The sequence below is a fragment of the Empedobacter sp. UBA6305 genome, from assembly GCF_002440405.1.
Taxonomy (GTDB): domain Bacteria; phylum Bacteroidota; class Bacteroidia; order Flavobacteriales; family Weeksellaceae; genus Empedobacter; species Empedobacter falsenii_B.
Genome location: NZ_DJTP01000041.1, coordinates 115343 through 172397, shown reverse-complemented (window position 1 = coordinate 172397; position 57055 = coordinate 115343). Strand labels below are relative to the sequence as shown.

Annotated in this window: 62 protein-coding genes and 1 other RNA gene (2 of these 63 cut by a window edge); 35 read left to right on the top strand and 28 right to left on the bottom strand. The window is 31.5% G+C overall.

From position 1 onward, the window contains the following. The 3 genes from B3M86_RS10460 to lipA all read right to left on the bottom strand — a co-directional run. A protein-coding gene (locus B3M86_RS10460; protein WP_286494717.1) for a GLPGLI family protein crosses the window boundary here: on the bottom strand, positions 1–483 show its 5' portion. The gene continues 276 nt to the left of window position 1, outside the view; only the first 483 of its 759 coding nucleotides appear in the window; its start codon is at positions 481–483; the stop codon falls past the left edge of the window. A 2-nt stretch (positions 484–485) separates the two neighbouring features. Then, on the bottom strand, positions 486–1274 hold the full coding sequence (locus B3M86_RS10455; protein WP_125348637.1) for a GLPGLI family protein: 789 nt from the start codon (positions 1272–1274) through the stop codon (positions 486–488). 81 nt (positions 1275–1355) lie between these two features. Then, positions 1356–2225: a lipoyl synthase gene (gene lipA, locus B3M86_RS10450; RefSeq protein ID WP_280036882.1), complete on the bottom strand. Its 870-nt coding sequence runs from the start codon at positions 2223–2225 to the stop codon at positions 1356–1358. Between the two features lie 135 nt (positions 2226–2360). On the opposite strand from lipA, the gene B3M86_RS10445 reads away from it, so the two are divergent. Next, entirely contained in the window at positions 2361–2852 is a 492-nt protein-coding gene (locus B3M86_RS10445; protein WP_286494718.1) for a copper resistance protein NlpE, read from the top strand. 46 nt (positions 2853–2898) lie between these two features. Here B3M86_RS10445 and B3M86_RS10440 read toward each other — a convergent pair whose 3' ends face one another. Further along, entirely contained in the window at positions 2899–3405 is a 507-nt protein-coding gene (locus B3M86_RS10440; protein WP_291075794.1) for a methylated-DNA--[protein]-cysteine S-methyltransferase, read from the bottom strand. Between the two features lie 85 nt (positions 3406–3490). Between B3M86_RS10440 and B3M86_RS10435 the strand changes: the two genes are divergently transcribed. After that, complete coding sequence (locus tag B3M86_RS10435) at positions 3491–3943, top strand: copper resistance protein NlpE (protein ID WP_115001559.1); 453 nt, start codon at positions 3491–3493, stop codon at positions 3941–3943. A gap of 55 nt (positions 3944–3998) precedes the next feature. Here B3M86_RS10435 and B3M86_RS10430 read toward each other — a convergent pair whose 3' ends face one another. From B3M86_RS10430 to B3M86_RS10420, 3 genes are all read right to left on the bottom strand, one after another. Next, complete coding sequence (locus B3M86_RS10430; RefSeq protein ID WP_038331863.1) at positions 3999–4403, bottom strand: NUDIX hydrolase; 405 nt, start codon at positions 4401–4403, stop codon at positions 3999–4001. Between the two features lie 3 nt (positions 4404–4406). Continuing rightward, on the bottom strand, positions 4407–5420 hold the full coding sequence (galE, locus tag B3M86_RS10425) for a UDP-glucose 4-epimerase GalE (RefSeq protein ID WP_291075798.1): 1014 nt from the start codon (positions 5418–5420) through the stop codon (positions 4407–4409). A gap of 96 nt (positions 5421–5516) precedes the next feature. Then, positions 5517–6632, bottom strand: coding sequence for a DegT/DnrJ/EryC1/StrS family aminotransferase (locus B3M86_RS10420; RefSeq protein ID WP_286494721.1), 1116 nt, complete (start codon positions 6630–6632; stop codon positions 5517–5519). A gap of 100 nt (positions 6633–6732) precedes the next feature. Between B3M86_RS10420 and B3M86_RS10415 the strand changes: the two genes are divergently transcribed. The 8 genes from B3M86_RS10415 (at position 6733) to B3M86_RS10380 (ending at position 17169) form a co-directional block, all read left to right on the top strand. Further along, the gene (locus B3M86_RS10415; RefSeq protein ID WP_291075800.1) at positions 6733–7989 is read left to right on the top strand and encodes a 3-deoxy-D-manno-octulosonic acid transferase; all 1257 of its coding nucleotides are present in this window, start codon (positions 6733–6735) and stop codon (positions 7987–7989) included. Between the two features lie 147 nt (positions 7990–8136). Beyond that, entirely contained in the window at positions 8137–8754 is a 618-nt protein-coding gene (locus tag B3M86_RS10410) for a porin family protein (protein WP_171622884.1), read from the top strand. 132 nt (positions 8755–8886) lie between these two features. Further along, on the top strand, positions 8887–9264 hold the full coding sequence (locus tag B3M86_RS10405) for a BlaI/MecI/CopY family transcriptional regulator (protein ID WP_171622883.1): 378 nt from the start codon (positions 8887–8889) through the stop codon (positions 9262–9264). An 84-nt stretch (positions 9265–9348) separates the two neighbouring features. After that, complete coding sequence (locus B3M86_RS10400; RefSeq protein WP_291075802.1) at positions 9349–11106, top strand: M56 family metallopeptidase; 1758 nt, start codon at positions 9349–9351, stop codon at positions 11104–11106. 137 nt (positions 11107–11243) lie between these two features. After that, complete coding sequence (locus tag B3M86_RS10395; protein ID WP_291075804.1) at positions 11244–14354, top strand: UvrD-helicase domain-containing protein; 3111 nt, start codon at positions 11244–11246, stop codon at positions 14352–14354. Beyond that, positions 14354–16162 carry an excinuclease ABC subunit UvrC gene (uvrC, locus tag B3M86_RS10390; RefSeq protein ID WP_291047110.1) on the top strand — a complete coding sequence of 603 codons (1809 nt, stop codon included), beginning with the start codon at positions 14354–14356 and terminating at the stop codon, positions 16160–16162. The genes B3M86_RS10395 and uvrC overlap by 1 nt, the downstream gene beginning before the upstream one ends. Then, positions 16143–16583, top strand: coding sequence for a hypothetical protein (locus B3M86_RS10385; RefSeq protein WP_257467985.1), 441 nt, complete (start codon positions 16143–16145; stop codon positions 16581–16583). The genes uvrC and B3M86_RS10385 overlap by 20 nt, the downstream gene beginning before the upstream one ends. A gap of 88 nt (positions 16584–16671) precedes the next feature. Next, the gene (locus B3M86_RS10380; RefSeq protein WP_125348619.1) at positions 16672–17169 is read left to right on the top strand and encodes a DinB family protein; all 498 of its coding nucleotides are present in this window, start codon (positions 16672–16674) and stop codon (positions 17167–17169) included. A gap of 287 nt (positions 17170–17456) precedes the next feature. Here B3M86_RS10380 and gcvT read toward each other — a convergent pair whose 3' ends face one another. Then, positions 17457–18533 (bottom strand): glycine cleavage system aminomethyltransferase GcvT, encoded by a 1077-nt coding sequence (gcvT, locus tag B3M86_RS10375; protein WP_291047111.1) that lies wholly within the window; start codon positions 18531–18533, stop codon positions 17457–17459. A 78-nt stretch (positions 18534–18611) separates the two neighbouring features. Continuing rightward, positions 18612–18974, bottom strand: coding sequence for a hypothetical protein (locus B3M86_RS10370; protein WP_219033679.1), 363 nt, complete (start codon positions 18972–18974; stop codon positions 18612–18614). Between the two features lie 43 nt (positions 18975–19017). Here B3M86_RS10370 and B3M86_RS10365 point away from each other — a divergent pair, with 43 nt between their 5' ends. Together B3M86_RS10365 and B3M86_RS10360 are read left to right on the top strand one after the other, a co-directional pair. Further along, positions 19018–19692 (top strand): YiiX/YebB-like N1pC/P60 family cysteine hydrolase, encoded by a 675-nt coding sequence (locus B3M86_RS10365; RefSeq protein ID WP_257467987.1) that lies wholly within the window; start codon positions 19018–19020, stop codon positions 19690–19692. 75 nt (positions 19693–19767) lie between these two features. Further along, complete coding sequence (locus B3M86_RS10360) at positions 19768–19950, top strand: hypothetical protein (protein ID WP_219033680.1); 183 nt, start codon at positions 19768–19770, stop codon at positions 19948–19950. Here B3M86_RS10360 and B3M86_RS10355 read toward each other — a convergent pair. From B3M86_RS10355 to B3M86_RS10340, 4 genes are read right to left on the bottom strand one after another with little or no spacing between them, the layout of a single operon-like run. Then, the gene (locus B3M86_RS10355) at positions 19947–20399 is read right to left on the bottom strand and encodes a peroxiredoxin (RefSeq protein ID WP_219033681.1); all 453 of its coding nucleotides are present in this window, start codon (positions 20397–20399) and stop codon (positions 19947–19949) included. The genes B3M86_RS10360 and B3M86_RS10355 overlap by 4 nt on opposite strands. Beyond that, complete coding sequence (locus B3M86_RS10350) at positions 20396–20806, bottom strand: 6-pyruvoyl trahydropterin synthase family protein (protein WP_125350508.1); 411 nt, start codon at positions 20804–20806, stop codon at positions 20396–20398. Before B3M86_RS10350 ends, B3M86_RS10355 begins: the two co-directional genes overlap by 4 nt. A 12-nt stretch (positions 20807–20818) precedes the next feature. Then, positions 20819–21334: an isopentenyl-diphosphate Delta-isomerase gene (gene idi / locus B3M86_RS10345; protein WP_291066851.1), complete on the bottom strand. Its 516-nt coding sequence runs from the start codon at positions 21332–21334 to the stop codon at positions 20819–20821. A gap of 27 nt (positions 21335–21361) precedes the next feature. Continuing rightward, positions 21362–22075, bottom strand: a complete 714-nt coding sequence (locus B3M86_RS10340) for a biotin--[acetyl-CoA-carboxylase] ligase (protein WP_291075807.1) — start codon at positions 22073–22075, stop codon at positions 21362–21364. Positions 22076–22168: 93 nt separating this feature from the next. On the opposite strand from B3M86_RS10340, the gene rsfS reads away from it, so the two are divergent. The 6 genes from rsfS (at position 22169) to B3M86_RS10310 (ending at position 27153) form a co-directional block, all read left to right on the top strand. Continuing rightward, positions 22169–22537: a ribosome silencing factor gene (gene rsfS / locus B3M86_RS10335; RefSeq protein ID WP_038331822.1), complete on the top strand. Its 369-nt coding sequence runs from the start codon at positions 22169–22171 to the stop codon at positions 22535–22537. A 22-nt stretch (positions 22538–22559) separates the two neighbouring features. Further along, positions 22560–24572 carry an ATP-dependent zinc metalloprotease FtsH gene (ftsH, locus tag B3M86_RS10330; protein WP_286494727.1) on the top strand — a complete coding sequence of 671 codons (2013 nt, stop codon included), beginning with the start codon at positions 22560–22562 and terminating at the stop codon, positions 24570–24572. A gap of 130 nt (positions 24573–24702) precedes the next feature. Next, positions 24703–25308: a hypothetical protein gene (locus B3M86_RS10325; RefSeq protein ID WP_291075809.1), complete on the top strand. Its 606-nt coding sequence runs from the start codon at positions 24703–24705 to the stop codon at positions 25306–25308. Between the two features lie 2 nt (positions 25309–25310). Beyond that, a complete protein-coding gene (locus B3M86_RS10320) occupies positions 25311–26159 on the top strand; it encodes a phosphatidate cytidylyltransferase (protein WP_038331816.1) in 849 nt (282 codons plus the stop codon). Then, complete coding sequence (locus B3M86_RS10315) at positions 26156–26806, top strand: phosphatidylserine decarboxylase family protein (RefSeq protein ID WP_038331813.1); 651 nt, start codon at positions 26156–26158, stop codon at positions 26804–26806. The genes B3M86_RS10320 and B3M86_RS10315 overlap by 4 nt, the downstream gene beginning before the upstream one ends. An 83-nt stretch (positions 26807–26889) precedes the next feature. After that, complete coding sequence (locus B3M86_RS10310; RefSeq protein ID WP_038331810.1) at positions 26890–27153, top strand: hypothetical protein; 264 nt, start codon at positions 26890–26892, stop codon at positions 27151–27153. Between the two features lie 19 nt (positions 27154–27172). On the opposite strand, the gene B3M86_RS10305 is transcribed toward B3M86_RS10310, so the two are convergent. Together B3M86_RS10305 and recR are read right to left on the bottom strand one after the other, a co-directional pair. Beyond that, positions 27173–28243, bottom strand: coding sequence for a glycosyltransferase family 2 protein (locus tag B3M86_RS10305; RefSeq protein ID WP_038331808.1), 1071 nt, complete (start codon positions 28241–28243; stop codon positions 27173–27175). Between the two features lies 1 nt (position 28244). Beyond that, positions 28245–28859, bottom strand: coding sequence for a recombination mediator RecR (gene recR, locus B3M86_RS10300; RefSeq protein WP_291075813.1), 615 nt, complete (start codon positions 28857–28859; stop codon positions 28245–28247). Positions 28860–28966: 107 nt separating this feature from the next. On the opposite strand from recR, the gene B3M86_RS10295 reads away from it, so the two are divergent. The 7 genes from B3M86_RS10295 to B3M86_RS10265 all read left to right on the top strand — a co-directional run bounded on the left by B3M86_RS10295 (position 28967) and on the right by B3M86_RS10265 (position 35994). Next, entirely contained in the window at positions 28967–30496 is a 1530-nt protein-coding gene (locus B3M86_RS10295) for a sodium:solute symporter (protein ID WP_291047114.1), read from the top strand. Positions 30497–30498: 2 nt separating this feature from the next. Continuing rightward, a complete protein-coding gene (locus B3M86_RS10290) occupies positions 30499–30744 on the top strand; it encodes a hypothetical protein (protein WP_125350517.1) in 246 nt (81 codons plus the stop codon). Between the two features lie 286 nt (positions 30745–31030). Continuing rightward, positions 31031–31876 (top strand): transketolase, encoded by an 846-nt coding sequence (locus B3M86_RS10285; RefSeq protein ID WP_125350518.1) that lies wholly within the window; start codon positions 31031–31033, stop codon positions 31874–31876. Positions 31877–31900: 24 nt separating this feature from the next. Continuing rightward, positions 31901–33367: a hypothetical protein gene (locus B3M86_RS10280; protein WP_219033689.1), complete on the top strand. Its 1467-nt coding sequence runs from the start codon at positions 31901–31903 to the stop codon at positions 33365–33367. Positions 33368–33389: 22 nt separating this feature from the next. After that, the gene (locus B3M86_RS10275; protein WP_180905074.1) at positions 33390–34094 is read left to right on the top strand and encodes a hypothetical protein; all 705 of its coding nucleotides are present in this window, start codon (positions 33390–33392) and stop codon (positions 34092–34094) included. Further along, entirely contained in the window at positions 34094–35035 is a 942-nt protein-coding gene (locus tag B3M86_RS10270; protein ID WP_180906861.1) for a transketolase family protein, read from the top strand. Before B3M86_RS10275 ends, B3M86_RS10270 begins: the two co-directional genes overlap by 1 nt. Before the next feature lie 185 nt (positions 35036–35220). Further along, positions 35221–35994: a LuxR C-terminal-related transcriptional regulator gene (locus tag B3M86_RS10265; protein WP_219033690.1), complete on the top strand. Its 774-nt coding sequence runs from the start codon at positions 35221–35223 to the stop codon at positions 35992–35994. Here B3M86_RS10265 and rnpB read toward each other — a convergent pair. The 3 genes from rnpB to B3M86_RS10250 form a co-directional block, all read right to left on the bottom strand. Further along, positions 35994–36303: RNase P RNA component class A (rnpB, locus tag B3M86_RS10260), an RNA gene on the bottom strand. The genes B3M86_RS10265 and rnpB overlap by 1 nt on opposite strands. Before the next feature lie 83 nt (positions 36304–36386). Beyond that, on the bottom strand, positions 36387–38912 hold the full coding sequence (locus B3M86_RS10255; RefSeq protein WP_286494732.1) for an ATP-dependent Clp protease ATP-binding subunit: 2526 nt from the start codon (positions 38910–38912) through the stop codon (positions 36387–36389). A 119-nt stretch (positions 38913–39031) separates the two neighbouring features. Continuing rightward, on the bottom strand, positions 39032–39682 hold the full coding sequence (locus B3M86_RS10250; protein ID WP_115001619.1) for an NRDE family protein: 651 nt from the start codon (positions 39680–39682) through the stop codon (positions 39032–39034). A gap of 50 nt (positions 39683–39732) precedes the next feature. On the opposite strand from B3M86_RS10250, the gene B3M86_RS10245 reads away from it, so the two are divergent. From B3M86_RS10245 to B3M86_RS10235, 3 genes are all read left to right on the top strand, one after another. Beyond that, complete coding sequence (locus B3M86_RS10245) at positions 39733–40230, top strand: hypothetical protein (protein WP_125350525.1); 498 nt, start codon at positions 39733–39735, stop codon at positions 40228–40230. After that, positions 40227–41207 (top strand): hypothetical protein, encoded by a 981-nt coding sequence (locus B3M86_RS10240; RefSeq protein WP_125350526.1) that lies wholly within the window; start codon positions 40227–40229, stop codon positions 41205–41207. Before B3M86_RS10245 ends, B3M86_RS10240 begins: the two co-directional genes overlap by 4 nt. A 130-nt stretch (positions 41208–41337) precedes the next feature. After that, positions 41338–42060 carry a rhomboid family intramembrane serine protease gene (locus B3M86_RS10235; RefSeq protein WP_291079030.1) on the top strand — a complete coding sequence of 241 codons (723 nt, stop codon included), beginning with the start codon at positions 41338–41340 and terminating at the stop codon, positions 42058–42060. A 32-nt stretch (positions 42061–42092) separates the two neighbouring features. Here B3M86_RS10235 and B3M86_RS10230 read toward each other — a convergent pair whose 3' ends face one another. Both B3M86_RS10230 and obgE read right to left on the bottom strand, forming a co-directional pair. After that, complete coding sequence (locus B3M86_RS10230; RefSeq protein ID WP_291060570.1) at positions 42093–42413, bottom strand: YbaB/EbfC family nucleoid-associated protein; 321 nt, start codon at positions 42411–42413, stop codon at positions 42093–42095. A 23-nt stretch (positions 42414–42436) separates the two neighbouring features. Continuing rightward, positions 42437–43423 carry a GTPase ObgE gene (obgE, locus tag B3M86_RS10225; protein WP_115001628.1) on the bottom strand — a complete coding sequence of 329 codons (987 nt, stop codon included), beginning with the start codon at positions 43421–43423 and terminating at the stop codon, positions 42437–42439. Between the two features lie 209 nt (positions 43424–43632). Here obgE and B3M86_RS10220 point away from each other — a divergent pair, with 209 nt between their 5' ends. The 3 genes from B3M86_RS10220 to B3M86_RS10210 all read left to right on the top strand — a co-directional run bounded on the left by B3M86_RS10220 (position 43633) and on the right by B3M86_RS10210 (position 45490). Continuing rightward, complete coding sequence (locus B3M86_RS10220; RefSeq protein WP_181816329.1) at positions 43633–43809, top strand: hypothetical protein; 177 nt, start codon at positions 43633–43635, stop codon at positions 43807–43809. A 10-nt stretch (positions 43810–43819) separates the two neighbouring features. Continuing rightward, positions 43820–44341, top strand: coding sequence for a hypothetical protein (locus tag B3M86_RS10215; protein ID WP_291052573.1), 522 nt, complete (start codon positions 43820–43822; stop codon positions 44339–44341). Positions 44342–44458: 117 nt separating this feature from the next. Continuing rightward, entirely contained in the window at positions 44459–45490 is a 1032-nt protein-coding gene (locus tag B3M86_RS10210; RefSeq protein WP_291052576.1) for a quinone-dependent dihydroorotate dehydrogenase, read from the top strand. A gap of 118 nt (positions 45491–45608) precedes the next feature. Here the strand turns inward: B3M86_RS10210 and B3M86_RS10205 are convergent, their stop codons facing one another. From B3M86_RS10205 to kdsA, 4 genes are all read right to left on the bottom strand, one after another. After that, entirely contained in the window at positions 45609–46187 is a 579-nt protein-coding gene (locus tag B3M86_RS10205) for an adenylate kinase (RefSeq protein ID WP_125350758.1), read from the bottom strand. A 6-nt stretch (positions 46188–46193) separates the two neighbouring features. Continuing rightward, entirely contained in the window at positions 46194–46730 is a 537-nt protein-coding gene (gene hpt, locus B3M86_RS10200) for a hypoxanthine phosphoribosyltransferase (RefSeq protein ID WP_038333090.1), read from the bottom strand. 60 nt (positions 46731–46790) lie between these two features. Then, positions 46791–48152, bottom strand: coding sequence for an oxygen-independent coproporphyrinogen III oxidase (gene hemN / locus B3M86_RS10195; RefSeq protein WP_115001634.1), 1362 nt, complete (start codon positions 48150–48152; stop codon positions 46791–46793). A gap of 73 nt (positions 48153–48225) precedes the next feature. Continuing rightward, positions 48226–49035: a 3-deoxy-8-phosphooctulonate synthase gene (kdsA, locus tag B3M86_RS10190; RefSeq protein ID WP_115001635.1), complete on the bottom strand. Its 810-nt coding sequence runs from the start codon at positions 49033–49035 to the stop codon at positions 48226–48228. Between the two features lie 76 nt (positions 49036–49111). On the opposite strand from kdsA, the gene B3M86_RS10185 reads away from it, so the two are divergent. Both B3M86_RS10185 and B3M86_RS10180 read left to right on the top strand, forming a co-directional pair. Then, positions 49112–49345, top strand: a complete 234-nt coding sequence (locus B3M86_RS10185; RefSeq protein WP_115001637.1) for a uroporphyrinogen decarboxylase — start codon at positions 49112–49114, stop codon at positions 49343–49345. Positions 49346–49363: 18 nt separating this feature from the next. Further along, positions 49364–50482, top strand: a complete 1119-nt coding sequence (locus B3M86_RS10180) for a glycosyltransferase (RefSeq protein WP_115001639.1) — start codon at positions 49364–49366, stop codon at positions 50480–50482. 18 nt (positions 50483–50500) lie between these two features. Here the strand turns inward: B3M86_RS10180 and B3M86_RS10175 are convergent, their stop codons facing one another. The 4 genes from B3M86_RS10175 to rpmH form a co-directional block, all read right to left on the bottom strand. Continuing rightward, on the bottom strand, positions 50501–51313 hold the full coding sequence (locus B3M86_RS10175) for a 2OG-Fe(II) oxygenase (RefSeq protein ID WP_291075815.1): 813 nt from the start codon (positions 51311–51313) through the stop codon (positions 50501–50503). A 10-nt stretch (positions 51314–51323) separates the two neighbouring features. Next, entirely contained in the window at positions 51324–52439 is a 1116-nt protein-coding gene (locus B3M86_RS10170) for a hypothetical protein (RefSeq protein ID WP_291072327.1), read from the bottom strand. Between the two features lie 80 nt (positions 52440–52519). Then, complete coding sequence (locus B3M86_RS10165) at positions 52520–53212, bottom strand: cell division ATP-binding protein FtsE (RefSeq protein WP_038333079.1); 693 nt, start codon at positions 53210–53212, stop codon at positions 52520–52522. Positions 53213–53295: 83 nt separating this feature from the next. Next, positions 53296–53454: a 50S ribosomal protein L34 gene (gene rpmH / locus B3M86_RS10160; protein WP_019974979.1), complete on the bottom strand. Its 159-nt coding sequence runs from the start codon at positions 53452–53454 to the stop codon at positions 53296–53298. Between the two features lie 364 nt (positions 53455–53818). On the opposite strand from rpmH, the gene gyrA reads away from it, so the two are divergent. Both gyrA and B3M86_RS10150 read left to right on the top strand, forming a co-directional pair. Next, positions 53819–56392 carry a DNA gyrase subunit A gene (gyrA, locus tag B3M86_RS10155; RefSeq protein ID WP_219033702.1) on the top strand — a complete coding sequence of 858 codons (2574 nt, stop codon included), beginning with the start codon at positions 53819–53821 and terminating at the stop codon, positions 56390–56392. A 3-nt stretch (positions 56393–56395) separates the two neighbouring features. Beyond that, positions 56396–57055, top strand: the 5' portion of a protein-coding gene (locus B3M86_RS10150; RefSeq protein ID WP_221854161.1) for a tetratricopeptide repeat protein. Its footprint extends 537 nt past the window's final position; the window shows 660 of its 1197 coding nt (coding positions 1–660); it begins with the start codon at positions 56396–56398; the stop codon falls past the right edge of the window.

Sequence of the window (57055 nt, the reverse complement as noted above, 5' to 3'; positions counted from 1 at the left end):
TACAAATATTCTGTCATTAAAATTTGCTGTTGCTTTTTGTACTTTATATCCGAGAATATTTTTTGTTTCATTTGATAATTTCCAATCAAGATTATTTATATTATCGTAAACAATATATTTTTTTCCATAAACATCTTGTTGCATCAACGTTTCTTGTTTTGCATGATTGAAATAAGTTGTTCCAAAATACATATATGGTGCACTTTTCTTGATAAAAACAATCTGTCCTTGCCCATTCTGAACTTTTGGTAATTCAATTACGTTTGCTTCATCTTTATTCAAAATAAATTTAAAATCTAAAGCAGGAGGATTTTCATTCTGATAGATATTTTGTTTTCTTACTTCAGGATCAGAAATCTCTTTATAAAAATCTAAACCTTTTTCATTGTATTTTACTTTAATCTGAGTCTCATATTCTACTTCATAAAACTGAGCTTGCGCAAAACTAGAAATGATGATAATTAGTGTTAATAGCTTTCTCATATTTATTTTTTATCAATTCCTTGAGTGTTATTATACATTTCGTTACGTTTCTTGTTGGCTTCGTCATAAATTTTTGCTATTTCTTGTTGAGATACAATAGGTAATTTTGAAGCTTTATCAGCTTTAAGAGGATTTTTGAATTTATATTTTTTTACATTTGGTTGAATAGCTTCTACACGAATAATATTATCCATTCGTCCAACTTTTTCACTTTCAACAAATAAATTCATCTCTAAAACAAATCCTTCAATTGGTTTTACATTTATCGGCATAAAATCAAAATCAATTTCTTTGGTATACCATGCTTCTACTTTATATTTTTTAAAATCAGAAGTTGCTTTATAAACTTTATAACCCAATATTTCTTTTGTTTCGTTTGAATATTCCCAAACTAACTCTTCTATTGGATTTTTGACAATATATTTTTTACCGTAAACATCTTCTTCTTTATAATTTTCATTCAATCTAAAATCTGAATATGTCACTCCTAAAGGCAGTCCTACAACTGATTTTTTAATTTCTCCCTGATAATTTTGATCGTTATTAATTTTTTCTTGTTCAACAGAATTTTGCTCATTTTTAGAAGAATAAATTAAAAAATCTATTGGTTTTGGATTTTCATTCTGTTCAATATTCCATTTTCTTTGTTCTTCATTTTTAATATCTGAAAAAACTTTTTCAATATATTCTGAAGTATACTTTGTATGATGTTTAAATCTTACTTTCACTTCATAAACTTGCGCTTGCGCAAAACTTGAAAAAATGATAATTAGTGTTAAGAAGTTTTTCATAATTGTAATTTATATTTTAAAAATAAAAAAAAAAAGTTACAAATCATTGCAACTCTTCTAAATATTAAATTTAAATTATTTTTATAAAATATGTTTCTCAGCGTGGTAAGAAGAACGAACCAATGGTCCAGATTCTACATGACGGAATCCTAATCCACGAGCGAAATCTTCGTATTTTTTGAATTGTTCTGGCGTGATAAATTCTTTCAAAGGCAAATGTTTTTTCGTTGGTTGTAAATATTGACCAATTGTAATGACATCTACATTTGCATCAGCAACTTCCTGAATTGTTTCAAAAACTTCGTCTTCAAACTCACCTAAACCAAGCATAATTCCAGTCTTTGTACGATGTTGACCTGCTTCTTTTGCATAACGTAAAACTTCTAACGAACGATCATATTTTGCTTGTATACGAACTTCGCGCGTTAAACGACGAACCGTTTCCATATTATGAGAAAGTACTTCTGGAGCAGCTTCTACAATACGATCGATGTGTTTTTCGATTCCTTGAAAATCTGGAATCAAAGTTTCCATCGTTGTTCCTGGGCTAATTCTACGAACAGCGTGTATTGTTTCTGCCCAAATAATAGAACCCATATCTTTTAAATCATCACGGTCAACAGAAGTTAAAACCGCATGTTTTATTTGCATTAATTTGATAGAACGCGCTACTTTTTCTGGTTCTGCCCAATCAACTTGCTCTGGACGACCAGTTTTTACACCACAAAAACCGCATGAACGCGTACACACATTTCCCAAAATCATAAATGTCGCAGTTCCTTCACCCCAACATTCGCCCATATTAGGACAACTTCCACTTTGGCAAATGGTGTTCAATTTATATTTATCAACTAAACCTCTTAATTCGCGATGTTTTTTTCCCGTAGGCAATTTTACACGCAACCATTCAGGTTTTTTTACTCTTCCATCTGGTAATAGCTCAACACTCATACATTACTTTTCTGATTGGCTAATTTACAAAGTTTTTTCGAAAGCTATTACATCCTAAATAAATGTAATAAAAATATAGTTTTTAACATTTTTTGGAATATTATTTGGATTTTAATCAGTTAAAATCAATAACAAATGAAAAAATCAATTATCCTTACACTTATTTTTAGCTCAGTAATTTATAGTTGCGAAACAAAGACAGATAAAGAACTTATAAAAACTGAAGAAGCAACAACTGATCATAAAGATTCAACTATTCAAAAAGAACCAATAAACTCATCAGATACACATATTATTGATACGCATAATGCGAAAACTTCTATTGATTGGGTAGGAACTTATGATGGAATTTTACCATGTGCTGATTGTGCTGGAATTAAAACAACTGTAACTTTAAATAAAGATGAAACTATAAAAGTAGTTTCTGAATATATGAAAGGGAACCAAAAATTAATAGATGAAGGTCATTTCCAATGGACTGCTGATAATAATGCTTTGTATTTAGATACAAAAGATAAAAATCGACATTTTTATAGAGTAGGTGAAAATAAACTAATTATCCTATCTCAAGAAGGTGAAGATATCAAAGGTCCATTAGCAGATAAATACATTTTATTAAAAAAGTAAGATTATTAAATCAATATGAAAGACAGTAATTAAGCTGTCTTTCATATTAAAATAAGTTTAATTGTTGCGATTCTAATTCTAACAAAAATTTTTTGCGTTTCTTTCCGCCAGCATATCCAGTTAACGTACCATCTGAACCAATTACGCGATGACAAGGCACTACGATTGCAATTTTGTTTTTTGCGTTCGCATTTGCAACTGCTCGTATCGCTAATAAATCTCCAACAGCTATCGATTGTTCTTTGTATGATCTTGTTTCTCCAAATGGAATTTTGATTAATTCGTTCCAAACTTTTTTCTGGAAATCTGTTCCAATCAAATCAAGTGGAATGGTAAATTCTTTTAAATTTCCTTTAAAATAATCGTTCAATTCATTTTCTAAACGATTCAAAATATCATCATCTTTTTCCAAAATTTCACCCAAGTTTTCTATTTCTTTGAGTTGTTTTTCGGTCGATTTTCCATCAAAAAACTCTAACATACAAAGTCCTTTTTCCGACTTTATGGCAAGCATTTCTCCAAGAGGTGTTTGTATTTTTTTTGAGCGAAGCATTTTATAAAATTTTAGTTGAAAGTTAGAAAAATATAGTCGTAATTTGGTATCAAATTTGTTGTTAAAAATATCATAAAATTAATTTATGAAAAAATCTATTTTCGCGAGTATTTTCGCATCTTTCATTATATTCTCTTGCCAATCAAAAGGTGTTCAACAAGAACAAAAAAATACAGATTCTTCTAAAGAAATTACAGAAGCTGTAAAAAAAGAACACAATTCTATGAATTCGTTGGATTGGGCTGGAAAATATGAAGGAACTTTACCTTGCGCCGATTGTGAGGGAATAAAATATATTGTTGAATTGAAAAAAGATGGTAACTTTTTTATTGAACAAGAATATTTAGGAAAAGAAACAGTTTATCAAGACGAAGGATTTTATAAATGGGATGCTTCTGGAAATGTTTTACATTTAAATTCTAATGTAAGTCCGTTAGTGTTGAAAGTTGAAGAAAATAGATTGAAAGTTTTGGATCAACAAGGAAAAGAAATCACAGGAAATTTGAAAGATAAATACATCTTGAAAAAAACTAAATAATAATAAATAAAAGGCAATCTCGATTACGGATTGCCTTCTATTTTTGAAATTATTTTTAGTTCAATAAATGATTTTTTGTCAATTTTTCAAAAACTTTGATCACTCCAATTACTTGAATTTCCTCTTGTAAATATTCTTCAAAAGTAAAATAGTTGTAAGCTTCAATTTCATTTGTTGGTTTTATTTCTTCGTTCAAATCGTACAAAAAACAATCTTGTTCCATCAAAAGATCCTGTTCTCCATATGCTTCAGCTGTAATATGACAATAAAAATTGAGCTCTTCTCTTACCAAATCCAAACTCAATTCTTCTTTTATTTCTCTTACCAAAGCTGTTTCAGAATTTTCACCTTTATCAATTTTTCCACCTGGTAAATACCACGCTTTTTTATTTTTGCTAAATGTCAAAAGCAGTTTATTATTTTTAATAACTAATAAACCCGCTGTTGGTAATTGAATCATCTTTTATTTTTCTAAACTTTTTTGCCATTCCCAGGCAGTACGCATACTTTCTGATAATTTTGTTTCAGGTTTCCAACCCAATTCTTTTTCTGCTAAAGAGTTATTTGCATAAGCTTCGATAATATCACCTGCACGACGCTCTTTGATTTCGTATTTCAATTTCAAATCATTCGCATCTTCAAATGCGTGAACTACTTCTAAAACCGTAGATCCTGTTCCTGTTCCAAGATTAAAGAATTCTAGCTTTGCTTTATTTTTATTTTCGATCAAACGAGTTACTGCTTTTACGTGTGCATCAGCCAAATCATTTACATCGATATAATCACGAATTGCCGTTCCATCACGCGTCGGATAATCATCTCCCCAAACCGATAATGTTTCTCTGATTCCAGCCGCAGTTTGTGTAACATAAGGAATTAGATTATTTGGAATTCCTTTTGGTAATTCTCCAATTTTAGCTGTCGGATGTGCACCAACTGGATTGAAATAACGTAAACAAATCACATTTTTATCAAATGCTGCTGAGAAATCTTCTAAAATTTCTTCTCCCATTTGTTTCGTTTTTCCATAAGGAGATTCAGGTTTTTTCAGTGGAGTTTGCTCATCAATAGGCATTTTATCCGCTTGTCCATAAACTGTACAAGACGAACTGAAAATAATATTATCAGCATCAAAATCTTTCATTGCATCCAAAAGATTAATCAAACCTAGAAGATTATTACGGTAATACATCAACGGTTTTTCAACAGATTCTCCAACTGCTTTATGCGCTGCGAAGTTGATAATTCCATCTATTTTATTTATTTTGAAAAATTCGTTTACTTTTTCTTGATCTTTTAAGTCAATCTCGAAATAAGTTGGTTTTGTTCCAGTAATAGAAGTAATTTTGTCCAACACGCCAATTTCTGTGTTCGACAAGTCGTCTATAATCACAACTTCATAACCTGCATTTTGTAAAGCTACAACTGTGTGCGAACCAATGTAACCCAAACCTCCAGTTACTAATATTTTACTCATTTTTAATATTTAGTTTTTATAGTGAAATCAAATTTAGGAAAATAAAAAAGCTTCTGAAACTAATCAGAAGCTTTTTCGTATTATTTTTAGGATAAATTATTTTCCAAAAAATTCGCGAACAGCAGAAGTGATGTAAGCCAATTGCTCCTCATCTAACTCTGTGTGCATTGGTAAAGACATTACTTCTTCTACCAATTTGTTTGTATTTGGAAAATCTGCATCATTATAATGCCCGTTATCATACGCTTTTTGTTTGCGTAATGGAACAGGATAATAAATCATCGCAGGAATTTCTTTTTCAGTCAAGAAAGCTTGTAATTCATTACGTTTACCATTTGTTACACGTAACGTATATTGATGGAATACGTGAGTTGTGTCTTCTCCTTTTACAGGCGTTAATAATGCATCAATATCTTTAAAAGCATCTGTATAATAAGCCGCAGCTTTGTTACGAGCAGCGTTATAATCATTTAAGAAAGGTAATTTACGACGTAAAACTGCTGCTTGAACAGAATCCAAACGAGAGTTAACACCAACTTCATCGTGGTAGTAACGTTTGTACATTCCGTGATTTACAATTCCACGTAAACGATGTGCAATATCATCATCATTTGTAAAAATTGCTCCACCATCACCATAACAACCTAAGTTTTTTGAAGGAAAGAAAGATGTACAACCAATGTGACCAATTGTTCCAGCTTTTCGACCTTTGTAATCCGCTCCAATAGCTTGTGCAGTATCTTCTACAACATATAAGTTATGTTCTTTTGCAATTGCCATAATCTCGTCCATATTCGCACATTGACCAAATAAATGAACTGGAATAATTGCTTTTGTTTTTGGCGTGATTGCCGCTTTTAATTTTTCTGTATCAATTGTAAAAGTATCATAATCAACGTCAACTAAAATCGAATTTAATTTCAATAAATCAACAACCTCTACTGTTGCAGCAAATGTAAAATCTGCCGTAATTACTTCATCACCTGGCTCTAAACCTAAGGCCATCAAAGCAATTTGCAACGCATCAGTTCCGTTTCCACAAGGAATTACGTGTTTTACATTTAAGTAATTTTGCAATTCAGTTTCGAATTGTTTTACTTCTGGTCCATTAATAAAAGCAGCCGAATCCAAAACATTCAAAATTGCTGCATCAACGTCTCCTTTTATTTTTTGATATTGACTTTGTAAGTCAACCATTTGTATTTTTTTCATAACTTAATGAATCTTTCAAAATCTACAACTTTAAAAAGTCGTTATTATTACAACAAATGTACAAAAAAAGCTCATTCTAAATTTTTAACTTTGCAACATTGTGCAAGGATTTTATAACACATCAATTAAGGCGTACGGAATGGCGCTAAAATTGGCTTCGAATTTTAACGAAAAAGCAAAACTTTGGGTAGATGGAAGAAAAAATTGGGAAGAAAAAATAGCTTCTAAAATTTCAGAAACCGATAAAGTTTTGTGGGTACATTGTTCATCTTTAGGCGAATTTGAACAAGGTAGACCAGTGATCGAAGCATTGAAAGAAAACTATCCAACACATAAAATTGCTGTTTCATTTTTCTCTCCTTCTGGTTATGAAATTAGAAAGAATTATCAAGGCGCAGACGTTATTTTTTATTTGCCTTTGGACACAAAATCAAATGCAGAAAAGTTAATAAAAGTGCTTCATCCAGAAATTTTGATTTTGGTGAAATACGAATATTGGTTTAATTTGATTATCGAATTACATCAGCAAAACATTCCTACAATAGTGGTTTCGTCAATCTTTAGAGAGAGTCAAAATTTTTTCAAAAAAGACGGAAATAATTGGTTTGCGAAAAAATTAAGTTTGATAAATCATTTCTTTGTTCAAAATCAAAAATCAAAAGATTTACTGGATTCAATCAATATCACACAAAATACAATTGCAGGCGATACGCGATTTGATCGTGTCAAACAGATCATTCATCAAGATAATGAATTGGATTTTATGAATGATTTTAAACAAAATTCGAAATTAATTGTTGTTGGAAGTTCTTGGCCAAAAGATGAAGAATTATTTGTGAATTTAATCAACCAAAAATTAAATAATGATTGGAAAATTGTTTTTGCACCACATAATTTGAATAATGCTGAAATCAATTCTTTTCAGAATAAAATCAACCAAAAAGCAGTTAAATTTTCTGATTTAGAAAAAACATCCAATCAAGAGTTAATCGATTCGAAAATATTTATTCTAAATACAATTGGTATTTTATCAAAAGTCTATTCTTATGCAGATATTACCTATATTGGCGGAGGTTTTGGTGCAGGAATTCATAACACGTTAGAAGCTGTAACATTTGGAAATCCTGTCGTTTTTGGTCCTAAATACAAGAAATTTCAGGAAACTGTGGATTTGATAGAAGTTGGCGGAGGATTTTCTATTGCTAATCGACATGAATTTGATACAATTATGAATCGTTTGATGAACGATGAAAATTTCCGAAAAGAAAGTGGAAAAAAAGCTGGAGATTTTGTTCAAAATTCACCAAATGCAACTAAAATTATTTTAGAATATTTAGATGATATTTGTAAATCTTAAAATTTTATCAATTTTTAACAAAAAAGGCACAGAAATTGTGAATCAAAAAAGCATTATTGATTTTTTTAAAGTGTAAATCAATCTTCTGTATGAATAAAACTTTACTTTTGAATTAATTATTATAACTCAGACTTAAGTAATAAAAAAATGAAGAAACTTATTTTAGGAATAGCACTTTTCGGTGGATTAAGTGCAGCAAATGCGCAAATTGATTTAGGAGTAAAAGGAGGTCTTAACTTCCCGACTTTATCTGGTGATTCAAGACAAATATATCAAAATCAAACTAAATTCAGAACTGATTTTTATGTGGGAGGTTATGCCAACTATAAGATAACGGATCAAATTAGTTTTCAACCAGAGTTATTATATTCTAAACAAGGAGCTGGATTGAAAACAAATGATAACTCAAAAGCTAAATTAATTACACATAATATTAATATTCCTTTAATGGGACGTTATGAAATTATGGATGGATTAAATGTTGAATTTGGTCCACAATTAGGTTTCTTAGTTTCTGCTAAAAAGAAAACTGAAGAAGGAAAAATTAATGAAAAAGAAAAATTTGTAGATAATTTCAAAACATTTGATTTCGGATTAAATTTTGGTGCTGCTTATAAAGTAAGTGATGAACTAGAAATTAATGCTCGTTTTACGAAAGGTTTGTCAAACATCAACAATTATTTCCCAGAAGTAATGAACGACAATTACAAAATTACAAACACATACTTTAGTGTTGGTGTAGCATATAAGTTAATGGAAATGTAATTGCTTTAATTAAAAAAATTAGAAGGAGCTTTTTGCTCCTTTTTTTGTGCTTAATCGTTAAACAATTCTAAAACAATTTTGCCTTGTTAAATTAAATTCTATATTTGTAGTAATAAAAATACAGTTGTAGATATGAATGTTAAATTATCAAGAAGAGAAGAGGAAGTAATGGAAGTTATCTGGAGCGGAAAACAAGTTTTTGCGAAAGATATTATCGATTCTTATGACGATCCAAAACCTGCGAATACTACAATTTCTACCTTATTAAAAAGGATGCACGACAAAGGTTATATTGATTACGAGCAAATGGGAAACTCGCGACGATACTATGCTTTGGTGAAAAAAGATGATTATTTTTCGAAAGAAGTAAAAGGAATGATTTCGAACTTCTTTAATAATTCGGCAACACAATTTGCTTCATTTTTTGCAAAATCGAACAATATGTCGGTCGAAGAATTAGAAAAATTACGTGATATAATTGACAACGAAATAGATCGCAAAAAGAAATAACCTATGGTTGCTTTTTTTATAAAATTTATTCTTTGTTCCGGATTTTTATATTCGTTTTATAAACTTTTTTTGGAACGCGAAAGCATGTATAAAATCAATCGTTTTTATCTGTTGTTTTCGTTGATATTTTCGTTAATCGCGCCTTTGTACAAAATTGATTTGCCTATCACAGCGACAGAAACAAATATTTCGCCCGAATTATTGGCTTTTCTAATGCAAAACCCTGAATTGTTGCAACAAGAAAAAGGAATTAATTTTGGTGATATTTTGACTGTTATTTACATTTTGGTTGGCGTAATATTTCTTGTAAGATTTATCTACAATTTGTACGAATTGATGTTCAAAATTAAGACTGAGGAAAAAATCAAAGATCAAGAAATTACATATATTCTTGATTTAGATTCGAATCAGCCGTATAGTTTTTGGAAATATATTTTTATTCCGAAAAAGCAACTAAAAAGTTTACATCAAAATTTAATTGATCACGAAAAAGCGCATTGCATTCAGAAACATAGTTTGGACATTTTGTTAATTGAAATTTTTCAAATTCTTTTTTGGTTCAATCCGTTTATTTATTTCTATAAAAAATCAATCAAACTAAATCACGAGTTTTTGGCAGATGAATATGTATTGAAAAGAAACTCAGATTTAAAAACTTACCAACATCAAATTTTGGATTGTATTGCAACGCAAAATCCATCGATGATGGCAAGTAATTTCAATTTTATTCTAACTAAAAAACGCCTGCTTATGATGACAAAAAATACATCAAAACGAAAAGTGAAAATTCTATCTTTTGCTTCGTTGCCTTTTATATTGAGTGCTTTTGTACTTTTTAGTCAAAAATCGTTTGCGCAAGAAGTTGAGATAAAAGCTCAAAAAGTGGAACAAGCGTTGGAAAAACCTGTTCAATCGCAAGCCGAAATTCTTCTTGGACAAGCAACTACTTTGAGAGATTCGCTTCTCAAAACAGATCAAGCTAAAACAACAACTCCAATAGAAAAAGTGTTTACGAAAGATGAGTTAAAAACGATTTTGAAAAGTAATGCGCAAAACAAAATTATCTTGAATGATGCTGGAGATATTATTCTGAATGATTCTATCAAAATAAAAGATATTGTCTTGAAAAAAGAGTTGGCTCCAACGATTTTATATGGAACGGACGGAAAAATTTTGCAAAAAATTGATCCCAAAGAAATAGAAAAAGTTTTTGTAAAAAGTAATGAAGGTTTGATAGAAATTATCAAAAAAGATTCAAGTATCATCAAAATTTTCAATTCAAAAAAAGACATTCCGAGTATCAATAAAAAAGTAAAAACAGCTAAAATGCCAACAGTACAAAATAATATTACGTTGAAAAATGGTTATTCTATTTATACAGATAAAAATGGTGTTGAGCACAAAATTATTAGTTCTGAAATTGATAGAGTTTATATAGAGAATCAATTAAAATCAAAAGGAATTGATAATAGTTATAGTTTAAGTTTTTCAAAAAATAAAGTAGTTGATAATACAGAAATAGAAAAACAAGTAAAAAATGCGCAAGCAAGAGATTATGATATTGCAGCTGTAAAAACGGATACTAAAAATCCGTGGGCAATTACAGTAGAACCGCATTCTGCAAGAGAAGTAACGAAATTTAAAGTTGATCCCAAAAATCCCGAAATACAAAAATTAGGTACTTTTACTGTAAAAACATTTTATTCTGAAGATCCAAAAGAAATGAGTAAACATCTTGAGGAGAAAAAGAAAGAACTAGAATTACAAGAAAAAAATACTAAACAAATGCTAAAAGAGATTGAAAAAAGGCAAAAAGAATTAAAAAAAGAAATTAAGAAATAATAAAAATTTCATAGTATTTATAACATATTCAAAAAAAAGGGAAACTCGTTCAGGTTTCCTTTTTTAGTACGTCATGTTTTGGCATTCTGATTTTCTATTTTTGAGAAGATTGTTTAACTTTCCTAAAAATTAAGAATTTGTTACAAGTAGGCGATTTCAAAATTTACAATGCTTCCGCTGGAGCAGGTAAAACTTACACATTGGTAAAGGAATTTCTTTCGTTGTTATTGACGAATGAAAGCGATTATCATTTCGAGCATATTTTAGCCATTACATTTACCAATAAAGCGGCCGGCGAAATGAAGGAACGTATCATCGAAACTTTAGAAGAAATTGCCAAAAACCCTAATCCAAAAGAAGATGGCTATATTCTAGAATTAGCTTCAGAACTGAATTTGAAGCCTGAAATCATTAAGACAAAAGCATACAATATTCTGATTGCGATTCTTCATAATTATTCCAAATTTTCGATTTCTACGATTGATAAATTTAATCTTCGATTGATGAAATCTTTTGCACAAGATTTGGGTTTATCAATGAATTTTGATGTCGAAATGAATACGAATGAAATCATTAATGAATCTGTTGATTTGTTGTATTCAAAAATTGGGGAAGACGAAAAACTAACGCAAACAATGATCAAAATTGCGTTGGATAATATGGACGCAAATAAATCGTGGGATATTCGAAAAACGCTTTCTTCAGACACTTCGGACATTTCTAATGATAGACATTTACAAGATTTAGAAAAATTAAAAAACATTTCGTTAGACGAATTTATTCGTTACCGAAAAGTTATTTTTGATGATATAAAAACTTTGAAAGATGGTTTGATTACAATCGGAAATGAGTTTTTCGAATTGCTTGCAAACAATGGAATTTCGGTAAATGAATTACCAGGAAAAAGTCGAGGAATTGCTGCTTTTTTCCAGAAATTAAAAAACTTTGATGGTTTTGGTTTGATTTTACCAACCGATGCGAATACAAAAGATATTTTGGAAGAAGGTTATCTTTCGAAAGTGAAAGATGTAATAGCAGAATCTATTTTTCCTCAAGTGAAAGATTTGTTCGAAAAAGCTGCGAACATCAATGATCACTTACTTTTGTTAACCTCAATTCAAAAAAATATATCCTCAATTTCGTTGATTAATGAAGTTGAAAAATCATTGGATTCGATCAAAAAAGATTCAAATGTTTTATTGATTAACGAATTTAATACCATTATCAGTAAAAATCTGCAACAACAGCCAGCCAATTTTATTTACGAACGAATTGGTTCGCGCTACAATCATTATTTTATTGATGAATTTCAGGATACATCGACGTTACAATGGAATAATCTGAATCCGTTGGTCGAAAATGCGCGTGCGCAATCTGACACGATTATGTTGGTTGGCGATGCAAAACAGTCTATTTATCGTTGGCGAGGTGGAAATCCTGCACAAATGATTGATTTAATCGATCGAAAAGAGGAAGAAAATATTAAAGTTGAAGAATTAGAAAAAAACTGGCGAAGTCACGAAAATATTATTCAATTTAACAATGAATTGTATTCGTTTATCGCGCCACAACTCAATTTGCCGAGTTTTCAATATTTGTACGAGATTGGAAATAAACAATTAACTAATCATCAAAAAGATGGTTTTGTCAAAATAAATTTCATTGAGCAAGAAGGTCGTTCGAAAGATTTATTTAAAGAACAAAATTTAGAATTAGTTCTTAAAACAATTGAAGATTGTCGAGCAAATGGTTTTTCATTAAAAGATATTGCGATTTTGGTTCGTAGTAATGCGCAAGGGATTTTGTTAGCGAAATATTTGACCGAAAATAACTTGGTTGTGATTTCAAATGAAGCTTTATTGTTAAAAAATTCTTTCGAAATTCAATTGATTGAATATTTGTTCAAAATCACATCAAATCCACAAGACGAACAATCAAAAATTCGTTTTTTGATGGTGGCTTATGAATTAGAATTATTCAAAACAGATGATTTAACAATCGCAGTTGAAAAAGCCTTAAAAGGTGATTTGCCAAAGTTTTTAAAATTAACCAAATCACTTGGAATTGATTTAGATTTTATTCAAGATCAAAACCTTTCATTATACGATTTCACCGAAAAAGCGATTCGAACTTTACATTTACAAGAGCGTTCACCAGCTTATATTTTGAGCTTTTTGGATGTTATTTTAGAATATTCATCAAAAAACGAATCTGATCTTAATTCATTTCTTGAGTTTTGGTCAACAATCAAAGATAAAGCGAGTATCAAAACACCAAAAGGTGTCGATGCAATTCAGATTATGACGATCCACAAGTCAAAAGGATTAGAATTTCCAGTTGTAATTTTGCCATTTTTGGATTGGCAAAGTAAGAATTCTAAAATTTGGATTCCATTACAAAAAGATGAGGAAAATCCGTTCGAAACATTTTATGTTGGAATTAATAATGAATTAAAATCAATCAAAAATGAAGCGATAAAATCGAAGATTGACGAAGAAGAGAATTTGGTTCAATTGGATGAAATTAATACACTTTATGTTGCAACAACGCGCGCAAAAGAGCAATTGTATATGATTGCGCTAAAACCAAAAGAATCTTCGAAATCAAAAAATATTGCAAACTACTTGCACGAATTTGTTTTCAGTAAAGGTTTTTCTGAGGATGAAGTTATTTTGAAAGGTTCTCCAGAACGAATTTCAACCCCTAAAATCATAGAAAACTCTTCAGCTGAGTTAAAAATTTATTCTTCGGATTGGAATACGCGTTTAGTGATTAACACCAATTCAGAAAAAGCGCAAGAAAAGTTAAAATTCACCGAATTTGGAAATACAGTTCATAACATTTTATCGCAAATTGTTACACAAAATGATTTACCAAAAATCATCGAAAGTGAAAAACAGCGTGGTACAATTTCAGTCGAAAATGTAGAACATCTGCAAATAACCTTGCAAAATTTATTACAAGATGCTAAATTAGTTCCATATTTTGCTGAAGGTTTAACGGTTTTGAATGAACGCGATTTTATTGATGAAAATGGACAAATTTTCAGAGCAGATCGTGTAGTAATTGATGCAGAAAATAATTGTTCGATTATCGATTATAAAACTGGTCAACCCGATTTAGATCATCATTTTCAAGTGAATAGATATGCCGATTTTTTTAGAAATTTAGGTTATAATATTCAAACCAAAATCTTGATTTATATTGATGATGAGCAGCAAAAAATAAATGTTGTAGAGGTATTTTGATGAATGAAAATGTAAAGTTAAAATTAGCGAGTTTACCCGAAACGCCTGGTGTTTATCAGTATTATAACAAAAGAGGAGATTTGTTATACATTGGTAAAGCGAAAAACTTGAAACGTCGCGTGAATTCGTATTTCAATAAACAACACGATTCGAAACGTTTGCGTGTTTTGGTGAGTAATATTGATAACATCGAAACAATCAACGTAAATTCTGAATATGACGCGTTGTTGTTGGAAAATAATTTGATTAAAGAGCATCAACCACGATATAATATCCTGTTAAGAGATGACAAAACCTATCCTTGGATTTGCATCAAAAATGAACGATTTCCACGAATTTTTTCGACTCGCAATGTAATCAAAGATGGTTCGGAATATTTTGGACCATATTCTAACGGAAAAGCGATGAAAGTTTTGTTAGGTTTGATCAAAGAATTGTATCAACTAAGAACATGTTCGTATGATTTGAGCGAGAAAAATATTGAAAATCACAAATTTAAAGTTTGTTTGGAATATCATATTGGTAATTGTCTTGGACCTTGTGAAGCTTATCAAACCGAAGAAGAATACAACGAGCAAATTTCGGCAATTCGTAATATTATCAAAGGAGAATTTAATGAAGCAAAACAATATTTGGTCAATCAAATGACAAAATATGCATCGGATTTGAAGTTTGAAAAAGCGCAAATGATTAAAGAAAAAATTGAAGCGTTGCAGAATTATCAATCTCGTTCTACAATTGTTTCGCCTACGATTACCAATGTTGATGTTTTTTCGATTACGTCGGACGAAGAATATGCCTATGTCAATTTCATGAAAATTTATCACGGTGCAATTATACAGTCGCATACAGAAGAATGGAAAAAGAAATTGGATGAAACAGACGAAGATTTATTGGAACGTGCAATTATTGATTTTTCAGATCGATTTAATTTAACTTCGAAAGAAATTTATGTCCCGTTCGAATTGAGTTTAGAAATTCCGTTCAGAAAAATTACAGTTCCAAAAATTGGCGATAAAAAACATATTGTCGATTTATCGTTAAAAAACACACGGATTTATCGTTTAGAACAGCTCAAACAAACTAAAATCGTCGATCCTGATCGTCATACAAATCGTATCATGAATCAGATGAAAGTTGATTTGCGTTTGCCTGTAGAACCTCGACATATCGAAGGTTTTGATAACTCTAACATTCAAGGAACGAATCCAGTTTCGGCTTGTGTAGTGTTCAAAAATGGAAAACCAAGTAAGAAAGATTATCGCATTTTCAATGTTAAAACTGTAGAAGGGCCAAATGATTTTGCAACTATGGAAGAAGTGATTGAAAGACGATATTCAAGAGTTTTGGCTGAAGGAGAATCTTTGCCTCAATTAATTTTGATTGATGGTGGAAAAGGACAATTAAGTTCTGCTCTAAAATCGATTGATCGTTTAGGGTTACGTGGAAAAGTTTCCGTGATTGGAATTGCGAAACGTTTGGAAGAAATTTATTATCCAGACGATCCTTATCCGTTATATTTGGACAAAAATTCTGAAACCTTAAAAGTGCTTCAACATGTGCGAGATGAATCGCATCGATTTGGAATTACGCGTCACCGAAATCGTCGAAGTAAAAACGCTTATAATTCGGTTTTGGAAGAAATAGAAGGTGTCGGTCCGCAAACAATTAAAGAATTATTAACAAAATTTAAATCGGTCGAACGAATAAAAAATGCATCTTTGTTAGAATTAACCGATTGTATAGGAAAATCTAAAGCAAAAAAAATAAAAGATTATTTTTCGAATGATGAAAAATCTACTAATTGACAGAGATTTAACGTCTCTTTTGAACAATCCAAAGTTACAAGCTACTTTGGCAATTGTTCCTATCACTTTATTTATACTTGGCTTGTTAAGTTATTTTGGAATTTTTTATTCGATGTTTAGCACGCTCGATGCGCAGCTAGGACATTTAGGAAGTTCTAAATCACTATTGAGTGCCTTATTAGGAAATCTTATCATTTTTATCTTTTTGGTATTGATGAGTTTTTTCACTGGTGTGATTTCTTTTGTTTACTTTATTGTGCATGCTTTAAAGAATCCAAATTTGATAAAAAGTGATGATCGTTTGGTCTGGATTACGATTATTATTTTTGGAAATGGAATAGGAATTTTTGTCTATTGGCTAACTCAAATCAAGCGAAAAAAGCCTCGTCCAATTATTGATTTATACACAGACGATATCTAAAAATATAAACTGTTTTACTAAATTGTAAAGCAGTTTTTTTATGAATTATTTCAAAAATTTGTACCTTTTAACTACAAATCAAAACAACATGAAAATAGTAGAATTATTAGCAAAAGAATTGCAAAACGAGTATCAAATTACCAAAGAATTTATTGCAAGATTTCCTGAGGATAAAACGACATACAAACCTCATGAAAAAAGTATGGATATTACAACTTTAACAAATCATGTGGTTGAAATATTTGCTTGGCCAGCTTTGATCTTAACAACTGATAAATTAGATTTTGCAGCAGGGGATTACAAACCGACAAAATTTACCTCTATTGAAGATTTACAACAAAAATTGGATGATGATTATGAATTAGGAAAAGCGGCGTTAGAGAATGTGAACGAAGATCATTTATCAAAAAGATGGCAAGTTACAGAAGGAGAAACTGTTTTTGCAGATTTTACAAAATATGAAGCAATTCGTCATGCTTTAAATCAAATTACACATCACCGCGCTCAATTGGGAGTTTTTTATCGCTTACTTGGAATAGATTTACCTTCGAGTTATGGACCAAGTGCTGATTCTCAAAAGTTTTAAAAAATAAAAAAGACCTCTAATAGAGGTCTTAAAATCATAATTAGTGTTAATTGTATTACTGATCAGTAATATTATTATCTCAAAAATATAACATATATCATATTTAAGCAAATCTAAGTTATGTTTTTTTTAAGAAATATTAACAATTTTATAATATTCGTAGTTAATAATCTATTTTATTAATTTTATCTAAAAAAGACATCAATAAATGTATCAATTAATATGAATTCATAAAAAAAGCTTTCGAAATCCTCGAAAGCTTTTTTGTATTTTGACTTTATATTGTTTTAAACAAAAGGAGTTTTTACAACTTCTGCTAATACATTTTTATCACGAATTTGAATTCTAATTGTTGTTCCAACTTTAGCAAAATCTGTATGAACATATGCTAAACCAATTCCTTGTTTCAACATTGGAGACTGCGTTCCTGAAGTCACAATACCGATTGTATTCTCGTTGTCATCTACAACTTTATAATCGTGGCGAGGAATTCCTCTTTCGATCATTTTGAAACCAACTAATTTCTTCTCAACTCCAGCTTCTTTTTGAGCTTTCAAAATATCAGAAGAAATAAAGTTTGTATCCAATTTCGTTACCCAAGCAAGACCAGCTTCTAATGGAGTTGTGTCATCGTTGATATCATTTCCGTATAAACAGTAACCTTTCTCTAAACGCAACGTATCACGAGAAGCTAAACCGCAAGGCTCAATATCGAAAGATTTTCCAGCTTCCATTACTTTGTCCCACATTTCGTTTGCTTGCTCATTCGCGAAATAAATCTCGAAACCTCCTGAACCAGTATAACCAGTTGCAGAAATAATCACATTTTCCATACCTGCAAACGTACCAATTGCGAAATGATAGAACGGAATTTCAGCTAAATTAACATCTGTCAATGCTTGCATCGCTTCAATTGCTTTTGGTCCTTGGATTGCTAACAAAGACATCTCATCAGATTTGTTTGTTAATTCTGCACCAAACGTATTGTGTTTGTTCATCCATTCCCAATCTTTATCGATGTTAGATGCATTTACAACTGCCATCCACTCATCATCAGAGATTTTATAAATGATTAAATCATCTACAATTCCTCCTTTTTCGTTTGGCATTGCATTATATTGAGCTTGACCAATAGTAACTTTCGTTACATCATTCGTCAATAAGTGTTGTAATAAGTCTGTTGCTTTTTCTCCTTTTACAAAAAATTGTCCCATGTGAGAAACATCAAAAACGCCAACTTTTTCTCGAACAGCAAAATGTTCTTGGTTAACACCTGCGTATTGCACTGGCATTTCATATCCAGCAAAAGGAACCATTTTCGCACCTAAATCTTTGTGCTTTTGGTTTAATGCAGTTACTTTCATTGTTTGTTTGCTTTGATAAGTTTATAATTCTCCCAAAAATAAGGAATTAATTGTTAGGAAAATTTCTTTAATAGAAGATTATCTAATTTTATGAATAATTTTTAAATTCCCTTCCGTCGCTTTATACGGCTCGAAACGCATAACCGATTTTCCTTTACCAAATTTGTTCATAAACTTTTCGTTTATTTTTCCTGATAATTTCAATGGTTGACAACCTTCGCAAGGAATAATCAAAATGGTATCGTTTGTTTTACCTTTTACTTTTACAATTTCGTACGAATAATCTGTATCCAAACGAGAATTAATAACATTTTCAATTGGTTTATTAAAGCTCTCAATAAAGAAAACGCGTCGATCTTTGTTGCTTCCAATAATAATTGCAGCACCAACTAAAATCAATAAAACGACAATTGATATGGTCAAAATTTTTTTAAAATCCATCTTTTTGGTTAATTCGTAGATTAAAAGTAATAATTCATTCCGAATGAAAAAAATATTCGTTTTATTTCCTATCTTTTTACTTCTATTTACATTGACAATGAATAGTTGTACAAAAGCAAAAATATTAAAAGAAAAACATTCAATTTCATTACAAAATATCCAAAATGGAGATTTGATTTTTGTTGGTGCGCAAACAGAAGAACTTTCGGGCGCGATAAATAGAGTGACAAAAATAAATGACGAAACCAATTTTGATCATGTTGGTTTAATCGAAAAAACTGATGATTCTATTTTTGTTCTACATGCTGCTCCAATGGGCGGATCGCAACGAGAGGAAATTCATCATTTTTACATTTCTCAAACCGAAAAGAATAATAAAATTGTCATTTATCGTCTCAAAAATGAATATCAATATACAATTCCTCATGCAATTGAAAAAGCTAAAACAATGCTCGGAAAACCTTATAATTGGTTATACATTTTGAATGATGACGAATTATATTGTTCAGATTTTGTGGAAAGAGCTTTTCGTGATGATACTATTTTTGAATTGATTCCCATGAATTTCAAAAACAAAGAAACTGGAATTATTGATGATTTTTGGATAGATTTCTATCGTAAAAAAGGAAAAAAAGTTCCGCAAGACGAACCAGGAACAAATCCAAATCAATTGGCAACTTCTAAGAAATTAATTAAGGTTGGTGAGGTGAAGTTTTAAAATGAAACTCTGAAACAAATTCAGAATGATTCATAGAATCTTTATAACAAATAAATTAATCCCTACTTTTACCACATGAAACAAAATATCATTTATAGTATCATTTTCTTTTTCGTGTTATTTGGACTAAAATATTTGTTCGATAAAAGCGATGTGCAAACAATGTTGGTTTATTCGGCAATTGGAACGGTTATCTTTTTTATTTATCGAGTTGTCATAAGAAAAATGTTATACAAACAAAAAGACCAAGAAAACTAATTTCCTTGGTCTTTTTTTATTGCTTGCATTGCTTCTTCAATGTGCGTTTCGGCTACATTTGAAACAATGTGTTTAATTAATTTTCCTTGTTTATTGAATACAAAAGTTTCTCGCGGTGTGATTAAGCCAAATTTCTTTTTGATTCCCAACAACTTCGACAACTTTGCTCCTTTATCAGAAAGCAACGGAAAGTTTAATTGATGTTTTGTATAAAACTTCTCGTGAGAAGAAGTTGATTGTCCATTTATTCCGACAATCACAGCGTCTAAAGCATTGAAATCTGCATTTACATCACGAAATTGACATACTTCTTTTGTACACATTGGCGTAAAATCCATCGGATAAAAGAATAAAACAAAATATTTTTTGTATAAAAATTCGTCCGAATTAAACCAATTTCCTTTGTTATCCTCCAACGAAAAAGTTGGAATGTGATCGCCTAATTTCATTCGCCTGCGTATTCTACAAAATTACGTGGAGTTTCGTATAAGGTTACTTTCAATTCTAAATCAGTCGCTAATTTTGCTCTAATTTTATTCCAAATCAAAATCACAATATTTTCGGCAGTTGGATTGATAGTTTTAAATTCTTCAATATCAACATTCAGATTTTTATGATCCAAATAATCTTCAACTTCAATCGCAATAATTTTTCGTAATTCGTCCAAATTCATCACAAAACCAGTTTCTGGATCAACTTCACCTTTCACCGCCACGATAATTTCATAATTGTGTCCGTGATAATTTGGGTAAGAACATTTTCCGAAAACTTCAAAATTCTGTTCATCGCTCCAATTCTTGTTAAACAATCGGTGCGCAGCGTTAAAATGTGCTTTTCTGTTGACAGTAACCTTCATCTGTATAAATTTTTATTCTTCGATATACGAAACGTAATGTTCAAAAATTATTTTGAACCACGCTGTATAATTCTGAGGATTTTTTTCCATATCTTTTTTCAAATCATCCAACTCTACCCAACGATAAGCCATCACTTCATCAGGATTTAGCTTTGGTTCGTTATCAAATGTTCCGATAAAAACATGGTCTAATTCATGCTCAATCAAATCATTTTCTAAATGTGCTTTGTAAATGAAATTAAATTTATATTCTAATTCGCAATCAAATCCCATTTCCTCTTCCAAACGTCTGTGCGCCGCTTGTTCGTATGTTTCATTATCGCGCGGATGACTACAACATGTGTTTGTCCACAACGTTGGCGAATGGTATTTGCTCGCAGCTCGTTGCTGAATCATCAATTCTCCTTTGGAATTGAATACAAAAACAGAAAATGCACGATGCAACAAACCAGCTACATGAGCCTGTTGCTTCTCCATCAATCCTAATTTTTGATCGTCCTGATCAACTAAAACTACAAATTCTTCCATAAAACAAAAATAACCATTTATGTAGGATTAAAAAAGAAGTTCAATCTCTTTGTGCTTAAATTCTCGCAATTCTTGATTGATTTCAATTAGTAAATTTCCTGCTTCATTTACATCTTTAATAATTCCGTCTACTTCTACTCCATCCAATCTAAAATGTGAGATTTCATCTTTTCTAAATAGATTATCTAAATAAGTTTGATGAATTTGTTCGAAATTTTTCTGTTCTAAAATTGGATATTCATTTTCGAAATGATGCATTAAATCTGCCAAAATTTCCTCGATGTCATATTCTTTGTCAGTTACTTTTCGAATAGATGTTGCTTTTGGTAAGTGATTAAAATCAGCTTGATTGACATTAATTCCAATTCCAATTACAGAATTCATTATTCCATTAGAACGATGATTCTCAATTAAAATTCCGCAAACCTTTTTATCATTTAAAATAATATCATTTGGCCATTTTACGTTAGATTTTGGATGAAATTGTTTTAAAAATAGACAAATAACATTCGAAATCCATTCGTTAAAATAAATTAATTCTTGAAAACTATAATCTGTTTTCAACAAAAAACTAAAGGTTAAATTTTCTCCAGCGACAACTTTCCACTCATTTCCTGCGTAACCTTTTCCTTTTGTTTGATTTTTAGCATGTATGACAGTCCAACTATTGGCATCTTTTTTGGACAAATCCACCAAGAACTCATTCGTATTAGGCAAAGAATCAAAACTAATTAAATACATTTTTTTTACTATTTTTATAGAGTGGTTAAAGTTATTTTAAAAAGTTTAAACTTTAATAAGGATTCACTAAATTTGCGAATTACAAAATAAAAGATGATAGATACTCAATATACAAAAGACTTGCTAGATAGCATTGTTGACGGAATTACAAATGTTAAAGGAGAAGAAATTACAATTCTAGATTTACGCGAAATTGAAAATGCATTTTGTCAATACTTCGTTATTTGTACCGGAAACTCGAATACACAAGTTAGTGCTTTAGCTGGTTCGATTGAAAGAACTGTAAAAACAGAAATGTCAGAAAGACCTTTTCATGTAGAAGGAACGCAAAATAATCAATGGGTTTTGTTGGACTACACTAATGTTATTGTCCATATTTTCCAAAAAGAATACAGAGAATATTACGATATCGAAAGTCTTTGGGGTGATGCCGTAGAGACGCGTATCGAAATGGAATATTAATCATAACTGAAACCAAAAAAAATTGAAAAAAAATAATTTTAAACCTTCGGGGTTTAATCCTACATGGATATATGCCATTATTGGATTATTGCTGATTGCCTTTCTATTATTTTCTGATAATATTGGAGGTGCCGGCGGAACTACTAAAAACATAGACCGTACGACTTTCCTTTCTTATGTAGAAAAAGGTTACGTAAAAGAAGCCAATCTAGAAAAAGAATCAGGACGTGTAAGTGTATATTTAACGGACGCAGCTCTGAATACTGAAGAATTTAAAAAGTTTAAAAAATCAAACGAAACTTTAAATCCTTTTGCTACAGGTGCTCCAAACTTTATTTTCAATGTTGCTGATGCAGGAAATTTTGAAAAAGATTTTTATGCTAACGTAGAAAAGAGTCCGAATAAAACTGCCGTACTTAACACACAAATTTCAAATGGTTTTGGAAGTTTGTTTATGAATCTTTTCATTTCATTGATTTTCTTCGGATTAATTTACTTCTTACTATTCAGACGAATGGGTGGAGGCGGATCTGCTGGAGGTGGCGGAGGAATTTTCTCTGTCGGAAAATCGAAAGCGAAATTATTTGAAGGTGATGATCATATCAAAACAACTTTCAAAGATGTTGCAGGTTTAGAAGGTGCAAAAGAAGAAATCGAAGAAATCGTTGAATTCTTGAAACACCCAGAAAAATTCACAAAATTAGGTGGACGTATCCCAAAAGGAGCCTTATTAGTAGGACCTCCGGGTACAGGTAAAACCTTATTAGCAAAAGCTGTTGCTGGAGAAGCGAAAGTGCCTTTCTTCTCATTATCAGGATCAGATTTCGTAGAAATGTTTGTGGGAGTTGGTGCATCTCGTGTACGTGACTTATTCAAAAATGCAAAAGAAAAATCTCCTTCAATTATCTTTATTGATGAGATTGATGCAATTGGTCGTGCGCGTGGAAAATCTAACTTTACAGGTTCTAATGACGAACGCGAAAATACATTAAACCAATTATTAACAGAAATGGATGGTTTCGGAACAGAATCTAACGTAATTGTGATTGCTGCAACAAACCGTGCTGATGTATTGGATAAAGCATTGATGCGTCCAGGTCGTTTTGACCGTATTATTCACGTTGAATTACCTGAATTAAACGAGCGTAAAGAAATCTTCGCGGTTCACTTACGTCCATTAAAATTAGGTGAAGATGTTGAAATCGAATTTTTAGCAAAACAAACACCAGGTTTCTCTGGTGCAGATATTTTCAATGTTTGTAATGAAGCGGCTTTAGTTGCTGCTCGTAAAAACAAAGAAGTTGTAGAAAAACAAGATTTTTTAGATGCTGTTGACCGTATTATTGGTGGATTAGAGAAGAAAAGTAAAGTAATTAAACCTTCTGAGAAAAAACGTATCGCTTATCACGAAGCTGGTCACGCTACAATTGGTTGGTTAACAGAACACGCTGCACCATTGGTTAAAGTAACTATTGTTCCTCGTGGACGTTCGTTAGGAGCTGCTTGGTATTTGCCAGAAGAAAGACAAATTACAACGACAGAACAATTGTTAGACGAAATGTGTATGACAATGGGTGGTCGTGCTGCTGAGGAAGTTGTTTTCAATAACATTTCTACAGGTGCATTAAGTGATTTGGAAAAAGTAACAAAACAAGCTTCTGCAATGGTAAGTATTTACGGATTGAACAAAGAAGTTGGTAATGTTTCTTATTACGATTCATCTGGACAAAATGAATATGGTTTCAGCAAGCCTTATTCAGAACAAACTGCTCAGGTAATTGATAAAGAGGTAAAAACAATGATCGAAGCTCAATATGATAGAGCAAAAGATATTTTACGTGAACATCGCAATCAATTAGATGTTTTGGCTCAAAAATTAATTGAGAAAGAAGTAATCTTTAGAGAAGATTTGGAAGAAATTTTCGGACCAAGAAAATTTGTAAGCGAATTGGATCAAATCAAAGAAAAACAAGAAGAAGCTATAGAAGCTGGTCCAGAACAAGTGATTCAACCAAAAGCTGGAAATGATATTTAATCAAATTCATTCAAAATAATAGAAAAAATCGTCCAAATCGGACGATTTTTTTTTTACTTCTTATTATATTGTTAAAAATTATTACCTTTAGGCTGTAATTGATTAATTTCATATAAAATCATGAGTTTTCATGTGGAAAGCAATTAAAAACCTACTTAAAAAAGCTACTAAAAAATCAGCAGAGAATTCAGATGATAATCACATTGATTTGTTTCATCCAAATTATGCTGACCAAAAGATTTCTATGGATGAAGTCTTTGCTACAAACTTTAATGTAGGTGGTGGACATTTTTTATTTTGTGATAATATAGAAGAGGCTTCTCAAAATCTGAAAGAAATTGTCAATTACGAAAATGTGACCGAATTAATTTGTCCTGATCCGAATTTACAACAGGTTCTTAATTCAGTCAATATTCCTTTTGTCGAAAATCCATGCGATTCTCTTTATACACTTAGTTTTCTTAGTTGCGAATTTCTGATTGCTTTTGATGGAAGTATTATGTTATCGGCACATCAAACTTATGGTAGAAATATTGCTGATTTTCCGTCAAATTTTATTATCTATGCACGCCCGTCACAATTAGTGGAAAATGTGAGCGTGGCATTACAGAAATTACGAACATTAAAAAAAGACAACCTTCCATCTAAAATAACTTCGATTCGTGGAAAAAATATGCACAAATTTCCGAACGTAGACAATGCGAAGAATATTTATTTGTTATTGGTTGAAGATTAGCTATGAAAAATTTAGCAATTAGAGCTTTCTCTGGACTTATTTACGCACTTATTATATTTTTCGGGACAACGATAAACCCAAAAGGTTTGATTGTTTTGATGATGGTTTTTGGACTTTTTTGTTTGTACGAATTTTTTAAAATCACTAATCTTACCAATAAACTTTATCAATTAGGAGCACTTTTAGCTGCCTTAGTTGTTTTTGGCTATTATGGTAAAGAATTTTTAGAAGCTTTCGAAACTTCGAATCATTACTATTTTCATTTAAGAAGTTTGTACTTCATCATTCCAGTTTTATTTGTTTTTAGTATTTATATTATTTTCAAATCAACGAATGAATTATTGAACGATTTTGGAAAAGCTACTTTAGGCTTAACATACGTTATCGCACCATTTGCCTTAGCCTTAACTTTACCAAGTTTTGATTATAATTTAGGCGAAAAAGTGATGCATTACGAAGTATTTTTTGTTTTCTTATTACTTTGGTGTAGTGATACATTTGCCTATTTAACAGGAAACTTAATTGGAAAACATAAATTAGCACCTAAAATTTCGGGAGCAAAAACCTGGGAAGGATTTTTTGGAGGAATAGTTTTTACTTTATTAGCTGGATTCTTAATTCAGAAATATTTTGGAGAAAACTTGCACGGAAATTGGATGATTATTGGTTTAATCGTTGCTGCATTAGGTCCATTAGGAGATTTGACAGAATCTAAATTAAAACGATTTTTCAATGTAAAAGACAGCTCTAACCTTATTCCAGGACATGGTGGTTTTTTAGATCGATTAGATAGTTTTATATTTGTCGTACCATTTGTTTATTTATATTATTTACTAGTATATACTTTATGAAACTTCACAGAGAAGGAACAGCAATTTTGATAGGTTGCTTAATTTTATTTGCAATCGCTACAGGAGTATTACATTACTTTTTTCCTGTTTATGGCTTTTATTTTGCCTTACCATTATGGATACTTTACGGATTTATCGTTTGGTTTTTTAGAAATCCAATTCGTGAATCAGATTCGTCAGAAAACTGCGTAATCGCACCAGTTGATGGAAAAGTTGTTGTATTAGAAGAAGTATTTGAAAGCGAATTTTTGAATCAAAAATGTATTCAATTATCAATCTTCATGACACCTCTTAATGTACATGTAACGCGTTATCCGGTGAATGGAAAAGTAATTTATTCGAAATATCATCCAGGAAAATTTTTGGTTGCGTTTCATCCAAAATCATCAGAATTAAATGAAAGAACAACTGTTGTTGTAGAAAATGCAGATCATACAAAAGTTCTTTTCAGACAAATTGCAGGTGCAGTTGCGCGAAGAATTGTTTGTTATAGTAAAGAGAATGACGACGCCGTTGCCGGTAAAGAATATGGTTTTATCAAGTTCGGATCGCGTGTTGATATCTTTTTACCACTTGATACAGAGATCAATGTAAAGGTTGGAGATAAAACAAAAGGTGGAATTCAGAAAATTGCACAATTGAAATAAATCAGTTAGTTGAACTCAATGTTTTTAACTAATTTTGTCAAAACAATTATAATAATATATCCATACAATAAATTTTGTAAGACATGAAAAAATTAATTCTTTTAGTAGCTGTTGCAGCATTCGCTACTTCTTGTAACTCTAAAGCAAGTGTAAATCACGGAGTTCTTCCAGTTGTTCACGAACCAGCTACTGCAGAAGAAATGCACCACAAATCTGAAGCTGCTCACGAAGGTCACGGAAAACATGAGGAAGCTGTTGAAGAAAAACACGAAGAAGTGAAAGATTCTACAAAAACGGCAGAAACTCCGAAAATTGAGAAAAAAGATACTGTAAAAGCTGGTCATTAAGATTCAGCTTTTTTTGTTTTTATAGATTTATAATCTGTTTATCATCGCCTATTACATAATTTTTATTTTTAGGACGAATATAAAATGAACGTAAAGAAGAGTTATTTTCAGAAATGATTGATAAAATCTCTTGATAAGTAAACAAACTTGTATCAATTGCAATATGATTATTTGATAAAGATTTGAAATCTGATTTCTTATTTATCCAAAATAAATCTTCTGCATTTACTTCTATTTTAGAAATGTTATTAGATGAATGTAAAGAAAATTTAAATAATTGAATTAAATATTTAATCAAAATTCCCGAACGTAAAAATTGATAATGCAACCAATTTTTTTGATAATATTTCGCCAAGAAAATCATCATTGCTTCAAAAAAATGTTTATAATATTTTTTATCCTTTTTCGTACTTTCTCCTTTGTAATGTAAAACCGTTATATCTCCTTTATAATAATTTCTATAACCCACTAATTCTGTACTAAAAGACAAATCTATATCTTCTCCATACATAAAATAACGTGGATCAAATCCTCCAATTTCCTGATAGATTTTCTTCGTGGTAAACATAAAAGCGCCTACTAAAATTTCACAAGGAGCAATTTCAAATTCATCAACTTCTAATTTGTAATAATTATTTTTCTTTGAATGATTAAATCGACTATACAACTTAGAAAATGAATTTTTAGCTGTCGGAATATTTCGTTTAGATTCTGGATGAAAATTTCCGTTTGTATCTACCATTCGTACTCCCACAAAACCTATTTTTTCTTTTGACTGATGAAATTCAATCAAAGATTCGAATAAATTCTCTGGAATAATTGTATCTGGATTAAGAATTAGGATATATTCTCCCAAAGCATTCTCAACCCCAATATTATTCGCTTTTGCAAAACCAAGATTCTCTTTTTGAAGTAAAAAGTTTACAGTAGGAAAAGTTTTTTTTAGGAATGTAAAATCAATTTCCGATGAATTATTATCAATTACAATTATTTCGCCATCTACATTTTTTAAAGCCTCCTGACACGAATCAAGACAAAGCTCTAAATGTTTTGGTGCATTATAACTAACAATAATTATCGATAATTTCATTTTAAAATTTATTTTCGGAATACGGGATTCGATGTTGTATAGAACGAACCAACGTCGCTTCGTCCGCATATTCTAATTCATCTCCTACACCAAGACCTCGCGCAATAGTAGAAAAAATAATTTCGGCATTCTTTAATTGTCGGTACAAATAGAAAACTGTTGTATCTCCTTCCATTGTCGAACTTAAAGCAAAAATTATTTCCTTCACATTTTCATTTTGAACACGATTAACCAACGTTTGAATATTCAATTGACCAGGTCCAATACCTTCCATTGGAGAAATCTTTCCTCCTAAAACGTGATATTGTCCTTTAAATTGTCCTGTATTTTCAATCGCCATCACATCACGCACATCTTCCACTACACAAATTATCGTTTCTTCTCGCAATGGATTATTGCAAATATCACAAACCTCATCATCAGAAATTGTATGACAATGTTGACAATATTTAACATCATCTACCAAATGAGAAAGCGCTTCGGACAAAGCCGTCGTTTGAGATTTGGGACGATTTAACATATGTAAAACAAGTCGCAAAGCTGTTCTCTTTCCTATTCCTGGCAAATTTGACATCTCTTCTACAGCTCGCTCTAAAACCTTGCTTGGGTAATTCATTCGTTCAAAAAATTATAGACAACAAATTTACAATTTTATCTTCGGAAAATTAATCTATCATCATTCACTCAAAAATATTAAATTTGGGCTTATTTACTAAATAAATTATGAACTCAACAATTTTACTACTTTGTGTTATCGTATACTTTGTAGGACTTTTAGTGATCTCTTACTTCACCAGTCGAAATTCTGACAATCAATCTTTTTTTAACGGAAACAAAAAAAGTAAATGGTGGTTGGTGGCTTTCGGAATGATTGGGACAAGCCTTAGTGGCGTTACTTTTATTTCGGTTCCGGGTACGGTCGGAAAATTAACTGGTTCCGAATATATTTACGGAGGATTCGAGTATTATATGATGGTTATCGGATTTTTTCTTGGTTATTTTATCGTCGCGGGGGTATTACTTCCACTCTATTACCGAATGAATCTAACCTCAATTTACACCTATTTAGGAAAACGTTTCAATGTTGAAGCACATAAAATGGGATCGGTTTTCTTTATTATTTCTCGTGGAATTGGCGCAACAGCACGTTTATATTTAGTTGTAAATGTGTTACAAATATTTTTATTAGACAATTTAGGCGTACCATTTTGGGCAACAACATTTGTCTTATTATTGATGATATTATTATACACGTTCGAAGGTGGAGTAAAAACAATTGTCGTAACCGACACCTTGCAAACATCATTTATGATCATTAGCTTGATTGCTTGTATTTGGTTTATCCTTTCGCATCTTAATTTATCTGTTGGTGAAGCTTACGATAGGATGCAAGCCAAAAACTATACCCATTTCATTAATCTTGATCCAAATTCGAAAACTTATTTCTTAAAAACAATTTTGGGCGGAATGTTTATCACAATTGCGATGACTGGTCTTGACCAAGAAATGATGCAAAAAAATATTTCTGTTGATAATCTTCAAAACTCAAAAAAGAATATGTTGACGTTTGCTGGAACATTATTGATTGTTAATTTAGCATTCCTATTTTTGGGTGGATTGCTTTATTTATACGCAATGAGTGAAGGTGGTTTTTATACTGCTGATGGTTTCTTTATGGAACAAGGCGGACAAAATATTATGGGTGATGATATGTTTCCTGCGCTTTCGCTTTTAGGACATCATTTCCCAATGATTATTTCTGTAATTTTTATTATCGGATTAATTTCTGCTTTATTTCCTTCTGCCGACGGAGCTTTAACGGCGGTTACAAGTTCATATTGTGTCGATTTATTAAACATCAACGAAGACAAAGAAAAATCAGAAAAAGAAAAGAAAAAGATTCGTATTCGTGTTCACTTAATTTTCACGGTAGTTTTCTTTATCTTGATTATGGTTTTTAAAACGATTAACAACAAATCAATTGTTTATCTTGTGATGGAAATTGCAGGTTATACATACGGACCGTTATTAGGATTGTTTGCTTTCGGTATTTTAACGAAACGTAACATTTACAAAAAATATTCAATTATTACAGTTGCGATTTTAGCGCCTATTTTCACCTATATCATCAACGAATTAGTGATTAATTTTACCGATTACAAAATTGGTGTTGAATTAATCATTTTAAATGGTTTATTAACCTTCATCGGTTTATGGTTGGTAAGCTCTAATCGTCAAAAAGAATTAAATTAAAAATGGAAAAGAAATTAAAATTAATCTGGGATTTTTATGGTCCCGATGCTATACCAACTGCAAAACATCATGCAATTCACTTGAAACAATATGCAGAAAAAGAAAAGTTACAAAGTACATTTTCTGAATTTGTAGAGGTTGAACCAGAATATGCAGTTGCTTATTTGGTGGTGGTAGAATCTGAAATGATACAAGTCCGTGACGCTTTGATACCTCATCGTGGCGAATGGCATGTGGAAGAAGAATAAATAAAAAAGACGAAGTTTTGCTTCGTCTTTTTTATTAAAAAACATCTCTCTGTACCCTTTACAATTAGAAGATTACAAAAAGATAAATAAACGTTGTAAAACTCTTGCCTTCTTATTAACTAACTTCAAGCTTCTTCTTTATAAACTTCAGCGCTGGTTTTTATAGTCTCATAAGTAGGTTAGCTATTATTACCGATTATTCTCCCCAATTGTAGTGATTTATGTTCTACGATTTTTTTGCCCTACAAAAAAGAATTATTTTTGTTCAAATTTTTATAAACAAACAATGACACTTCAAGAACTTCAAACACAAGTACAACAAACAAGGAGAGATATTTTGAGAATGGTACATGCCGTAAATAGTGGACACCCAGGTGGATCATTAGGTTGTGCAGAATATTTTGCTGCATTATACGGTAAAATCATGACTTACTCTACAGACTTCTCTATGGACGGAAAAGGAGAAGATTTATTCTTCTTATCAAACGGTCACATTTCACCAGTTTTCTACAGCACATTAGCTCGTTCAGGATTCTTCCCTGTTAGCGAATTAGCTACATTCAGAAAATTAGATTCTCGTTTACAAGGTCACCCAACAACACACGAAGGTTTACCTGGAATTCGTATCGCTTCTGGATCTTTAGGACAAGGTTTATCAGTTGCTTTAGGTGCTGCTCAAGCAAAAAAATTAAACAACGACGATAAATTAGTTTACACATTACATGGTGACGGTGAATTACAAGAAGGTCAAGTCTGGGAAGCTTTTATGTATGCTGCTGGTAAAAAAGTGGATAATGTAATTGCAACGATTGACTACAATGGTCGTCAAATTGATGGTGATACAGACCACGTTTTACCATTAGGAGATTTGAAAGCTAAATTAGAAGCTTTTGGATGGATTGTTTTAGAAGAAAAAGATGGAAATAACTTAGAAAAAGTAATTGCTATTTTAGAAGAAGCTAAAACATTAACAGGAAACGGAAAACCAGTTTCAATTTTATTACACACAGAAATGGGTAATGGAGTTGATTACATGATGGGAAGCCACTCTTGGCACGGAAAAGCGCCTAACGACGAGCAATTAGCTTCTGCATTAGAGCAAAATCCTGAAACTGAATTGACAGATTATTAATAATTTCAACACAATCAAAATACTATGAAAACGTTATTTTATTCTATACTTACGCTTTGTTCTTTAACAGCCTTTGGGCAGGAAAAAACATATTCTTTTGACAAAAAAGTATCGTATAAAATCAATTTACCAGAAGAATATCAGACTTATTTAGATGGTCAAAAAGATTTATTTTTTGTAACCTATATTTCTAAAGACGCTGTTTTAGGAACTTCGGAAGGAGGTCCTTATACTTCAGGAAGCTTTAATAAAGATGCTTTCTTTATCAACAACAGCAAGTTTTTCGAAGTATATGCCAATTCATTAGAAAATCAATTATCGATAAAAGCCCCTTATTATTACGAAGGTATATCGGATGATAGTTTAAAACCTTATTCAGATAACTTGTTCGAGAAATTTATTTCAGTTAAAAATCTAAATTCATCTACAACGATCAATGGATATAAGTGTAATGAATACGAATTAACATCTAAAACAGATTTCGAAACAAAATCTTCTACATTATGTGTTGATGAAAAAAATGCAATTAATAACGTTGCGATTATGTTTCCTCAAACAAAATTGAAAGGGCTTTTAATTAGATATGACGCAGGAGATTTTAATGGATTAACGATTCAAAATATTGCAAATTCTAACGTAAAAGTAACTTTTGATGAGAAAAAAGAAATCGAAAGTTTTACTAACGAATTGGCAAAAAAGAAACAAGAATACGATAACATGATGTCGTCTGTAGATACGGCTTATGCAGCCGAAGCAGTAGCTTATTCACCAGACAATCGTTACGAGGATCCTATTATTAATTATTACAATTATCAAACATCAGAAAGTGATAACGTAAATAGTCTTTTTGGAACTGTTGCTTCATTAAATTATAGCTTGATTTATAATGATAGTGATTATGATGGAAATCCTGATATAGAGCGTTCTAAAGCTTTGGCAACTGCGCAAGGTTCTACAAATCAATTGGTAAAACAATTCAAAAAGAATAAATTAGCAAACAAAAGCGAAGTAAAAGAATTAAATAACCTTTTCAAAACGTATTTCGATGATGCTAAAAAGTTTAAATTAACAGAAGTTTCAACAGATTATGATGAAGCGGCTGTAGCAGTAGATTCTGCTGTTGCTGCAACAGAAGTTAGTTTAGCCGAATATTATGATCCTTATACATCTGCTTACAAAACGACAGATATTAGCAAAATCGATTTGGCAATCGACAATCCAGACATTCAAGATTTCATGAAAGTTGCACCAGAACATTGCAAAAATTTGAAAGCTAAAATTCCGACTTTTACAGATAAAGATTTAGGAAATTTGGTTTACAATTACGCAGGACAAGTGTGCGATATGTACATTTATCAAAGCGGAAGTGTTGCTCTTTCGGGAACAATTGATGCAATAAGAAAAAGTGTTTTAGAAATCAATAACAAATATGATAAACTGAAAAAAGAAGACAAAGATAAGTTAACTACTTTCTTGAATTCTTTGGATTAATACTTATCAAATCAATTCGATAATGAAAAAATCAATCAGTTTTATATTAACGCTTTTTACATGTTTAACTTTCGCTCAAATGCAATCGTATAAATTCGAAAACGTTATTCAATATCGTATCAAAAGTGATTTCTATTCAGATTTTTTGGACATTTTATCAACCAAAGATTACAAAGCACATTTGATGATTACGCGAACACCGATGGGAAACTTCGCTTCATTAAAAGTAAACGACAATATGTATTCTGTTTACAGCGAAGAAGAAAATCCGAAGGTTTTTAAAATTGATTTCGAAGGCACAAAAGATTTATTAGGAAATTCTTTTTTAGCGACTAATAATCCAAGTTTAACAAATTCCGCAATCGGAAATAGTTATGTTGCGAATAGAACTGGTCAAAAAGAAACGATTCTAAATAAACAATGTGAAGTGTATAACATTTTCAGAAAAGATAATGACAACGACAATGGTACAGAAATTTGCATCGATACAAATTCTAACATCAACACCGTTCCGTTTATCAATTCTGAACTAAATTTGAAAGGCTTGATTTATCGAGTTGGACATAATATTGTGTTAGAAAATGTTGAAATCTTAGAAAATTGGATAAAAAAGAGCGCCGAAGAGGAAGAAGAAATTAATGTTTCGCCAAATGATTTTATTTATCAATTTGATGAAAAAACAGAAGTAGAAAAATACAAAAACGAATACAAAAAACAAAAACAATGATAGACTTAACATACACAGAAAAAAAAGATACACGTAGTGGATTCGGAGATGGATTGACAGAGTTAGGAAGAACAAATCCTAACGTTGTTGCATTGTGTGCTGACTTGATTGGTTCATTGAAAATGGATCAATTTATCAAAGAAAACCCAGAGCGTTTTTTCCAAATTGGTATTGCTGAAGCAAACATGATGGGAATTGCTGCAGGTTTGACAATTGGAGGTAAAATTCCTTTCACAGGAACTTTCGCTGAATTTTCTACAGCTCGTGTGTACGATCAAATTCGTCAATCTATCGCTTACTCTAACAAAAATGTAAAAATCGCTGCATCGCACGCTGGTTTAACGTTAGGAGAAGATGGTGCAACTCATCAAACATTAGAAGATATTGGTTTGATGAAAATGTTACCAGGAATGGTGGTTATCAATCCTTGTGATTACAATCAAACTAAAGCGGCTACAATTGCTGCAGCTGAATATGAAGGTCCTGTTTACTTACGTTTCGGTCGTCCTGCTGTTCCAGTTTTCACACCAGCTGACCAAAAATTTGAAATTGGTAAAGGTATCTTAATGAACGAAGGTTCTGATGTAACAATTGTTGCGACAGGTCACTTAGTTTGGGAATCTTTGGTTGCTGCTGCTGAGTTAGAAAAAGAAGGAATTTCTTGTGAGGTGATCAATATTCATACAATCAAACCATTGGATGAAGAAATTATCTTAAACTCTGTAAAGAAAACAGGAAAAATTGTAACAGCTGAAGAACATAATATTTTAGGTGGTTTAGGTGAATCTGTTGCAAGAGTTTTAGCTCAAAAATTACCAACAAAACAAGCTTTTGTTGCGGTTAATGATAAATTCGGTGAATCTGGAACACCTTCAGATTTAATGAAAAAATATGGAATCGATTCTACTGCTGTAATCGAGAAAGTAAAATCTTTACTTTAATTCCATCATAATATTAAAAAGGAGCTAAAAAATTTAGCTCCTTTTTTTATAGGTTAAATATAAAATAGGTTGGTTGAAAAAGCAAAACTGCTTTAATCCTATATATATTTTGCAAAATTAGTTTATATTACTAACTTAAAAAATACTCATTTAATGGTATTTTATTAACTTTTACTTGTAAGCATATGAAAAAAGCAAATCAAAAATCTATTACTGAATATGCAAGTATTGTAAAAAAACTATGGAGTGAAAATACAGATCGTAGAACCTTAAACGAAAAAAATGAGAGTTTTCAATCGATTAATGATTATTTACAAACTTTAAGAAGTCTTGCTCTTGGTGAATCTTTTATGTATTTCATCAATCCTAATTCTGCAACATTCGAATATGTTTCTCCTCAATGCGAAGATATTTTGGGTTATCTTCCTGACGAATATACAGCTGAATTATGTGTTCAAATGGTACATCCCGATGATTTGCAACATGTGATTGATATTCAGCAACGAATTGCAAATTTTAGTATGGAAATTGTCCCTGAAGAAAGAATGAATTATAAATTTACTTATGATTTTCGTGTGATAGATAAAAAAGGAGAAATTCATCAAATTCATTTGCAACATTTCTTTTACGAATTAAGTAAAAATTTTTTACCAAATCGAGTTTTTTGTTTAGCGACTGACATCACACAAATAAAGGTTGGAGGAAAGCCTATTATGCATATTTACAACATCAAAGATGGATTGAATAATCTTCTTAATTCAAAAACAAATTCATCTTTACAACTTACAAAAAAAGAAACGGAGATTATCGAATTTCTGATTAAAGGCTACACAAGTCAGGATATAGCAAACGCTATAGATTTAAGTAAACATACTATTGACACGCATCGAAGAAATATTTTGAAAAAGAACAACTGTTCTAATACTTCAGAATTATTTAGTCTTTACTTCAAAAAATAGAAAAAAGCAAGCCGATAAGCCGGGTTCTGTCACCTTAATAAATCAAGATGCTTTGTCATTTATCTAGTATTTTAGTTACCTAAAATATCAATCTGCCTACCCCCCAGCAACGAACGAGTAGCTCTTAACTGCTGGTATACATGGCATTGCTCCGCATAGAGTTTACCTGGTTTCACTACAGCCGAACTGTACATACTTTCTGTTGCACTTGTCCTCGCCTCTCGACGGACGGGCGTTACCCGCTATGCTTACTCTTTGGAGCCCGGACTTTCCTCTTCACATACATGAAGCGACAAAGTGGCTTGCTGAGCGCAAATGTACGGCAAAAGTTACCGAAATAAAAAAGGCTTGAACAAAAATGTTCAAGCCTTTCTATTATAGAAACTTAGAAATTATTCTGATTTTTCTTCTTTCGTTTTTCCTTTTACAGAAATTTTAACACCATCTTTTGCTTCATTTAAATCAAGAGTTAATTCATCTCCTTCACTAATTACAGCATTGATAATTTCTTCTGCCATTGGATCTTCGATGTATTTCTGAATAGCACGTTTCAACGGACGAGCTCCATAATCTTTATCAAATCCTTTGTCTGCGATAAAATTCTTCGCTTCCTCTGTTAATTCAATATGATAATTCAAAGCTATTAAACGCTCGATTAAACTTGCTAATTCAATATCGATGATTTTCATGATGTCTTCTTTTGTCAATGAATTAAAGAAAATAATATCATCAATACGATTCAAAAATTCTGGCGCGAAAGCACGTTTTAAAGCTGTTTCAATTGTTGATTTTGCGCGTTCATCAGCAGAATCTTTCTTAGATGAAGTTCCAAATCCAACACCATCTCCAAACTCTTTCAATTGTCTTGTACCAATGTTAGACGTTAAAATGATAATCGTATTACGGAAATCAACTTTACGACCTAAACTATCTGTTACATGACCATCATCCAAAATTTGTAACAAGATATTGAATACATCTGGATGCGCTTTCTCAATCTCATCTAACAAAATTACCGCATATGGTTTACGACGAACTGCTTCTGTCAATTGTCCACCTTCTTCGTAACCAACGTAGCCCGGAGGTGCTCCAACTAAGCGAGAAACGGCAAATTTCTCCATGTATTCTGACATATCGATACGAATTAACGCATCATTCGAATCAAAGATTTCTTTCGCCAAAACTTTCGCTAATTGTGTTTTACCAACACCCGTAGTTCCTAAAAAAATGAATGAACCAATTGGTTTGTTCGGATCTTTCAATCCTGCACGATTACGTTGAATTGCTTTTACAACTTTCGTTACCGCTTCATCTTGACCAATTACTTTTCCTTTCATTAACTCATTCATCTGAGCCAATTTTTTCAATTCTTTTTCAGCTACACGATGTACAGGAACGCCAGACATCAACGAAACAACTTCCGCTACATTTTCTTCTGTAACTGTTTCACGATTCTCTTTCGATTCTTGTACCCATTTTGCTTGCTCACGTTTCAAATCACTTTCTATTTGTTTCTCTGAATCACGTAAACGAGCAGCTTCTTCGTATTTTTGAGATTTTACAACTTTCGTTTTCTCTTCGCGAACTTCTTCTAATTTTGCTTCAAGATCTAAAATTTCTTGAGGAACTTTTATATTCTTGATATGCACGCGAGAACCCGCTTCATCTAAAGCATCAATCGCTTTATCTGGCAAGAAACGATCTGTAATATAACGTGTTGTCAAATTTACACAAGCTTGCAACGCTTCATCTGTATAATTTACATTATGATGCGCTTCATACTTATCTTTGATATTATGTAAAATCTGTAATGTTTCTTCTGGAGTTGTTGGTTCAACCATCACATTTTGAAAACGACGAACTAATGCACCATCTTTTTCAATATATTGACGATATTCGTCCAACGTTGTTGCTCCAATACATTGTAATTCACCACGCGCCAAAGCAGGTTTGAACATGTTAGAAGCGTCTAAAGAACCCGTAGCTCCTCCTGCTCCAACAATTGTATGTAACTCATCAATGAAAAGAATAATATCATCATTTTTCTCTAATTCATTCATGATTGCTTTCATACGCTCTTCAAATTGTCCACGATATTTAGTTCCAGCAACTAATGATGCTAAATCTAATGTTACCACACGTTTGTTGAACAATACGCGCGAAACTTTACGTTGTACAATTCTTAACGCTAAACCTTCTGCAATTGCAGATTTACCAACACCTGGCTCTCCAATTAACAATGGATTGTTCTTTTTACGACGAGAAAGAATTTGCGAAACACGTTCTATTTCTTTTTCGCGTCCAACTACAGGATCTAATTTTCCTTCTTGCGCAATCGCTGTCAAATCTCGTCCGAAATTATCTAAAACTGGTGTTTTACTTTTCGAAGTAGGTTTACTTGTAGATGCACGCTCAAAATCGTTATCAGAATCACCTCCATCAAAAGATGGATTTTCTGCACGAGGAGATTGAATTTCCTCATCTTGAAATTGAAATTTGAATTCCTCCTTTACTGTATTGTAATCAATATCCAACTTATTCATCAATTTTGTAATCGGATCGTTTTCATTACGAAGAATACACAATAATAAGTGAATTGTATTTACAGTCGGACTTTTAAACAATTTTGCTTCTAAGAATGTTGTTTTCAACGCTCTTTCAGCTTGTTTTGTCAAACTCAAATTTTTTATATTATTACCTGGAGTTTCTTTTGCTGGGTTTAGGTTTTCTATTTTTTGACGCATTTCGTCTAAATCGACATTCAATGCTTCTAAGACAGAAATGGCTTTCCCTTCACCGTCGCGAATAATCCCCAACAGAAGGTGTTCCGTTCCTATTTGGTCGTGGCCTAATCTCAACGCTTCTTCCTTACTATAAGAAATAACGTCTTTTACTTGTTGTGAGAAATTATCGTTCATTTTATTATTTAAGCTGTCTTTAACAAATATAATTATTCTGATAGACTATAGCATAAATTATGCCTATGTCCGAAATGATTTGATGATTCCTTAAAATAACGAATTATTGTCTATTAATTTCAAAATAGCTGACAATATTTCATATCAATTCTTAAAGAATTCATAATAATTTGAGAGATAGATGTCGTTGCTAAAAAATCGTACAAATCACCTTTTTTCATTTTCAAATCATCGTGAAGTTCTAAAATTTCTTCGGATTTTAAATCATTATTTTGATTAAAAATTTCATCAATTTCATTTCTTCTTTCAGGACTGTACAATGTCGACGAACACCATGTCACAATTTTTTCTTGCGAAATATCTTTTACGCTCAGTTTATTTTCATTCCAAAACAAAAGGTAAGCATTTTTAGTTAGTCTTTCAAAAACAAAAATTGTAAAAGGTGCGATTCCTGACAAATTTTCCGAATTAATAAACTCATTTACAGAATTATATTTCAATAAATCTAATAAGATAATTCCTCTACTTTCTCTGTATTTTTCTTTGAAATGCATTGGTTTTTCGATTCCTCCATTCAAAATACACGCAACATATTGTTCCGAATAAAAAATCCAAGTTCCATTTGCGCGCTCATCTACAGGCGAAAAATAAGTTTTATCAAAACGCTTTTGCTCCACAATCTCTTTAGAAGAAGAACGATTTATTTCCTCATCTCGGTTGTGCGTCAACACAAATTCATCCTCATTTCTGTAAAAACTGATTATACACATCTCATTTTTCAATTTAGTTCAAATGTAAAAATTTATCTTTGCAAAGAATTATGAGTATTCAGAAAACTATAGCGCATTCCTTTGATGAAATGAAATCGATTCTTTTGCAATTTGACGATCTGTCTTTTCAAAAGGAATTAGAAATCATTTCTGGTGCTTCTGTTGGTCAACATTTTCGTCATATTATCGAGTTTTATTCGTGCTTTTTACAAGCGCAAAAAAACAATTGTATTTGTTATGATGATAGAGAGCGAAATCGTGCTTTAGAAAATTCGGTTGTTGAAAGTTTGAATACGCTGAATCATCTAAAATCACAAATAGAACGTTTAGATTTAGAAAAAACAATTCAGCTAAAACAGAATTATTACGGAGAGAATTTCACAATTAATACCACAAATTATCGCGAATTAATGTATTGTTTTGATCATAGCATTCATCATTTTGCGTTGATTAAAATTGCGATCGAAACTCATTTTTCAACGATTAAAATTCCACAAAATTTTGGAATTGCATCTTCTACAATTGCTTTTCAAAATCAAGAAAAATGAATCCGAAAATAACAAAATGGACACGATACGAATTTTGGCCATTCTGGTTATTTTATGCGCCATTGACACCTTGGTACATTTATAAAATCTTTCAAACAGGCGCTCCAGCTTACTTTTGCTCGGCAAATCCTACAATGAAATGGGGCGGATTTATTGATTATTCTAAAATTGATTTACTCAATCAAATTGATAAAAATTATAAGCCAAAAACCATTTTTTTTGATGAATTTACAACACAAGAAATTCCGTTTAATTTTCCCTTTATTGCAAAACCAAATCTTGGTGAACGTGGAATTGGTGTAGAATTAATCAGAAATGAAATTGATTGGAAAAATTATTTAGAGCAAAATAATCGAGATTTAATTTTACAAGAATATATTCAATCAAACTTTGAGTTTGGTGTTTTCTATGTTAGATTACCAAAAGAAAAAAATGGTAAAATACTGTCGATAACAGCAAAAGATTTTTTGACGTTTACGGGTGATGGAAAATCAACTTTGAAAGAATTAATCGAACAAAATTTAAGAGCTTTTTACCGAAAAGATTATTTGTTTAAACGTTTACAAAACGAACTAAATTCAGTTCTTCAAAAAGATGAAAAATTATTGGTTGAACCAATAGGAAATCATAGTCGAGGAACAACTTTTTTAGATGGATCTTCTCTAAAAACGTCTAAATTAGAAGAAACTATAGATCAAATCGCACAAAAAATTGATGGTTTTTATTATGGTCGTATCGATTTGAAAGCAAAAAGTTTAGAAGATTTTCAGAACGGAAATTTTGTCATACTTGAAATTAATGGTGCAAATTCTGAAGCAACTCATATTTATGATCCGAATTTTAATTTGATAAAAGCTTATAAGGAAGTGATTAAGCATTTGAATTACCAACATAAAATTGCTGTTCAAAATCATCAATTAGGCGTGAAATGGACAGATTGGAAATTGCTTGCGAGAGAATTAATAAAACGCTATTAAACTTAATTTGACCAAAATTGGCAGATTTTCTGGAAAGGAATAAAGATTGAATGATGTTTTCAAAACCAATTTTATGAGTTATCCTTTTCCGAAGAAAACTATTATAATTCCTCTGCTACTGCTTATACCAATGTGGATTATCTTTTTGTTCCAACAAAACGGATACAATTTAAACGGTTGTTACGGCGTTATTCCGAGAACTTTCGTAGGATTGAAAGGAATTCTGCTCTCACCTTTATTTCATTCGGGTTGGAAACACATTATCAGTAATACCTTTCCGTTAGCATTTCTTAGCTTTATCGCACTATTGATGTACGATAGATTAGCTTATTATGTTATTTTTTTTGGTTGGATTTTATCAGGAATTATTCTTTGGATGATTGGAAATCCTCCTTTTTTAGATGATAATGTAAGTTGCCATATCGGAGCAAGTTCTATCGTTTATTTATTGGCTTCGTTCATATTTTTCAGTGGAATTATTAGAAAAGAACGCGGTTTAATGGCGATTTCATTAATCATTATTTTATTATACGGCGGAATGATTTGGGGAATGGTTCCTCAAGAAATTTTACCACAATTAAAAACAGATACAAGTAGTAATTCTATTTCTTGGGAAGGACATTTAAGTGGATTTATTTCGGGTGCATTTTTTGCTTATTTGTTTAGAAATATTGGTCCACAAAAAGAAGTTCCGAAATGGGATCAAGAAAATTATTATGATCCACAAGCCGAGCGTTTATGGGATATTTACCAAGAACAAGAACGTTTGAAAGCAGAATATCTTGAATCTTTGGATGAGAAAGATGATAAAAATATTGAACCAAATTATCAAACAAAAACCCCTGAAAATTAATTTTCAGGGGGTTTTATTTTTTCAAATTCTTCTTAGAAAGGCATTCCAGGAATGTTTGGTAAATTTTCTTGAGCTGTTTTTTTCGCTCTATCAATTGCTTCTGTTTTTACTTGTTCCAACGCTTTGTTTAACGTCATCACTAACAAATCTTCAATTTCTTCTTTTTCCATTCCTTCAGCAAGTTCAATATCTTTTATTGTTGCTAATTTAGACATTGTAATTTTTACTTTTCCATCGTTAGAAGTCGTTGTAAAAATTTCTCCATCTAATTCATTTTTCAAATCAGAAAATTTATCTTTAAATGAATTGATTTTTCCCATCATTCCCATGATGTCTCCAAAATTTCTAAACATTTGTCTTTATCTTTAATAATTAGTTATTCGTGTAGTTTTTTCCACAATAAATCTTTCAATTCTGTGATTCCTTTTCCAGAAACAGACGAAATAAATATCGTATCAATATCAGTTGGTAATTGTGCTTTAATCTCAGCTTCCAATTCATCATCTAACATATCTGACTTAGAAATAGCTAAAATTCGTTCTTTATCTAACAATTCAGGATTGAATTTTTTCAATTCATTCAACAGAATTTCATATTCTTTTTTATAATCTTCTGTATCGGCAGGAATTAAAAATAATAAGTTAGAATTACGCTCAATATGACGCAAGAAACGATGTCCAAGACCTTTTCCTTCTGCCGCACCTTCGATAATTCCAGGAATATCTGCCATAATAAATGACTGATGATTACGGTATTCTACAATTCCCAAGTTAGGTGTTAACGTTGTAAATGCGTAATCTGCAATTTTTGGTTTAGCAGCCGAAACAGCTGATAATAAAGTAGATTTTCCTGCATTTGGAAAACCAACTAAACCAACATCTGCCAAAATTTTCAACTCCAATGTAACTTGACGCTCGTCACCATCCAAACCTGGCTGTGCATAACGAGGCGTTTGACGCGTTGCAGAACGGAAATGCCAGTTTCCTAGCCCCCCTTTTCCTCCTTGCGCAATAATTAATTCTTGCCCATTTTCTGTTACTTCGCCAATAATATTTCCTTCGTCATCTTTGGCAATTGTTCCGATCGGAACTTCCAAAATAATATCTTCACCGTCAGCACCAGTAGAACGAGATTTACCTCCACGTCCACCGTTTTGCGCACGGAAATGTCTTTTGAATCGAAATTCTAACAAGGTCCAAAGATTTGAGTTTCCAAGAAGCGTGATATTTCCTCCACGTCCACCATCTCCACCATCTGGTCCACCTTTGTCAATATATTTTTCGCGATGCAAACTTGCTGAACCCGCACCTCCATGTCCGGCTCTACAATTTATTTTTACGTAGTCAACAAAATTTGATTGCATAATTTTTCTCTTTTAATTAGTCTGCAAAAGTACAATTTCTAATTTGTTTATTAAAATCTTGTATTATCTATTTTGAATGAATAATTTATAATGACTCAGATTTTTATTTATATTTATTCAATTAATTAACACACTATCATGAATACTAAAAAAATTTGTCCGAATATACTGATGACTAACTTCTGAAAAAGCAAAAACAAACCAAAACAATGGTAATTACTTTTGGATGTTTGATGTTTTTGATTTCTATCTTCTTGGTATATTCAGCAATAAAATCAAAAAATTATGCATTAATTGCCGTTGCTTGCAGAACTTCAACTACTTTGATGCCTTTGGTCATAAGGCTTTCTATGATTAACAAAGAAATAAAATCGCGCCAAAAATAGATTCAATAGTATGAATAACGAACATTTACAACGATTACTTCCTTTTGGTTATATTTATTTAGTCATCATGGGAATTATTAAAGAATCTATTTTTTACTATCAATTGGATATTAATATTCTGAAATTTTCGAGCATTATGGATATCTTAATAAGTCCAATTTCTGAAATTACCGCACATCCTTTCCTACTAATCTTTTTTATTCTTCTTATTTTTCTACTTTATAGTTTTAAACAGTATTCATTGAAACATCCAGAGAAAAAATTCATTAAGAAATATTATAAGATTAAAGAAACTGATAACCTCACGAATGAAGAATTCACTAAGAAAATTAATCAAAATTCAATTGAATTCTTTTTTGTTATGCTGATTTGTTTCTTTTTAGGTTTTGGAATTGGTGGTGGTAATTTTTTATCAAAACGAATAAAAAATGGAGATTTAAAATTCGAAAAATATGGACAAACCTTAACTTTCAATTCTGGTGAGAAAAAAGAAATCTACCTTATCAATACCAATAGTCTCTACTATTTTTAAGTTGGAAAAGGTCAAAAAACTGTTGAAATTTCTCCAATTAGCACAATACAATCAATCACAAAAAATAAGTAATCAAAACATATTTTTATAATGAATAGGATTGATTAATTTTGTAGCATGTACAAACAATTCAAAAACATTTTATTTCAATTACAACCCGAAGATGCGCATCATTTCGTTACGCGAAATCTAAAAAATTATGCTGCATTTCCTGGAGTTGGAAAATTATTAGATAAATTTTATCAATACAATCATCCAAGTTTAGAACGAGAAGTTTTTGGAATTAAATTCAAAAATCCAATTGGTTTAGCTGCTGGTTTTGATAAAAATGCTGAATATATTGAAGAATTGAACCACTTCGGATTTGGCTTTATCGAAATTGGAACCGTTACACCAAAACCTCAACCAGGGAATGATGCGCCGCGTATGTTTCGTTTGGTAGAAGATGAAGCGATTATCAACCGAATGGGATTTAATAACAAAGGTGTTGATTTTGCTGTTTCGAAAATTAGAGAATTAAAAAATCGTGAAAACTATATTATTGGCGGAAATATTGGTAAAAACAAATTGACACCAAATGAAGATGCTGTTGACGATTACATCAAATGTTTCAATGCATTGTTTGATTATGTTGATTATTTTGTAGTCAATGTAAGTTCTCCAAACACACCTGGATTACGCGATTTACAAGAAAAAGAACCTTTATTGTACATTCTTAATTATTTGCAACAATACAATAATCAAAACGAAAAACCGAAACCAATTTTACTTAAAATCGCACCAGATTTAACAGATTCTCAATTGGACGATATTATAGATATTGTATTAGAATCTAAAATTGCTGGAGTGATTGCTACAAATACAACCATTTCAAGAGAAGGATTAAAATCTGATCCAGAAATTGTAAAAGAAACTGGTGGAGTTTCGGGAAAACCACTTAAAAATCGTTCAACAGAAGTGATTCGTTATCTTTCTGAAAAATCGAACAAAGCATTTCCTATCATTGGAGTTGGCGGAATTCATACAGCCGAAGATGCTAAAGAAAAACTGGAAGCTGGTGCAAGTTTGTTACAAGTTTATACAGGTTTTATTTATGAAGGTCCTGCTGTTGTAAAAAACATTTGTAAAGGCTTGGTTGAAGGAAAATAGAAAAGTCATTCTGATGTCGGTTCTTCATTTCACAAAAAGCTACATTCAGAAATGATAATAATAAAAAAATGCTCCTTTAATTAAAAGGAGCATTTTTAGTATTATGTAAAAGTTGTTCTTATAAAACTTCTTTAATTGCTGCGTTCAATTTTTCGGTAATATCTTCAATAGAACCTACTCCATCAATCTCAACCCATTTTCCTTGCGCTTTGTAGTGTTCTGCTACAATTGCAGTTTTCTCGTAATATTCTGTAATACGATCACGGATAATTTTTTCGTCCACATCATCAGCACGACCAGAAGTTTTTCCGCGTTCTAATAAACGTTGAACCAAAATTTCGTCATCCACAACTAATGCTAATGTAATCGAAACTTCGCTTTCGTATTTATCTGCTAAGATTTTATCTAAAGCTTCTGCTTGAGATGTTGTACGTGGATATCCATCAAAAATGTATCCTTGCGCATTTGGATTGTTATCTAAATGATCAACCAACATATTTGTTGTTACCTCATCTGGAACTAATTGTCCCTTGTCCATGTAAGATTTCACAAGAGCGCCTAATTCTGTTTCATTTTTAAGGTTGAAACGAAATAAGTCTCCAGTAGAAATTTGAGGAGTTTGGTACTTTTCTTCTAAAAATTTAGCTTGTGTTCCTTTACCACTGCCAGGAGGTCCGAACAATACAATGTTTAGCATTTTGTTTTAATGTTTTATTTGATAAATATCTGGTAAATTTCTTCCTAATCCGTCAAAATCTAATCCATAACCTACTACAAATTTATCAGGAATAGAAATTCCTACTAAATCTACTTTTAAATCTTTTTTGTAAGCATCTGGCTTAAATAATAAAGTTGCTACTTTTAATGATTTTACCTTTTTCTCTTTCAAGATTCGGTGCAACTCTACTAACGTATTACCTGTATCTACAATATCTTCTAAAATAATTACGTGACGTCCTTCAACATTCATCGGAATATCCATCTCAATAGTAATTTTCCCTGTTGATTCTGTTCCTTCGTAAGATTTTAATTTCAAGAACGAAATCTCACATTCTCCTTGATATTGTTTTAAGAAATCGCTGAAGAACATTACAACTCCGTTTAATACACCAACAAAAATCGGTCTTTCGTCTTTGTATTCTTCGTAAACTTCGTTTGCCATATTTTTGATGGCGTGTTCTATTTCTTCAAAAGCGATGTACGGAATAAATTTTTTACCGTGAATTTCTATTTCTTTCATTGTTTGAGATATTCAAATATATACTTTTTTTGATAAAGTTTAAAACATTTATCTATTTTATTAGATTGTCATTGAGAAAATGCGTGTTTCTGGCTCGTTATCTATCATTCTCTTATCGAATGTCATACACACATTTCGAACGTATGGACGTCCTTCTTCTTTTACGATCAAACCATTTTCTACAAATTCAATCAAATTATCGTCAACCATATCTTGTAACATAGTTTTGATACGATCTACATCATCAAATTTCATGTTATCATCAGCCCAAGAAGTTTCTAAATTACACATTAAATTTAGAATATGACGACGCATAATCAAATCTTCTTCTGATAATATATGTCCTTTGAAAACGGATAATTCTCCGTTATTGATTGATTTTTCGTACTCTTCTACTGTCTTCTCGTTTTGTGCAAAACTATACCAAGAATCACTGATAGAAGAAACTCCTAAACCAACCATTAATTGTGTTTTCGAAGAAGAATATCCCATAAAATTACGATGTAATGTATGGTTTTTCATCGATTGATACATCGAGTCTTGTTCTAAGGCAAAATGATCCATTCCAACTTCGAAATAGTTCATTTCCTCGAACATTTTCTTTCCTTCTTCATATAATGCACGTTTCAATTCTGGTGAAGGCAAATCATCGTCCTGAAAACCACGTTGTCCAACACCTTTTATCCACGGCACATGCGCATAACTGTAAAACGAAATACGATCTGGATTTAATTCTTTTGTCAAATTAATAGTTTCCATCATTCCTTCCATTGTTTGATGTGGAAGACCAAAAATCAAATCGTGAGAAATCGATGTAAAACCAATTTCGCGCGCTTCTTCGGTTGCTCTTTTCACATTCTCGAAAGGTTGAACACGATTGATCGCTTCCTGAACTTTCAGATCATAATCTTGTACACCATACGAAATACGTCTAAAACCTAAATCGTATAAAGCCTGTAAATGTTCTCTTGTTGTGTTATTTGGATGACCTTCTAAACTAAATTCGTGTCCTTCAGCTACATCCGCATATTCAAAAATACCATCAATTAATTTCTTCAAATTTTCTGGAGAAAAAAACGTTGGTGTTCCTCCTCCTAAATGAATTTCTTTAATTTTTGGTCGAGATGAAAATAAATCCACATATAATCTCCATTCTTTCAAAACTGTATCAATATACGGAACTTCTACCGAATGTTGTTTCGTAATACGTTTGTTACATGCACAAAACGTACACAACGACTCGCAATAAGGTAAATGAATATAAATTGATATTCCTTCTTCTACATTACTTTCATCGAAAGATCGTTGAAAAGTTTCAATCCAACCTTGTTTAGTAAAATCATCATTGTCCCAAAACGGAACAGTTGGATAACTTGTGTAACGAGGTCCTGGAATATTATATTTCTGAATTAAATTATCCATTATCTAAAAAAATTAAAAATACTTAATCAACTTGACTAAGTATTATTTAATAAATTTTCTTTAAAAATTATTTTTATAGAATTGCCTGACGAACTCTAACTAATTTAGTTAATAAGTCTTCTAACAAATCTAATTGTAACATGTTTGCACCGTCACTTTTTGCATTTTTAGGATCTGGATGCGTTTCGATAAAAATACCATCAGCACCAACAGCAATTCCAGCTTTAGCAATCGTTTCGATTAATTCTGGCTTTCCTCCTGTTACACCTGAAGCCTGATTTGGTTGTTGTAAAGAATGTGTGATATCTAAAATAACTGGTGCATAATTTTGCATCACAGGAATTCCACGATAATCTACCACTAAATCTCCGTAACCTAACATTGTTCCACGCTCGATAATTGCTACATTATTATTACCAGAATCTGTTACTTTTTCTACAGGAAATTTCATTGCTTCTGGCGAAAGAAATTGACCTTTTTTCAACGTAACATGTTTTCCAGTTTGTGCAGCTGCAACCACTAAATCGGTTTGACGAACCAAGAAAGCAGGAATTTGTAGCACATCTACATAAGCCGCCGCCATTTCTGCATGAAAAGGTTCGTGAATATCTGTAGTTGTTGGAACATCAAAAGTTTCTCCAACTTTTTGAATAATTTTCAATGCTTTTTCATCTCCAATCCCTGTAAAACTATCAATACGAGAACGATTTGCTTTTTTGAAAGATCCTTTAAAAACATAAGGAATCTCTAATTTATCAGTAATTGTTACTACTTTTTCAGCAATTCTCAAAGCCATATCTTCACTTTCGATGGCACATGGACCAGCAAGTAAAAAGAAGTTTGGCGAATCTTTGTGTTTTATCTTTGATAAAGTTTCTATCATTGTGCAAATTTACACAAAGTTATCGACTTATTTTTCATAATTTTGCCTATACTTTATCATTCTTATTTATCGTTTTATGGATTTTTTATCTAACATTGGTATAGCTGATATTTTTGGCTATCTTGCTTCAGTCTTTATTGTACTAGCATTCTTTTTTTCGAAGATTACAATTATCCGCATTATCAATGCAATTGGTTGTGTATGTTTTGTAATTTATGCTGCTATGATCGAGGCTTGGCCAGTCCTTATTCCAAATGCGATTTTATTTTTAGTTCAGGCGTATTATATCATCTTCAAACCTGGAAAATAATCTTCAAAAACCATAAAATTGAAAATCCTATCTGCTGTACTAAATAATATTGAAACGGATCAAAGATTAGATAAAGTTTGCCATTCTTTGTTAAAATTTGGATACGATGTAGAATTGATTGGCGCGACTATAAACGGTAGACCGAAATTGAATAAACCGTACAAGACATTTTTGATGGAACAAAAGAATCAATCAACAATGAAAAAGTATGCTGAATTCAATTACAAATTATTTTTCACTTTACTTAAAAAAGCGGATAAACAAACTATTTTACTAGCGAATGATTTAGATAGCTTACTTCCTTTTTATTTGGTAAGTAAAATCAAAAAAATTCCTTTAGTTTTTGATAGTCACGAAATTTATTCAGAATTGCCATCATTACACAATCGTCCTAAAACAAAAAAAGTTTGGAAAACTTTAGAACGTTCTCTTGTTCCAAAAATCAAGTATTTTTATACCGTAAGTGATGGATATGCCAATTGGTTTCGCAAGGAATATGGTGCTAATCCGGCTGTGATTAGAAATGTTCCCAACCGAACAAAACTTAACGATAAACAAGATTTAATTTTCTTTCGCTTACCCGAAAATCCAACAAACGATAAAATATTATTGTATCAAGGCGCAATTAACATGAGTCGAGGAATTGACAGAATGATTGAAGCGTTCAAACACATTGATAATTGTCAATTTTGGATTGCTGGCGAAGGGCCTAAAAAAACTGAATACGAACAATTGGTAAAAGATTTAGACTTAACTAATCGCATTCATTTTTTAGGAAATATTCCCCCAAAAACTTTAAAAACTATAACACCTTTAGCTGATGTAGGAATGAGTATGGAAGAAGATTTAGGATTAAGCTATCGCTACGCTCTACCGAATAAATTATTTGACTTTATTCAAGCTAGAGTACCAATTTTAGCAACAAATTTACCAGAAATAAAAAAAATAGTCGAAGAGTATAAAGTTGGAAAAGTGATTGACAACCACTATCCAAAACATTTGGCTGAAAAACTACAAGAAATCTTAGACGAAGGAAAAAGAAGTTACCAAGAAAATCTTGCAAATGCTGCAAACGAACTTTGTTGGGAAAATGAAGAATTGAAATTGAAGGAGATTTTTGAAAAAATAAAAAAGTAGATTANNTAATCTACTTTTTTATTTTTTATAAATATGCGGATTTTCCACTACTCCTTTTTTAAATACTTTTCTAACGCCCATTCTTAGTGCATTATCAACTTGCAAAACTTGATCCAAAACCTTTTGCTCTGGACGACCTCTAAATGAAGTCACATGAAAAGAATCTGTTTCTCTTAAAGGTTCTTTAGAAAAATAATAATTTGAAACACATTTTCTAAAACCTTCAAACTTTATTGGAGAAACCGAATGCAAAGAATCATTATGCGTTGCCATTACCGCTAATCGATTGAATTTACTAAAAATCGTAATTTGATCATTTTTCAATCCATTTGGCCAAATTTCTAAATTACCACCATATTCTTCTTTCCAGTCTGGCGTTACATAATACAATAAATTCAACACACGCCACAATTCTCTTTTCGCATCGTGAGAATTATCCAAATGAGGCTGCAAAAATTGACGATTTCCCATCATAGACAAACCTCCAGCATACAAAGATGAATCTGGAATAGGTTGTTTTATTTCGCAAATCTCAGCAATCAAATTTACGATTCTTTCATCTTGAAAAGCGTAAATAATTTCTTCTAAAATAGGATGATATTGATCCATTTGAACAGCAATATATTTATCTTCTTTCAAACTTTTTTTCAACACCATTTCTTTTTCTTGTGGAAAAACTTGATTTATCTCCAAAACTAATTCTTCTGGTAATAGATCATCAACCCAAAAATAACCGATCTTATCTTTGCTACTATTATATTGTTGACTTATTTCTTCCTTTTGATCAATTAATCGTTGTAAAATTATATCTGCAAATTGATTTCTGTTCATAATCATAAAGTTAATTAAAAATTTGTTTCAAAATAATTTTGGCATTCAATTTATCATTCAAATCATATTCAAGCGTATCAATATATTCTTCTGACCCTAAAAAAGGTTTATTTTTTAAATGATTAATAGCTTTTATCAACTCTAATTTATTCAAAACTTGAACACAAAGTCCACTAATTTTCTCATCATCTATTACATTTTCATTAATTATCGAAAAACGACTATTGAATAATGCATTTATTACTTTTAGCTTTGTCCCAGATTCCTGAAAAGACCACGCAATATTAAGATGAGCTTTTGCGAAAAGTTTTTTCAAATGATTAAAATCTTTCAATTTAACAAATTGTATATGTGGATGATTTTTAATTTTTGCTTTTACCCAATCCTCTCTAGAACCTGAAGCAATAACGAAAGGATAATCAATTTCTTTAAAAACTTCTATCAAGAAATCGACTACTTTACAATTGTCCGAAGCTCTCAAATCTCCGTGATACAAAGCAAATTCTCCTTTTTCACTTAATGATTGAAAAGTTTCATTTCCATGAAAAACAGGTACAAATTTTCCTTTATTATATTTTTCTTGAATATAATTTTGTTCAAATTTAGAAAGTGTAAAAACTTCATCAAACTGGTGGATAATATTTTCGTATTGGATATATTTTTTTGCCTCAATATAAAACAATGCTTTTTTCGCTAGATTCTTTTCGCTTTCAGCCAATCCGGAAAAATAATTTTGCTCAATATTATGTAGTCTCAAATATTTAGAATAACCTTCAAGAGTATATTTATTCAAAATAAATGTTGTTTTTAGACTTTCAAAAAAAATAGGAGCTTTCAACGATTTAATTCGTTCATACAATAATTGACTATCCCTCGATCTTACTGAAATAGGATATTTCTTAAAAATATAATTAGGCTTTTGATGTATTGGATAAAAATAAACTTCTTTAGCATATTTTCTTAAAACATCGCTTTCTATTTCATTAAACCCAAACAGATGTAAATGAATCTCAATCCCAAGTTGATGAAATGCTTTCAATTTATAAAAAACATCTATAACACCTCCATAATTGGGAGGAAATGGAACATCCATACTTATAAAATGAAGTTTATTACCTTGATACATTAGTTAGTTAATTATTTAACAAAAAAAAGAGTCTACAACTAAGTAAACTCTTTCTTTAAAATTATATTGTGTAATTTATCTTATTCTGATATCGCTTCCGCAACTTCAAATAATCTTCCGTCTTCACAACGCACTTTACGCGCAGGATAGCGACGAATAATTTCATAATCGTGTGTAGCCATCAAAACTGCACAATTATTTTCTTTCGATACCGACAACAATAAATCCATAATATCATTTGACGTTTCTGGATCTAGGTTTCCTGTAGGCTCATCTGCTAAAATTAATTCAGGATGATTTAATAAAGCACGAGCTATAGAAACACGCTGTTGTTCTCCTCCAGAAAGACGGAAAGGCATCATTTTCTTTTTTGACAACATCCCTACCGAATCTAAAACCTCATCAATACGTTTATCGATTGTAGCCTTATCTTTCCAACCTGTTGCTTTCAAAACGAACGTCAAATTTTGCTCAACTGTACGATCTGTTAACAATTGGAAATCTTGGAAAACAATTCCTAAATGTCTTCTAAGATCAGGAATCTTACTTGTTTTCAATGATTTCAAATCCATTCCAACCACAGAACCTTGTCCCGATTGAAGCGGCAAATCACCATAAAGCACTTTCAACAAACTACTTTTTCCACTTCCTGTTTTTCCAATAAGGTAGACAAATTCTCCTTCATTAAGTGTAAAATTAACGTCAGATAATACTAAATGATTTCTTTGATATATAGATGATTGACTTAACTCAATTACATTTTTAGCTTCCATACTTTTCTACAGTCTTTAAAACAAATGTAAAAAAAAAGCTTGAAAGAACGACCTTCAAGCTTATTTTTTATGAATTGTAGCGATTATCTTTTAGCTCTTACTTCACTAACAGTTAATGCTTTTCTTCCTTTCTTTCTACGAGCAGCTAATACTTTGCGCCCGTTTTTAGAAGCCATACGCTCACGGAATCCGTGTTTGTTTCTTTTTTTTCTGTTACTTGGTTGAAATGTTCTCTTACTCATCTTTACTAAGTTTCTAATCCATTACTCGAATGGGTTGCAAATATACAGTTATTATTATTAATTCAAAAATCAAATTGATAGAAAATTACAAAAAAGCTGAATTAATAGTAAACCGCGTTCCGTTCTACACTTTGTAATTTTCGAAGTGCAAATATAAAAACATTTTTTTGTTAAGCAAGAGAAAATTAAAACAATAACAATTAAAACTTATCAACAATATCATTTACGAGGATAAAACAAAGCTATTTTTAGAAGGATTAGAAAAGTTTCCTTAAAACTTTCATAAAACATCAAATATCTTGTTTTTATCAATCTTTTTTTAGCTTAAAATTCGTATATTAGCCACCTTATATAACAAAACAATATGACTGAAGGAGAAAGACTAATCCCAATTAACATTGAGGATGAAATGAAATCCGCTTACATCGATTATTCGATGTCGGTAATCGTATCTCGTGCGCTTCCGGATGTGCGTGATGGCTTAAAACCTGTACACCGTAGAGTATTATTCGGAATGTATGAATTAGGTGTTTTTTCTAATCGTTCTTACAAAAAGTCGGCACGTATTGTAGGGGAAGTTTTAGGTAAATTTCACCCACACGGCGACAGTTCTGTTTACGACACAATGGTACGTATGGCGCAACCATGGTCTTTGCGTTACTTATTAGTTGACGGACAAGGTAACTACGGTTCTGTAGATGGTGATCCACCTGCTGCAATGCGTTATACTGAAGCAAGACTTCAAAAAATTTCAGACGAATTATTAGCTGATTTAGATAAAGAGACAGTTGACTTTCAACTAAACTTTGACGATACTATCCAAGAACCTACTGTATTACCTACTCGTGTTCCAAACTTATTAGTAAATGGTGCATCTGGTATTGCGGTTGGTATGGCAACAAATATGGCGCCACATAACTTAACAGAAGTTATTGACGGAACAATTGCATACATCGACAATCGTGAGATTACAATTGACGAATTAACACAATACATCAAAGCGCCAGACTTCCCAACAGGAGGTACTATCTATGGCTATGATGGTGTAAAACAAGCTTTCGAAACTGGACGTGGACGTGTTGTTTTACGTGCAAAAACTAATTTCGAAGAAGTACATGGTCGCGATTGTATTATCGCTACAGAAATTCCTTACCAAGTTAACAAGGCAGATATGATTGCAAAAACTGCTGAGTTGGTAAAAGATGGTAAATTAGATGGTATTTCTGAGATTCGTGACGAATCTGACCGTAAAGGTATGCGTATCGTTTATGTCCTTAAAATGGATGCGGTTCCTAACGTCGTTTTAAATAAACTATATAAATTTACTCAATTACAATCATCTTTCAGTGTAAATAACATTGCGTTGGTAAAAGGTAGACCAGAGCAATTGAATTTGAAAGACATGATTTATCATTTCGTAGAACATCGTCACGAAGTGATTGTTCGTCGTACGGAATACGAATTGAGAAAAGCGCAAGAAAGAGCTCATATCTTAGAAGGTTACATGAAAGTAATCGGAACACAAGATGATCTTGATCGTGCAATTAAAATCATTCGCGAATCTGCAACACCAGACGAAGCGCGCACAGGATTAATGGAAGCTTTCGAGTTATCAGAAATTCAAGCACGTGCAATCTTAGATTTACGTTTACGTACATTGACTGGTCTTGAGATTGATAAAATTCGTGAAGAGTACGAAGAAATCATGAAAATGATTAACCATTTGAAAGATATTTTAGCAAACGAAGATTTACGTATGCAAATTATCAAAGATGAGTTATTAGAAATTCGTAAAAAATATGGTGACGAACGTCGTACAGATATCGATTACGCAGGTGGAGACTTAAATATCGAAGATTTAATTCCTGATGAGCAAGTTGTTTTAACGATTTCTCACATGGGTTACATCAAACGTACACCACTTTCTGAATACCGCAAACAATCTCGTGGAGGAGTTGGTAATAGAGCCGCTACAACACGTGACGAAGATTTCTTAGAGTATATGGTTTCGGCATCTAACCACCAATACATGTTATTCTTTACAGAAAAAGGAAAATGTTATTGGATGCGTGTGTACGAAATTCCAGAAGGTTCTAAAACATCTAAAGGTCGTGCAATTCAGAATTTGATTAACATCGAGCCAGATGATAAAGTAAAAGCATATATCCTTACACATGATTTAATGAACGAAGAATACGTAAATAATAATTACGTAATCATGGTAACTAAAAATGGTATCATCAAGAAAACATCTTTAGAAGCTTATTCTCGTCCACGTGTTAATGGTATCAACGCAATTACTGTTCGCGAAGGTGACACATTATTAGAAGCTTTATTAACAGATGGTAAATCTCAAATTATGATCGCTTCTAAATATGGTAAAGCTATCCGTTTCGAAGATGAGAAAGTTCGTCCAATGGGTCGTACTGCTTCTGGTGTTCGCGGAATCAACTTAGGAGATCAACCAGATAATGAGGTTATCGGGATGATTGTTGTGACTGATGTAGAAAAAGAAACTGTATTAGTTGTTTCTGAACAAGGTTACGGAAAACGTTCTTCTATCGAAGATTATCGTGAAACAAATCGTGGAGGTAAAGGTGTAACAACACTTAATATTACTGATAAAACAGGAAAATTAATCGCGATTGAGGCTGTTACAGACGAAGATGATTTAATGATCATTAATAAATCTGGAGTTGCTATTAGAACTGGTTTAGATGAAATTCGTGTAATGGGTCGTGCAACACAAGGTGTTCGATTGATTAACTTGAAAAAGAACGACGAAATTGCAGCAATTGCAAAAGTACAAGTTGAAGAAGAATTGGAAAACGAAGTAGAACTTGATGAAGAAGGAAATCCAATTGTTGTAGAAAACACAAACGAAAACAACGAAACTCAAGCAGAAGAAACGCCTGCTGAGGATCCAAATAATGAATAATCAATGAAAAAATTATTATTTAGTTTAGGATTAGTTTTAGCAATGTCGACATCATTCGCTCAAACTAACACAGAAGAATTAACGACAGAACCTACAGTTTTAGCTGAAAAATATAATAAATCAGCAAAAGAAAACTTAGCAAAAGGTGACGTTACAAAAGCAAGTCAAGATTTAGCAAAATTATCTAAATACGAAAACGGTAAAGTTTGGCAAGTCAAAAATAAAGACTCTAAAAAAGACGAATTTTACTATTCTCAAGCCGATTTAGATAAAGCTACAGCTAGTGGTAATTACGCAAAAGCGAAAGAAGTTGCTTTACAACCAAAATATGGTTTCTTGTTGCAATCTGAAGTTTCTAATTTAGCAAACAAAGAATTAGACGCTGCAAACAAAGCAATGGACGCAAAACAATTTACTGAGGCTGGAACAAAATTCTTAAATGTTTTCAACTTAGTTGAAGCTTTAGGTACAAAAGAAGATATCTATAAATATCAAGCTGCAATCTGTTTTTACAACGCAGCTGATTATGATAAATCGTTAACGATTTTGAAAGAATTAGCGGCAAAAGGATTCACTGGTAAATCAGCTAATCAAACAAAAGATTACAACCGTGACATGTATGTTTTAGCACTTAATGGATTGTACAATGCGAAAAAATACGAT

Bases quoted from the DNA above. Each gene is read 5' to 3' on its own strand.
- B3M86_RS10455 (WP_125348637.1), bottom strand. From the start codon at position 1,274: ATGAAAAACTTCTTAACACTAATTATCATTTTTTCAAGTTTTGCGCAA.
- lipA (WP_280036882.1), bottom strand. From the start codon at position 2,225: ATGAGTGTTGAGCTATTACCAGATGGAAGAGTAAAAAAACCTGAATGG.
- B3M86_RS10445 (WP_286494718.1), top strand. From the start codon at position 2,361: ATGAAAAAATCAATTATCCTTACACTTATTTTTAGCTCAGTAATTTAT.
- B3M86_RS10440 (WP_291075794.1), bottom strand. From the start codon at position 3,405: ATGCTTCGCTCAAAAAAAATACAAACACCTCTTGGAGAAATGCTTGCC.
- B3M86_RS10435 (WP_115001559.1), top strand. From the start codon at position 3,491: ATGAAAAAATCTATTTTCGCGAGTATTTTCGCATCTTTCATTATATTC.
- B3M86_RS10430 (WP_038331863.1), bottom strand. From the start codon at position 4,403: ATGATTCAATTACCAACAGCGGGTTTATTAGTTATTAAAAATAATAAA.
- galE (WP_291075798.1), bottom strand. From the start codon at position 5,420: ATGAGTAAAATATTAGTAACTGGAGGTTTGGGTTACATTGGTTCGCAC.
- B3M86_RS10420 (WP_286494721.1), bottom strand. From the start codon at position 6,632: ATGAAAAAAATACAAATGGTTGACTTACAAAGTCAATATCAAAAAATA.
- B3M86_RS10410 (WP_171622884.1), top strand. From the start codon at position 8,137: ATGAAGAAACTTATTTTAGGAATAGCACTTTTCGGTGGATTAAGTGCA.
- B3M86_RS10405 (WP_171622883.1), top strand. From the start codon at position 8,887: ATGAATGTTAAATTATCAAGAAGAGAAGAGGAAGTAATGGAAGTTATC.
- B3M86_RS10400 (WP_291075802.1), top strand. From the start codon at position 9,349: ATGTATAAAATCAATCGTTTTTATCTGTTGTTTTCGTTGATATTTTCG.
- uvrC (WP_291047110.1), top strand. From the start codon at position 14,354: ATGAATGAAAATGTAAAGTTAAAATTAGCGAGTTTACCCGAAACGCCT.
- B3M86_RS10385 (WP_257467985.1), top strand. From the start codon at position 16,143: ATGAAAAATCTACTAATTGACAGAGATTTAACGTCTCTTTTGAACAAT.
- B3M86_RS10380 (WP_125348619.1), top strand. From the start codon at position 16,672: ATGAAAATAGTAGAATTATTAGCAAAAGAATTGCAAAACGAGTATCAA.
- gcvT (WP_291047111.1), bottom strand. From the start codon at position 18,533: ATGAAAGTAACTGCATTAAACCAAAAGCACAAAGATTTAGGTGCGAAA.
- B3M86_RS10370 (WP_219033679.1), bottom strand. From the start codon at position 18,974: ATGGATTTTAAAAAAATTTTGACCATATCAATTGTCGTTTTATTGATT.
- B3M86_RS10365 (WP_257467987.1), top strand. From the start codon at position 19,018: ATGAAAAAAATATTCGTTTTATTTCCTATCTTTTTACTTCTATTTACA.
- B3M86_RS10360 (WP_219033680.1), top strand. From the start codon at position 19,768: ATGAAACAAAATATCATTTATAGTATCATTTTCTTTTTCGTGTTATTT.
- B3M86_RS10355 (WP_219033681.1), bottom strand. From the start codon at position 20,399: ATGAAATTAGGCGATCACATTCCAACTTTTTCGTTGGAGGATAACAAA.
- B3M86_RS10350 (WP_125350508.1), bottom strand. From the start codon at position 20,806: ATGAAGGTTACTGTCAACAGAAAAGCACATTTTAACGCTGCGCACCGA.
- idi (WP_291066851.1), bottom strand. From the start codon at position 21,334: ATGGAAGAATTTGTAGTTTTAGTTGATCAGGACGATCAAAAATTAGGA.
- B3M86_RS10340 (WP_291075807.1), bottom strand. From the start codon at position 22,075: ATGTATTTAATTAGTTTTGATTCTTTGCCTAATACGAATGAGTTCTTG.
- rsfS (WP_038331822.1), top strand. From the start codon at position 22,169: ATGATAGATACTCAATATACAAAAGACTTGCTAGATAGCATTGTTGAC.
- B3M86_RS10325 (WP_291075809.1), top strand. From the start codon at position 24,703: ATGTGGAAAGCAATTAAAAACCTACTTAAAAAAGCTACTAAAAAATCA.
- B3M86_RS10320 (WP_038331816.1), top strand. From the start codon at position 25,311: ATGAAAAATTTAGCAATTAGAGCTTTCTCTGGACTTATTTACGCACTT.
- B3M86_RS10315 (WP_038331813.1), top strand. From the start codon at position 26,156: ATGAAACTTCACAGAGAAGGAACAGCAATTTTGATAGGTTGCTTAATT.
- B3M86_RS10310 (WP_038331810.1), top strand. From the start codon at position 26,890: ATGAAAAAATTAATTCTTTTAGTAGCTGTTGCAGCATTCGCTACTTCT.
- B3M86_RS10305 (WP_038331808.1), bottom strand. From the start codon at position 28,243: ATGAAATTATCGATAATTATTGTTAGTTATAATGCACCAAAACATTTA.
- recR (WP_291075813.1), bottom strand. From the start codon at position 28,859: ATGAATTACCCAAGCAAGGTTTTAGAGCGAGCTGTAGAAGAGATGTCA.
- B3M86_RS10295 (WP_291047114.1), top strand. From the start codon at position 28,967: ATGAACTCAACAATTTTACTACTTTGTGTTATCGTATACTTTGTAGGA.
- B3M86_RS10290 (WP_125350517.1), top strand. From the start codon at position 30,499: ATGGAAAAGAAATTAAAATTAATCTGGGATTTTTATGGTCCCGATGCT.
- B3M86_RS10285 (WP_125350518.1), top strand. From the start codon at position 31,031: ATGACACTTCAAGAACTTCAAACACAAGTACAACAAACAAGGAGAGAT.
- B3M86_RS10280 (WP_219033689.1), top strand. From the start codon at position 31,901: ATGAAAACGTTATTTTATTCTATACTTACGCTTTGTTCTTTAACAGCC.
- B3M86_RS10275 (WP_180905074.1), top strand. From the start codon at position 33,390: ATGAAAAAATCAATCAGTTTTATATTAACGCTTTTTACATGTTTAACT.
- B3M86_RS10265 (WP_219033690.1), top strand. From the start codon at position 35,221: ATGAAAAAAGCAAATCAAAAATCTATTACTGAATATGCAAGTATTGTA.
- B3M86_RS10255 (WP_286494732.1), bottom strand. From the start codon at position 38,912: ATGAACGATAATTTCTCACAACAAGTAAAAGACGTTATTTCTTATAGT.
- B3M86_RS10250 (WP_115001619.1), bottom strand. From the start codon at position 39,682: ATGTGTATAATCAGTTTTTACAGAAATGAGGATGAATTTGTGTTGACG.
- B3M86_RS10245 (WP_125350525.1), top strand. From the start codon at position 39,733: ATGAGTATTCAGAAAACTATAGCGCATTCCTTTGATGAAATGAAATCG.
- B3M86_RS10240 (WP_125350526.1), top strand. From the start codon at position 40,227: ATGAATCCGAAAATAACAAAATGGACACGATACGAATTTTGGCCATTC.
- B3M86_RS10235 (WP_291079030.1), top strand. From the start codon at position 41,338: ATGTGGATTATCTTTTTGTTCCAACAAAACGGATACAATTTAAACGGT.
- B3M86_RS10230 (WP_291060570.1), bottom strand. From the start codon at position 42,413: ATGTTTAGAAATTTTGGAGACATCATGGGAATGATGGGAAAAATCAAT.
- obgE (WP_115001628.1), bottom strand. From the start codon at position 43,423: ATGCAATCAAATTTTGTTGACTACGTAAAAATAAATTGTAGAGCCGGA.
- B3M86_RS10220 (WP_181816329.1), top strand. From the start codon at position 43,633: ATGGTAATTACTTTTGGATGTTTGATGTTTTTGATTTCTATCTTCTTG.
- B3M86_RS10215 (WP_291052573.1), top strand. From the start codon at position 43,820: ATGAATAACGAACATTTACAACGATTACTTCCTTTTGGTTATATTTAT.
- B3M86_RS10210 (WP_291052576.1), top strand. From the start codon at position 44,459: ATGTACAAACAATTCAAAAACATTTTATTTCAATTACAACCCGAAGAT.
- B3M86_RS10205 (WP_125350758.1), bottom strand. From the start codon at position 46,187: ATGCTAAACATTGTATTGTTCGGACCTCCTGGCAGTGGTAAAGGAACA.
- hpt (WP_038333090.1), bottom strand. From the start codon at position 46,730: ATGAAAGAAATAGAAATTCACGGTAAAAAATTTATTCCGTACATCGCT.
- hemN (WP_115001634.1), bottom strand. From the start codon at position 48,152: ATGGATAATTTAATTCAGAAATATAATATTCCAGGACCTCGTTACACA.
- kdsA (WP_115001635.1), bottom strand. From the start codon at position 49,035: ATGATAGAAACTTTATCAAAGATAAAACACAAAGATTCGCCAAACTTC.
- B3M86_RS10185 (WP_115001637.1), top strand. From the start codon at position 49,112: ATGGATTTTTTATCTAACATTGGTATAGCTGATATTTTTGGCTATCTT.
- B3M86_RS10175 (WP_291075815.1), bottom strand. From the start codon at position 51,313: ATGAACAGAAATCAATTTGCAGATATAATTTTACAACGATTAATTGAT.
- B3M86_RS10170 (WP_291072327.1), bottom strand. From the start codon at position 52,439: ATGTATCAAGGTAATAAACTTCATTTTATAAGTATGGATGTTCCATTT.
- B3M86_RS10165 (WP_038333079.1), bottom strand. From the start codon at position 53,212: ATGGAAGCTAAAAATGTAATTGAGTTAAGTCAATCATCTATATATCAA.
- rpmH (WP_019974979.1), bottom strand. From the start codon at position 53,454: ATGAGTAAGAGAACATTTCAACCAAGTAACAGAAAAAAAAGAAACAAA.
- gyrA (WP_219033702.1), top strand. From the start codon at position 53,819: ATGACTGAAGGAGAAAGACTAATCCCAATTAACATTGAGGATGAAATG.